Origin of the sequence: Agrobacterium sp. BT-220-3 (assembly GCF_025910175.1) — a bacterium.
GTDB classification, from domain to species: Bacteria; Pseudomonadota; Alphaproteobacteria; order Rhizobiales; family Rhizobiaceae; genus Agrobacterium; species Agrobacterium oryzihabitans.
The window spans coordinates 55,636-112,281 of sequence record NZ_JAPAIX010000008.1 but is presented as its reverse complement, the minus strand read 5'-3'; the positions used below and the strand labels follow the sequence as shown (position 1 = coordinate 112,281).

Below are 56,646 nucleotides of genomic sequence, written 5' to 3'. Positions count from 1 at the left end.
GATGATGTCGCGCACCTCGTTCATCGTCTTCTCAGCGATCGCGCGAGCCCGTTCGCCACCCTGGCTGAGGATGGCATCGATATGGGTCGGGTCGTCGAGAAGGCGACGCATCTCATTGTTCACAGGCGCCAGCACATTGACGGCAAGCTCAACGAGAGCCGGCTTGAAGGCCGAGAACTGCTGCCCGCCGAATTCGGAAAGAACATCCGCCTTCGTCTTGTCGGAGAGCGCGGCATAGATGCCAACGAGGTTTTCAGCCTCGGGCCGTCCCTTCAGGCCTTCGACTTCGCTCGGCAACGCATCCGGATCCGTCTTTGCCTTCTTGATCTTTCTGGAGATGGCATCGACATCGTCCATCAGGTTGATGCGCGACAGGTCGGATGGATCGGACTTCGACATCTTCTTGGTGCCGTCCTTCAACGACATCACGCGCGGAGCCGGACCGCCGATCAGCGGCTCCACCATTGGGAAATAGGCATGCACCGGCTCGTCACCCACCGTGATGTCGAGCCCGAGACCCGCCTTGCGGATATGGTCGCCGAAATCGATGTTGAATTTCTGGGCGATGTCGCGGGCGAGTTCCAGATGCTGTTTCTGGTCGTCGCCAACGGGCACGTGGGTAGCGCGATAAACGAGAATGTCGGCGGCCATCAGGCTCGGATAGGCCAGCAGACCGAGCGAGACCTGCTCGGCATTCTTGCCGGACTTGTCCTTGAACTGCGTCATGCGCTCCATCCAGCCGATGCGCGCCACGCAGTTGAAGACCCATGCCAGTTCCGCATGCTGCGGCACGGCCGACTGGTTGAAGACGATATGCTTTACGGGGTCGATGCCCGACGCGATGAAGGCGGCGGCGATGGAGCGGGTCTGCGCCTTCAGGTCTGAGTGAACGAGCTGGGCGGTGATGGCGTGCATATCGACCACGCAATAGATGCAGTCGTTATCTTCCTGCAGCGCCACGAACTTGCGGATCGCGCCGAGATAATTGCCGAGATGCAGATTGCCGGTCGGCTGGACGCCCGAGAAAACCAGCGGCTTGAATGCGTTCATTGTCGTCCTCGAAAAGGCTTGTGGAGGGCCCCGCCCCATGGTTGGATTTGCACGCGCGCTTATGCACCCGCAGCCCCTCGCAATCAAGCGATTTCAGGGCATCTTAGCCGCGCGGTTCCAGAAGATCCCAGCGATTTCCATAAGGGTCGGAAAAGACTGCGACAGAACCGTAAACCTCATGGCGCGGTTCTTCCAGAAAGCGCACGCCGCGCGCAAGCATGGTCTCATAGTCGCTTTGGAAATTGTCGGTGTGGAGGAAAAATCCGACCCTTCCACCCGTCTGGTTGCCGACGGCAAACCGCTGTGGTTCACCATCCGCCTGGGCAAGCAGCAGGGCGCCGCCTTCAGTCCCTTGCGGCTTCACCACCACCCACCGCTTGCCATCGCCAAGCGGTTGATCGGAAAGGCACTCGAACCCGAGAGCCTCGCAATAAAATGCCTTTGCCCGGTCGTAATCATCCACAACAAGGGTGACGAGAGCGATGCGCCGGTTTTCAGCAAAGGACATCAGCCAGCCTCCGTTTCGACGCTCTTCTTGCCGCGCTTGCGGATGGCTCTCTTCACCATGCCGATATCAGCACCGCCGGACACGAAGGCGAGCACGAAATAGACCAGCATGGCTGCGAAGACGAGAGCCATGATCGTTCCTGCCCGCACAAAAATCGACGAGGCGGAAGACAGCTCGAAGCTCAGATAGGTCAGCGCATAGTGCACGAAGCCGGCCATGAGTGCAGAGGCCAGAAGCAATCGCGGAATGCGGGTCAGCAGCGGAATATCCACCTGCCAGTGCCCGCGCCACAGGAGCATGCCGAACAGCAGGGCGGCATTCACCCAGCCGGCGGTTATTTCAGCGATGGCGATGCCCGGACCGCCAAGGCGCGGGAAAAGCGTCAGCGCGAGCGAGACGTTCACCACCACGGAAATTGCCGCAAAGATCATCGGCGTGCGGGTGTCTTCGCGGGCGAAGAAACCGGGAATAAATGCTTTTATCAACACGAAAGCCGGCAAGCCAAGACCGTATATGCCGAGGATCTGCGCAACGGTGATGGTGGCCGAAGGCGAGAAATTGCCGCGCTCGTAGAGAAAACGCACGATGGGCTCGGCCATGACGAGAAGAGCGGCCGCTGCGGGCAATGTCAGGAACAGCACGAATTCGACCGAACGGTTCTGCAGGCTTCCCGCCTCGACCATATGTCCGCCGCGCAAAGCCCGCGCCAGTTCCGGCAGAAGCACGGTAGCGACGGCGATGCCGACGACACCGAGCGGTAGCTGGTAAATCCGGTCCGCATAGGCGAGCGAGGAGATCACACCTTCGCCGGCAGAGGCGATATTGGTGTTGATCAGGAGATTGATCTGGGTGATGCCGCCGGTTATCGCCGCCGGCAGGGCGAGGACCAGAAGCCGCTGGACGTTCTTCGTCAGCCTGGGCCTGCGCAAACCGATCCGCATGCCGGCATTGCGCACCGCGATCCAGACGATGGCAAGCTGCACCAGACCCGCCACCATCACCCCCCAGGACAGGGCAAAGCCCACCTGCAGAGGGTCGTAGTTCTTCCACCATGCCAAGGCGAGCACGCCGATAAGGATGATGTTGAGGAAAACCGGCGCGATAGCCGCTGCGAAATAACGGTGCAGCGAATTCAGCATGCCGCCCATCATCGCCGCCAGCGACATGCAGGCGAGATAGGGGAACATGATGGTGGCGAGACGGACGGTGTTGTCGAACTTCACCGGGTCTTCCAGAAAGCCCGGCGCAATCACGGTGCGCACGATGAACGGCATCGACAGTTCCATCAGGATCGTCAGGGCCAGAAGCACGGTAAAGAGAACGCCGAAAACCTCTTCGGAAAAGCGTCTTGCGCCTTCCATGCCATTCGCCTCGATTTCCTTGGCGAAAAGCGGCACGAAGGCCGAGTTGAACGCACCTTCGGCAAAGAGACGCCGGAAGGTGTTCGGGAAACGGAAGGCGGCGTTGAAGGCATCGGCCACCGGGCCCGTGCCAACGGCGGCCGCCATCAGGGTCTCGCGGACAAAACCGAAGATGCGGCTGCCGAGCGTGGCCGTGCCGACGGTGGCGAACTTGCCGATCAGGCTCATGATCTCAAGCCTTTGCCGTGCGCGCAGCCGGCAGCGCCGCCACGTCTGGGTGGGCGATGATGCCGTTCGGCATGCGGTCGCGCAATTCGTCTTCCTGCTCGCTCATCACGGCCTTGAGGCGCATGGCAATGCTGGCCTGCCGGTTGTCGTTCGTCACCTTCTGGCCGAAGAGATCCGTCACATAGAAGGTGTCGATGACCTTTTCGCCGAAGGTGGTGATGCGCGCGGAATGAATATCCAGCGACAGATCGGCGATCACTGCCGTCATATCCGCAAGAAGTCCGGGCCGGTCGAGGCACTCGACCTCGATGACGGTGAACTTGTTCGAAAGCCCGTTGGAAATGATGACGGAGGGCGGAATGGTGAAGGCGCTTTTCTTCCTGCGGCTCTTGGTGCGGGTAGCGATCATTTCCGGCAGGCGCTGTTTGCCGGACAGAACCTCCTCGATGAGTTTGCCGACATTGTTGCCGCGTCGTGTCTCATCCTCGTCGATCGGGAACTCGCGGTTGATCAGGATCGTATCCAATGCACGCCCGTCGGATGTGGTGAAGATCTGCGCGTCGGCGATGTTGGCGCCGGCCGCCGCACAAGCGCCGGTGATGATCGACAGCAGGCGCGGATGGTCGGGCGCCAGCACGGTGATTTCGGTGATGGCGTGGAAGGAATGCGTGCGCACCATGGTCGACAGCGCCTTTTCCTGCTTGTCGGCCTCGCGCATGAAGCGGGTGTGGCGCACCTGATCTTCCAGCGCGACCGTCAGCAGATAGGGCTCATAATGCAGCTTTGTGTATTTGCGCCGCGCCTTCTGGCCCCAGTCGTCGAGCGCATCGTAAAGCGCCTGGCGGGCAATCTGCGCCCGTTCCTTGCGGGATACTTCAGAGAAGCCGCCTGACAGCAGCAGTTCCGTCTCGTAATAAAGCGAGCGCAGCAGCTGCCCTTTCCAGCCGTTCCAGACGCCCGGACCGACCGCGCGGATATCGCAGACCGTGAGGATCAGCAGCATCTTCAGCCGCTCCATGGACTGCACCTTGTCGGCGAAATCGGTGATGGTCTTGCGGTCATGCAGATCGCGCGTCTGAGCGACCATGGACATCAGAAGGTGCTGCTCGATCAGCCAGACGACGGTTTCCGTCTGCTTGCCGGTCAGCCGAAAACGCTGGCAGAGCTTGCGAGCCACGCGCGCGCCGGCAATCGAGTGGTCTTCCTGCCGACCTTTGGCGACATCGTGCAGCAGGACGGCGACATAAAGCGCCTCGCGCTCCTCAACGCTCGGCATCAGCTGGTTGGCGAGCGGATGGGCATCGACGGCCGTGCCCTTGTCCACTTCCGAGAGCACGCCGACGGAGCGGATCAGATGTTCATCCACGGTATAGTGATGATACATGTTGAACTGCATCATCGCGACGATCTTGCCGAATTCGGGGATGAACTTGCCGAGCACACCGGCCTCGTTCATGCGTCTCAGCGTCAAGGCCGGATCGCGCCGCGACGTGAGGATCGACAGGAAAAGCCGGTTCGCCTCATCGTTTTCGCGTAGCTCGTCATTGATGAGCGACAGAGAGCGGGTGACCACACGCAACGCATCGGGATGCAGTTCGAGATTGTTGATATCCGCGATATGGAAAAGTCGGATCAGGTTGACCGGATCGTTCTTGAAGACGTCAGGCTTGGCAAGCGCAATGCGCCCCCGATCTTCCACGAATTCCACCGAACCTGGAATCTTGCGGACGCGATGGGCGAAGCGGCTGAGAACCCCCGACAGGCCCGGCACGTCCTTCGCCTGCCGATCTTCCAGTGCGGCGCACACGATGCGCGTCAGGTCGCCCACATCCTTCGCCACGAGGAAATAGTGCTTCATGAAACGCTCGACGGCGGAAAGGCCCGGGCGCGGCTGATAATTCAGGGCATCGGCAATCTCACGCTGGATGTCGAAGGAAAGACGTTCCTCCGCCTTGCCGGTGATGAAATGCATCTGGCAGCGTACGGCCCAGAGAAAATCATCGGCCTTTTCGAACAGCCTGAGTTCGCGCCGCGACAGGACGCCAAGCTTGACGAGATCGGCGGTATCGCGCACGTGGTAATAATATTTGGCGATCCAGAACAGCGTGTGCAGGTCGCGCAGACCGCCCTTGCCTTCCTTGACGTTCGGCTCCACCAGATAGCGCGTATCGCCCGCCTTGCGGTGGCGCTGGTCACGCTCGGCGAGCTTGGCGGCGATGAATTCCGGGCCGGTGCCGGTGACGACTTCCGACTCGAAACGCTTCTCGAGATCGTCGGTCAGAGATTCCTTGCCGCAGATCGCCCTCACTTCCAGAATGGCGGTGCGGATCGTCATATCGGATTTGGACAGGCGGATAGACTCATCCACCGTGCGGGTGGCATGGCCGACCTTGAAGCCGAGATCCCAGAGGAGATAAAGCACGAACTCCACGGCCTTGTGCATATCCGGCGTGTTCTTGGCCGGCAGCAGGAACAGGAGGTCGATATCCGATCCCGGCGCCAGCGTGCCACGACCATAACCGCCGACCGCCGCGACGGCGATCTGCGGCGCGTCTTTCGGATAGACATATTGGCAGGTCAGATCATAAAGCGTCTCGATCAGCCGGTCCTGAAGCCAGGAGATGCGTCTGGCGCAATCGATGCCGCCACCCTCGGATTTCAGCAGCTCGCGTGCTTTTTCCCGGCCTTCCGTGCTGGCCTTGCGAAAGATCGGCAGCAGATCGGATCTGACATCGGCGATGCGCTTGCCGTCTTCCTTGAAGATGATGTCGCATTCGCGCTTCAGCGCCGATACATCGAGAATTGCGGAAAAATCCAGGTCCTTGATGGCCATCTATGCCGGTATCCATGTCCTGTGGGAAATCCCACCGCTTGCGATGGGAGTGTCCTATAGCGAGTTTCAAAGGCGATGGACAGGCAGTCTATCCTCTTAAGCCTTGCCAAGTTCTTTCTTTAACGCATAGAGCGCGTCCAATGCCTCACGCGGCGTCATTTCGTCCGGGTTGAACCCCTTTAGAGCTTCTTCCACCTTCGATGGTCCAGCCTTGCGGGTTTCCTCACGGCGAACCGCGATCTGGAACAGCGGCAGATCGTCGATCAGCTGGCTGGCCGGGTTCTTGCGATCGGCGTCTTCTAGCTTCGTCAGCACTTCGCGGGCGCGCTCGACCACCGATGCCGGCAAGCCCGCAAGCCGCGCCACCTGGATGCCGTAAGAGCGGTCCGCAGCACCCGGTCCGACCTCGTGCAGGAAGATGACGTCGCCTTCCCACTCCTTCACCCGCATCGTGGCATTGGAAAGGCGGCCGAGTTTTTCCGACAGCACCGTCAATTCGTGGAAATGGGTGGCGAAGAGACCCCGGCAGCGATTGACCTCGTGCAGATGCTCGACCGCCGCCCAGGCGATGGAAAGACCGTCAAACGTCGCTGTGCCACGGCCGATCTCATCCAGAATGACCAGCGAGCGATCCGTCGCCTGATTGAGAATGGCGGCGGTTTCCACCATTTCCACCATGAAGGTCGAGCGACCGCGCGCCAGATCGTCCGATGCGCCAACACGGGAAAACAGCCGGTCGACGACGCCGATATGCGCGGCTTCTGCCGGGACGAAGGAGCCGATCTGCGCAAGGATGGCGATCAGCGCATTCTGGCGCAGGAAGGTCGACTTACCGCCCATGTTCGGGCCGGTGAGCAGCCAGATCGCACCGTTCTTGCCGCCCTCGGTAGCCGACAGATCGCAATTATTGGCGATGAACGGTCCCGCCGACTGGCGTCGCAGGGCCTGTTCCACCACCGGATGACGCCCGCCGCGGATCGCAAAGGTCACGGAGGCATCGACGATCGGTCGGCAATAGGCCTGCTCCGTGGCCAGATAGGCAAGGCTGGAGGCGACATCGATGGTGGCAAGTACCGCCGCGCCGGCCTTGATCGCTTCCGCCTGCTGCACCACGGCCTCGACCATGCGCGCGAAGGCCTCCAGCTCCATCGTCAAAGCCTGTGCGGCGGCATTGGCGATGCGGCTTTCGAGATCGGCAAGCTCGGTGGTGGTGAAGCGCATGGCGCCCGCCATGGTCTGGCGATGGATGAAACGCGCCTTGGCCTCATCCGTCGCCATCATCACATCGGCGTTGCCCGCCGTCACCTCGATGAAATAACCCAGCACGTTGTTGTGCTTGATCTTCAGCGACTTGATGCCGGTCTCATCGGCGTATTTCAATTGCAGACCGGCGATCACACGACGCGACTGGTCGCGTAGCGCCCGCACCTCGTCGAGTTCAGGGTTGGCGCCTTCGCGCAGAAAACCGCCCTCGCGCTTCAGAAGCGGCAGATCGTCAGCCAGCATCGAGCCGAGCATCGCCTCAAGAGCGCCCGGCAGGGCTTTCAAATCCTTGAGAGCCATCGCCAGCTCATCCGGCAGCAGCCCATCATCAAGAATGGCTGCAATTTTTTCGGCCGAAACCAGTCCCTGCCTGATAGCGCCGAGATCACGCGGGCCACCGCGTTCCAGCGCCAGACGTGAAAGTGCGCGTGGCATGTCCGCGACATGTTTCAGGGCGTCGCGCAGGCCATCGCAGAGGGAGACGTCATCGATGAGATAGGCGATGGCGTCGAGGCGGGCGTTTATCTTTTCCGGGTCGGTCAAGGGCGACATCAGCCGCTCGGCCAGAAGCCGCGCACCGCCGCCCGTTACCGTGCGGTTCAAGGCATGCAGCAGCGATCCGTCCCTGTCGCCGGAGAGCGTCTTCACCAGTTCAAGATTGGCGCGGGTAGCGGGATCGATGAAAAGAGTCGAAGCCGCACTTTCACGCTCCGGTGCGCCGAGAGGCGGGCGCTCGGCGATCTGGGTCTTTTCGACATAGGCCACGGCTGCCGCGGCTGCGGCCATTTCCACGCGTGAAAACGTGCCGAAACCATCCAGCGTCGAGACGTTGAAATAACGCGCGATGCGCCCTTCCGCCGTGGCGCTGTCGAAGAGGATGGCCGGTTGCGGCACGGCCACACGGCCCAGCACGTCGAAGACTGGCGTCAGCTCTTCGTCGTGAAACAGGCTGTCGGCAACGATCAGCTCGCGCGGGTCGATACGCCAGATATCGGCGAGAAGCCGTGTCAGCGTCGTCTCCGCCAGACGGAAGACGCCGGTGGAAATATCGATCCAGGCCAGCGCGAACTGCGCCTCGGCGCTGCCGCGAATGCGGGCAAGCGCCATCAGATAGTTGGATTCCGTCGGTGAGAGCAGTTTTTCTTCGGTCAGGGTGCCGGGCGTGACAAGCCGCACCACATCACGCCTGACCACGGATTTCGAACCGCGCTTCTTTGCCTCGGCGGGGTCTTCCACCTGCTCGCAGACAGCGACGCGATAACCGCGCAGGATGAGCTTCTGCAAATAATCATCGGCCGCATGAACCGGAACACCGCACATCGGGATATCGTGCCCCATATGCTGGCCGCGTTTCGTCAGCGTAATGCCCAGTGAACGGGAGGCTTCGACCGCATCTTCAAAGAACAATTCGTAAAAATCGCCCATGCGGTAGAACAGCAGCGAACCGGGATTGTTCGCCTTGATCTCGATATATTGCTCCATCATTGGAGTGGCCGAAGCGCGGCTCTCCTCCGTAATCAGGGAAGCGGTGGTCAAAACGTCCGTCAATGGCTTGCCGATGTCATGTCGTGTTGCGGAAAAGGAGCGCCGACACTAGCGGTAATGTCAGCCCCGACACAACACGCGCGGGACCGCTGCCCACAGGAACATCCCGCCCCGCCCGCGTCAAAACCCGGTCAGCCGTTGATGCGCTCGGGCTCGCCGCCATAATAGCTGATGTAACGGCCGGCGATGGACGATACCGGCAGGACCACGAGGACGTCGGTGGTGTTGAAGGCATGATCGACGACCGCGCCGGAGCCGAACATGGCGCCAAGGCGCATATAGCCCTTGATCAGTGGCGGCATGGCATTCAGCGCCTTGCGGGCGTTCAGCGCCTCGGCCGGCACGAGGTCCATCTCATGGTAAAGCTCGGGAAGCGCAGACGCCGCCCACTCGCCCTTCGCGACGCAATTATGGTGCAAGAAGGACAGCGCAAGCGCGTGGGCTTCCGGCTGCACGCCGGGGAAGGAGGCGCAACCGATCATGGCGTCCATGCGGTGTTTCACGGCATAGGCCCAGTTGCCCTGCCACAGAAGCTCGACCGTGCGCTTGGTGCGATATTCCGGCAGCACGCAGGAGCGGCCAAGCTCCATGAAACGCTTGCCCGGATGGCGTGCGACCAGTCCGGCGATATCAAATTCGCTTGCGGAATAAAAACCGTTATTGGCGAGTGCCGTTTCCTGACGCAGCAGACGGTAGGTGCCGACGATCTGGTCTTCGCTGTCGCCTTCAATCGCCTTGTCGAGCACGAGCAGATGGTCGCAGACACTGTCCCAGGCATCGATATCGCGCTTGCGGCGCATCGCTTCTGCCGGAAGGCGCGCCTTCATTTCCTCGACAAAGACCCGGTAACGCACGGATTGTGCGGCATCGATCTCACGCTCATTTCTTGCGAGCCGTGTTTCAAGTGTGCCGATACGACCGAAAAGACCCTCATTATCCTGCACAGTCTCAGGACGGGGGTGAATGACAACATTGTTTTCACAAATGTCGTGATTGAGTATTTCGGCAACCATGGGGAATCGCTCCGCCACCAAAGAATTTTCCTGTCATAAATCACTAATTGACGACAGAATAGTGACAAAATGCAGCCAGATCGAGTCTGTTAAATTATGATGGCAACAGGCGTTTCGCCTCCAGCAGGCGGCGGATTTCCTCGACCAGCCGCCTTGGGTCGGCAGGCTTGGTCAAAACCTTCGCCGCACCGGCCTTCAGCAGGATTTCGGCGGTCGCGGCGCTTGCATCGCCGCTCAGCACGATAACGGGAATATTTCCCTCACCCTTCAGCGTCAGGAGAAGGTCAGGCAACACCTCAAGCCCCTCGCCACCCGGCATATTGAGATCGGAGATGATGAGGTGCGGCAGGTGGGGCACCCCCGGTGCCACCGACTGAAGCAACGCCTGAAAATCGTCAATGGTGCGGACGATAAAGCCGCTTTTTTCCAGCACGGCGCGGATGATGCGCGCATTGACGGCGTCGTCCTCGGCTACGAGGATATCAATGCCGCTTGCCCCTTCGCTCACCCGCGACGAAAATCCCACATCGGGGTGGTTGTCGTTGATGGCATCGCGCCGCTCTATTCCACGCAGGCGACCGCACAGGACGTCGATCAGTGACTTTTCCCGCAGCGGCCGGATCAGCCACGCATCAAAGGACACATGCATCGTCGAAGGCCGCTCTTCGGGACTGACCATAAGCGTGCGACGAACATTCTGTTGTGGCCACTCCTTCAAATCGTCCCTGAAGAGAGCGGAAATGCGCTGATCGACGATGATATCGGTGAGGCCGGCGGTTGCGCCGTCCATCTTGTCCTTCAGCCTTTGCAGATCCTCCGGCTGATGGATGAGAGTACATTTGCCGCCGAAAGCCTCTATCGCCTCCATCGTCACCGCTGCCGCCACGCCCTTCGGGGCGATGAGCAGGACATTTGTGTGCTGAAGGCAATGACGCCGGCCCTGGTCCGGCATTCCGGCAGGCGCGCTGCCGGGGCGGAAGGCGAGCGAGAAGGTGCTGCCCTTGCCCTTGCGGCTCGACACGGTGAGGCTGCCGCCGAATTCCCGCACGATGCGGGCGGAAATGGCAAGACCGAGCCCGGTGCCTGCACTTCTCTGCGACATGGGGCCAGCCTGCTCGAACTCACCGAAAATACGGGCCTGCTCCGCCGCACTCATGCCCGGGCCGGTATCTTCGACGGTGATCAGCAATTCACCCTCGACCATGCGCGCCCGGATGACGACTCCGCCTTCCCGGGTGAATTTGACGGCGTTTCCAAGCAGGTTGAACAGGACCTGACGCAGCCTTGCCGGATCGAAATCCAGATAATCTGGCACATCGGGCGTGACGAAGGAGGTGATTTCGATGCCCTTTTCATGGGCGCGATGCGCCAGCATCTCGACAATGCTCTCGATCAGCCGCCGCAGGTTTTCCGCACGCGGATTGAGCTTGAAACGGCCCGCCTCCATGGTCGAATAGTCCAGCAGGTCCTCGACCAGCTGCACAAGCGACTGGCCGGACTGTTTCATGCCATCGAGATAATTCCGCTGCTCTTCATTGAGCTTCGTCTGCGACAGAAGATGGTTCATGCCAAGCATGCCTGACAGCGGCAGGCGGATTTCGTGGCTTACGGTGGCCAGCAGCCGCGCTTTTTCGGCATCGGCCTTTTCGGCGCGCAACCGGGCGTCCTCCCTTTCGCCAAGCGCCAGACGCTCTTCGGTCACGTCCCTGGCGATGCTGCTGATGAGAAGACGGCTGCTTGCGAGATCGCGGGTCACGGCATCATGCCAGGAGAAAATCCGCTGCCCGAAAGGGGTCGCGATTTCCACGTCATAAACGTGAGCCTTGCCGCCCGGCCGGAAAGCAATGCCTATTTCCTCGCAGCTCAGCCCTTCGGGAGCAGAACACCCCGTCATTTCGCGAAAGACGGTGTTCGCCTCGACGATACGCCGGTCCATATTGCGGATCACGACTATATCGCCCATGGCTTCCTGCATCCCGGCAATCAGCGAACGGTTCTGCGTTTGCCGCAGACGGACATCCGAGAAATCGGCTGGCAGTTCGTCGGAAAAAGGTGAAGATTTGCTGAACAGCGCGTAGAACAGAAGACCGACGAGCACGGCGGCGAAGAAGGATGCCAGCGCGACAGTGACCGCATAGGGCACCGCAAGCGCAATCAGGGCCGCAGAGAACGCACCCACCGACAATGAAACGGCGACATGGAGGGCGATCGACCTGGCGTCGACCTCATGGCGCTCAATGGCTTTGTGAGATGTGGTGTCGGCACGATCCGCCGGCTGCGCTGCCGGGGCAGCCAGGCCGAGGCCATCTGAAACTCTTTCCCGAAGTCTTGCCGGTTCGCTCATAGACAACCGCTACCACGGCAGCGGTTTTGATATGTTTTGTTGAAACCCTAAAATTTTACTTTTTAGCTGCCCGAGCGTGCAGAAACTCATCGAGAATGACGCAGCCCGCGCCGATGGTTATGAAAGTATCGGCAAGATTGAAGACCGCGAAGGACCATGTGTCGGTGTGAAACAGGATATAGTCGATGACGTGACCGTAGAAAAAGCGGTCGAGAAGATTGCCGGCCGCGCCCGCGATGATGAAGGCGAAGCCGAGATGGGCGAAGGTTCGGTCCGCTGCCGTCTTGCGCCAGAGCCACAGGACGAAGACCACAATGACGAGCCGCATGCTGACGATGAACCAGCCATGCATGTCCGACAGCATCGAAAATGCGACGCCGAGATTATAGGTGCGGTAAAGCGCCAGGAACGGAACGACCGGCACCATCTCCTGCAGCGGCAGATAGGCTTCGACCAGTTGCTTGACGATCTGATCCAGCACAAGGGCAGCAACGATCAGCGCGAAAGCCGGACCAAATTTCGAAAACAACGCCGCTTTGGCCATTACTTCACCGGTGTCAGTTCGAGGAGATGTCGCCGCGCCTCGAAAAGCATGACGGCGGTTGCGATGGCGAGATTGAGGCTGTCGGCGCGTCCCTGCTGGGGAATACGGGCGAGCTGATCGGCCTTGCCTGCCAGTTCCGGCGGCAGGCCAGACTGTTCGTTGCCCATCAAAAGCACGACCGGCTTTCCGGCATAGTCGATCTTTCGATAATCGACCGAGCCGGCGAGATGGGTGGCGACGACGCTGACATTGGCCGATTTTTTCCAGGAGAGGAATTCCTCGACCGAAGCGCGGGCAACAGGCGTGGCGAAAACCGAACCCATGGTGGCGCGAACCGTTTCCAGCGAAAAGGGATCGGTGCAATCGCCAACCAGAATGACGCCCGAAGCGCCTGCCGCATCAGCCGTGCGGATGATGGTGCCGAGATTACCGGGATCGCGGACCCGGTCGAGCGCGATATAGGTCTCTCCCTTTTCCGGGCGAATATCCTTCAGCGGTTTCCATTTCTGCTCGAAAATGCCGACGACCATCTGCGGATTGTCGCGGCGGGTGATCGAGGCGATAACCTTTTCGCTGACTTCGAGCACCAGACCGCCAGATGCGACCGTCTTCACCGCCGCCTGCTCCACCAGCGGCTTGCCTCTGGCGGCCTTGGCATAAACCAGCGTCTTGATCGTCCAGCCCAGTTCAAGCGCGTCGATGACCAGCTTCAAGCCTTCCGCCATGAAGGTGCCGGTTTCTTCCCTACCCTTTTTCTGGGTGAGCGCCTTGATATCCTTGATGATGGGATTGGCAAGGCTGGTCACTTCCTTGACCTGGCCAACCCGGCGCGTGGTGTTTTCGCGCATGTCCTTCGTCATTTCGGCTCCCAGCGGCTGAACAGCGATGTGGAAAGCACCCGTCCCGGCGTCTTGCCGTCAAGCCCGGCCTCGCGAATGACGAGTTCGCCGGATGCGACGACGCCACCGGCGCCACGCATGGTTTCGCGCATCAACTCATGCATCGAATAGAAGCTTGCACGGATGGAATAGGCCGTCAGCACCAGGCCGAGCGCCCTGGGCGACAGGATTTCGCGGCAGATATCCAGCATCAGCGGCAGATGATCGAACAATTGCCAGACCTCACCATGAGTGCCGCGGCCGAATTTCGGCGGGTCGGTGAGGATGATGTCGTAGGTGCTGCCGCGGCGCTCCTCACGCTGGATGAATTTCATCGCGTCTTCGCAAATCCAGCGGATCGGCGCCTGTTCGAGCCCGGCAAGCGCCTGGTTCTCCTTCGCCCAGCCGATCGCCTTCTTGGAGGCATCGACATGGGTAACTTCAGCCCCCGCAGCCGCCGCAACCAGGGAGGCGACGCCGGTGTAACCGAAGAGGTTCAGCACCTTGAGCGGCCGGTCGGCGGTCTCGACGGCATTTTTCAGCCATTCCCAATGGAGGATCTGTTCCGGGAATACACCGACGTGACGGAAGGCCGTGAAACGACCAAGAAAATCGACCCCGAGCAGGGAGAGTGGCCAGGTCTCACCGAGCGCTTCCTTTGGAAAACGCCAACGGCCCATGCCGTCCTCATCGGTATCGCCGGTGAAAATGGCGTCGGCATTCTGCCATACGCGGTCGGGAACCGACGGTTGCCACAGGGCCTGCGCCTCGGGACGAACGACGCGGTAATCGCCATATTGTTCGAGCTTCAGGCCGTTGCCGCTGTCGATCAGGTGAAAATCGCCGGCACCACTCGATTCCAGAATGACCGGAACCTGTTCTGCGGGACGTTCGCCGGTGCGAGTCTTGAGAGCCCGCGCGGGCGCCTGCTCAACCGCTGTCGCCGGAATGGCCTTTTCCTTCGGCGCAGGTTTCGGCACGCTGCGCACCGCATCCGGCTCGCGCTTTTTCGATGCCGTATCCGCCCGCCGTGCCGGCTTTGCGGCATGAACCTGTTTTTTTTCGCTCCCGGCACGCACGCGATTGCCCGGCCGGCTGTCTTTTTTCTTCAATGGAAATCTTTCCGCTTCTGCCCGCGTCTTATCGCGCAGCAAATAGCATTCCACACGCCGCTCGCCTAGAGCCGGAACGAATGTCGGCTACATCACTTTGCCGGGAGTTGGCCCGCATTTGGAACATGTCCGGTCGCGGCGGCTTTCTGCCGGTTCGCCTCGTCATGCCAGCGAACGGCCTCTTTCGCCTCGATACGGGCGCGCTTGCGATGCTTGCCCTGCGCAAACCACGTGGCCGAAGATCCCAGAAGCACGCCGAAAATGACCGCCAGAAACAGGAATACGAAAAACGGCGCGGTGAAGGACAGAACACCGTCTTCGGGCCTGAACGGATTGAGCGCCAACGTCACGGCCTGACGATTGGCCACGCACAGGATGACGAGGATAATCGCCAGCGGAAGCAGGATGATGAGGTTGATGATTTTTTTCGACATCCGAGAATACTCCATCGCTGCGGGGTTCCGCCGGCTCCGTTTCCGTCGCCAAACGGCAAGAACGATCAATCGTCCTCTTCGTCACCCATTCCAGGGTTCAGGCGCTCGCGCAGTTCCTTGCCCGTCTTGAAGAAAGGCACCCATTTTTCCTCGACGAAAACCGACTCACCCGTGCGCGGGTTCCGGCCGGATCGCGAAGGACGGTTTTTCACCGAAAATGCGCCGAAACCACGAAGCTCGACACGATTTCCTGCCGCCAGGGCATCGGTGATTTCATCCAGCACCGCATTGACGATGTTTTCCACGTCACGGTGATAAAGGTGCGGGTTACGCGCAGCAACGATCTGCACCAGTTCAGACTTGATCACGGTTGCCCCCTGAAAGAATTGGATTTTTAACGCGGATCAACCTGCCAAACGGAAACAAGACCGTCAAGAAACAACTTGTCCGCACCGAGCTGGCCGGAGCCCGCAAAGGGAATTAAATCGTCATATCCCAGAAACTTCGCTATTTGCGCAACACTGAAAAGCGAAAAAGGCGAACGGGACGATGGCGCGCGCCATTCGACGATCGGCAGATCCTTGGCGACGCCGCGTGTTTCGAAATAGCCGCGAATTTCCTTCTCGCCACCCAGCGTGTCGACCAGCTTGTTGGCGAGCGCCTGCCTGCCGGTGAAAATCGATCCGTCCGCGAGTTTCAGCACATCCTCGCGCGGCAGCTTGCGACGATCGGCCACAAGGTCGACGAACCAGCCATAGCTGTCCATCACCATGGCGCGGATCATCGTCTTTGCCTCTTCGGGCGCCTCATGGAAGGGCGAAGGTTCGGCCTTCAATGGAGAAGACTTGATTTCCTGCAGCGAGACGCCCAGCTTTTCCATCAACTGGCCAACCTGCGGATATTGAAAGATCACGCCGATCGAGCCGGTGATCGAGGTTTCCCCGGCGACGATGGTATCGCCGGCCGACGCGATCATATATCCGGCGGAAGCCGCCAGCGTGCGGACATCCGACACGACCGGCTTCTTTTCCGCAACGCCGCGAATGGCCTTGAAGATGCGCTCACCGCCATAGGTGGTGCCGCCGGGCGAGGAAATAGAAACGATCAGGCCTTTGACATTATCGCTCTTGGCAATCTTGTCGAGCCGCTCCAGAAGTTCGGTATTGTCCTGGATCAGGCCGGAAATCTCGACACGGGCAATGTGGGGCTTGGCGCTTTGCTGCGGCTCGGTCCATAAAAACCGGTAAAGGCCGAAAATGCCGGCGACGAGCAGGAGAACAGCGGCAATCCGCCAGAAAGTCAGCTTGCGGCGCAAACGCCTGCGATCCGCTATCGCCATATTATCCATCGAGAACCTCTGCCATCCGGCCTTTGAAGCGACATAAGCATCACGGCCATATGGTTCTTCTAACGCGAAGCCGCAAGGAAACAATAAGGAAACCAGAATTACGATAAAATTCGCATTTCCCTTGCACCTTTCCAGACAAAAACCATATTGGCAGGACAAAGCACTCATGCCAAAGACATTAAGATAAACATATAAGCTTCAGTTGCGCGCCAAAATGGTGCCCAGGAAGTTTTCCGGATCCACTCTTATGCTTGAAAGACTCCGCGAACCAGCGCCAGCATTTCCGCTGCCCAATGACCAGAACGGCGCTTACGAGCGCGCGCTCAGGCATTCTGCGCGCGTGAAACGGCTGAAAATCATCCTGCCGCTCGGCGCAGCGGTCATTTCGCTTGCCTTCATCGCTGTTTCGCTGATCCGAACCTGGGCGCCTGACGAGGTTTCGCTGGAAAGTGCAAGGATCGAGGACGGCAAGATCGTAATGGAAAAACCCGCCGTTGCGGGCCGCAACGAGAAGGGGATCGACTATTCCATGAACGCCGACCGTGCGTTGCAGGACATCGCCAACCCCAACCTGATGACGCTTGAGAAGGTTCTGGCCGCCGTGCCGGTGAACGATGGTATCGCCCAGGTGATCGCCCAGGAAGGCATCTTCGACCGGGCCACCAATAAGCTGAAGATGACCGCACCTTTTGACATCAATCTCAGCAATGGCATACAAGCGAAGTTCCAGTCTGCGGACGTCGATCTGAAAGCCGGAAAAATGAGCAGCCAGGAGCCCGTTTCAATCAAAACAAACGACGGCTCGATTGTTGCGCAATCGATTGATATCGCCGATAATGGCAAGACGATTACATTTTCGGGGCAGGTACGGGCACGTATCGCTGCATCCAATATCAAAAATGAAGGCAAGTGAGAGCCCGGTCCAGATGATGCAAATTTCCCGTCCCGTTTCCATTGGCAGATCCGCCGGCCTTACAGCTGCTGGTCTTTTTTTCTCGTGTCTTGCAACTGTGGCTTTTGCCCAGAACACCACCAGCAATATGCAGGGCGTGAAGCTTTCCGGCGATCAGCCGATCGCGATTGAAAGCGATCAGCTCGAAATCCGGGATCAGGAGCGCAAGGCCTATTTCACCGGCAATGTGAAAGTGGTGCAGGGCACGACTACCCTTCAGGCCGGCAAGATGACCGTGAACTACAAGGGGCAAGGTTCGTCGCTCACCAGCGGTGATGCCAACATCGAAAAAATCTTCGTGGACAATAACGTCTATCTGACGTCCGAAACCCAGAAGGCCACGGCCGATCACGGCGAGTTCGACATGGCGGCGCAGACCTTCATCCTCACGGGCAAGCAGGTCGTGCTGTCCGAGGGCACGAATGTGTTCACCGGCTGCAAGCTGACTGTGTTGATGAATACGGGACAGGCCAAGCTCGAAAGCTGCGGCGGTCCCGTCCGGATCATGCTCGATCCAAAATCGCAGAAAAAACAGTAGTCTCACCTCGTGAAGATACCCTCGATCTCAAAAATATTTGGCGGTGGACGCGACCGGTCCGCGGACGCGCCCTCGCCGGCCGACAAGGCTCGCTATGAAGGCACGCTCATCGCGCATGGTCTGACCAAGACCTACAATACGCGCCGGGTCGTCAATGGCGTGTCATTGGTCGTGCGCCGCGGCGAGGCCGTTGGGCTGCTCGGTCCGAACGGCGCGGGCAAAACCACCTGTTTTTACATGATCACAGGCCTCGTGCCGGTGGATTCCGGAAAGATCGCCATCAATGGCAACGATGTGACGGGCATGCCGATGTACAGGCGCGCGCGCCTCGGCGTCGGTTATCTGCCGCAGGAAGCCTCTATCTTCCGTGGACTTACGGTCGAGGAAAACATCCGCGCCGTACTGGAAGTACACGAGCCTGACAGCGCCAAGCGCAACCGCAAGCTTGATGAATTGCTGGAAGAGTTCCACATTGCGCAGCTGCGCAAGTCGCCCGCTGTCGCGCTGTCGGGTGGTGAACGCCGCCGTCTGGAAATCGCCCGCGCTCTGGCGACTGATCCGACCTTCATGCTTCTGGACGAACCCTTTGCGGGCGTCGATCCGATTTCCGTCAGCGACATCCAGAATCTCGTCCGGCATTTGACCGCACGCGGGATCGGCGTTCTCATTACGGACCACAATGTTCGCGAAACGCTCGGCCTCATCGACCGCGCCTACATCATCCATGCCGGTGAGGTTCTGACCCATGGCCGCGCAGACGATATCGTCAACAATCCGGACGTGCGTCGGCTCTATCTCGGCAATAATTTTAGCCTGTAAGCTTCGGGCGCGAAAGATTCTTCATCGCGCCCCGCCCTGACGCTTGACCAAACATAATAAAAAAGCAATTTTTGGGCCAAGTTCTCTTGCCCTCGCAAAATTTATGAAAACTGTGGCAATGGAGAAGCTGTAAGGGGAGTTTCGCGTCCGCCATGGCATTATCTGCCAGCCTTTTGCTGCGTCAAAACCAGTCTCTCGTGATGACACCGCAACTGATGCAGTCCATCCAGCTGCTTCAGATGACGCATTTCGAACTGACGCAGTTTATCGCGCAGGAGGTTGAACGCAATCCGCTGCTCGAAATTGCGGCAAACGATGGCGATTTGGGCGGCGACAGCCCTGCGGATGCAGAGAATTTCGGCGATGCCGACAGCGAGGCCTCAGACAAATCCGCAACGGTAACCGCCGATAGCGACGACTGGTATGGCGAGCGCGCCGCCAATCTTGGCGAACAGCTCGATACCAGCTTCGAAAACGTCTTTCCCGACGATGGCGAACCCCGAAAGGCCGATGCCCCCGAGCTCGCAAGCCAATGGAAATCCATGCCCGGGCAGGAGTCCGGCGAAAGTTACGATCTCGACGATTTCGTTGCCGCGAGACAAAGCATCGGTGACCATCTCAATCAACAATTGCCGCTTGCCATATCCTCCCCGGAGGACAGGATGATAGCCGATGCGCTGATCGGCCAGCTCGACGAAACAGGATATATCGCGACGGATGCCGTCGATGATGTCGCCGAACGGCTGGGAGCTACTCCTTCGGCAGTGGAGCAGGTTTTGAAGACCCTTCAGGGTTTCGACCCTCCGGGCGTGTTTTCCCGTTCGCTGAGCGAGTGTCTGGCGATCCAGCTTGCCCAGAAGGACCGCCTCGATCCGGCTATGCGGGCGCTTGTCGACAATCTGGAGCTCCTGGCCAAACGGGACTTCGCGGCCCTGAAAAAACTCTGTGGCGTCGATGAAGAGGACCTTCTCGACATGTTGGCGGAAATCCGCACGCTCAATCCGCGCCCCGGTGCCGGCTACGATTCGATGGTCTCGGAGACAATCGTCCCTGATATCATTGTTCGCCCCTCCTCGGCAGGCGGCTGGCTTGTCGAGATCAATCCCGAGACCCTGCCGCGCGTGCTCATCAACCAGACCTATTTCGCCGAGGTCTCGCGGCACAAGGCCCGTCAGGGCGAGGATCAGGATTTTCTGGCTGAGTGCATGCAGACGGCCCACTGGCTGACCCGCAGCCTCGACCAGCGCGCCCGCACAATCATGAAGGTGGCCACCGAAATCGTTCGCCAGCAGGACGCCTTTCTTGTTAACGGCGTGGATCACCTGAGGCCGCTGAACCTCAAGACCGTGGCCGACGCCATCAAGATGCATGAATCCACCGTCAGCCGCGTGACGTCGAAAAAATACATGCTGACGCCGCGCGGGCTGTTCGAGCTGAAATATTTCTTCAGCGTGTCGATCAGCTCCGTGGAAGGCGGCGACAGCCATTCAGCGGAGGCAGTACGCCACCGCATCAAGGGCATGATCGCGCAGGAGGCCGCCGACGCGGTGCTTTCCGACGACGATATCGTCGACAATCTGAAAAAGAGCGGCATCGATCTCGCCCGCCGCACCGTCGCCAAATATCGCGAGGCGATGAACATCCCCTCCTCCGTGCAGAGGCGTCGGGAAAAGAAGGCGCAGGCAAGAGCCTCCGCCTACTGAGCAGCGAAAACGATCACGTTTTCAGGGCTTGGCTGCCGCCCCCCGGCTGCACCATTGACTCTTGTCACGCCAGGGGCTAGAAGCCCGCCGCACACGTAAGCAAGGTCATTTGTAACGGATTCATCTCCACCGTCCATGGGCGTAAAATTCGAATGGGGGCTTTTTAAGGTCTTCGAAACGCTTGGATGCGCGCTCGGCTTGACGTAAGCTGGTACTCGCAAATCACTACAAAAAGGAAAATTTCCATGAGTGTGCGTGTATCTGGTAAACATATGGAGATCGGTGAATCTTTCCGTCAGCGGATTGAGGACAATATAGGTCTGGCAGTTACCAAATACTTCGATGGGGGGTATTCAGGCCAAGTGACCGTTGAGAAGTCGGGATCGCGTTTTGCCGCCGATTGCAAGCTGCATCTCGATACGGGCGTTGTATTGCATGCGGCGGGTCAGGCAAATGATCCGCAAGCGAGTTTCGATGCAGCCGCAGAGCGGATCGAAAAGCGCCTGCGTCGCTACAAGCGCAAGCTGAAAGACCATCATAGCGGCGCAAATGGCGTGATGCCGGAGATCGCCTATACGGTGATGGATGCTATTCCCGATGAGGATCACGAGGTCCCTGAAGATTACGCACCCACCATCGTGGCAGAGAGTTCGAAACAGATAAAGACAATGTCCGTTGCCAGCGCCGTGATGGCGCTCGACATGACGGACGAACCGGTTCTGCTGTTCCGCAGCCCGGGCAAGGAATATCTCAACATCGTCTACCGACGTCATGACGGCAATATCGGCTGGATCGACGCGGAAACGATCAAGAGCTGAACAGTCTGACAGGACTGTGGGAGGCAGGGCGCGAAAGCGTATCTGCCTCCCACATCGTCTCGATGGCATGAAGGAAAAAGAGAATGGCGTTGGCAGATTTGCTGCAACAAGATGCGATTATTCCCGCCCTCAAGGTGAATTCCAAAAAGCAATTGCTTCAGGAGCTGGCCGCAAAGGCAGCCAGAATTACCGGAGTCTCGGAACGGGAAGTTTTCGACGTCATCCTCCAGCGTGAAAAGCTCGGCTCCACCGGTGTGGGCCACGGCATCGCCATTCCGCATGGCAAGCTCAACAGCATTCACCAGATCACCGGTGTTTTCGCACGTCTTGAAACGCCGGTTGATTTCGAAGCACTGGACGACCAGCCGGTCGATCTGGTTTTCCTGCTGCTCGCGCCCGAGGGCGCCGGCGCGGATCACCTCAAGGCCCTGTCCAGAATTGCGCGCGCCCTGCGCGACCCCGAACTGGTGGCCAAGCTGCGCGCCACCGATTCCGACACGGCAATCTACGCCTTCCTCAATCAGGAGCAGGCGACGGCGGCCTGATAGCCACTTTTCTGCTGGCCTCAGTTTTCATGACATAAAAAACGCGCCCTGAAGGCGCGTTTTTTATTGGGGTAAGAAGAGAATGCCTCAGGCATCCTTTTCATTGAGAGAAGAGGTGCCCGGCTCGGCCGATGCGGATATCTCAACTTTCGGGCCGCCCTTGGCAACGCCAACCATGGCGGGGCGCAGGACCCGGTCGCCGATGGTGAAGCCGGCCTGAACCACCTGAACCACCGTGTTATTCGGAACCGCCGGGTTGGGGATTTCGAACATGGCCTGGTGGAAATTCGGGTCGAACTTCTGGCCTTCAGCATCGATCTTCTTGACGCCGTGGCGTTCCAGCGTCGACAGCATCGAGCGTTCGGTCATTTCCACACCTTCGATCAGACCGTTGAGACCAGCTTCGCCATTGGTCTTGAGTTCGTCGGGAATGGCCTCGAGAGCGCGGCGAAGATTATCGGAAACGGCGAGCATGTCGCGCGCAAAACCGGCGAGCGAATAGGACTTGGCGTCCTTGACGTCACGCTCGGTGCGGCGACGAAGATTGTCCATTTCCGCTGCGAGACGCAGGAACTTGTCGCGCAAATCGGCATTTTCGGCCTTGAGCAGTTCGACCGGATCGGGTTCGGCGGCTTCGGCAGGTTCTTCCCCGGCAAGCGCGGGTTCGACAAACTCTTCGGCGACATCAGCGTCAGGTCCGGGCTTTTTTGTATCGTCGGTCATGACGTTCTCCAGATTTGAATGTTGTTGGTTGCGCCCGATATCGAGCTTTGACGGGCAAAAATCAAGGCTTGCGGCGAAAAGCTTGCCGCATTCTCTGACCTTGCGGCTTTGTCCTATCTCTGCTTGCGGGAAAGGCGGGCCATGATCTGCGCTGTATAGTCCACCATAGGTACGATACGGGCGTAATTGAGCCTGGTGGGACCGATGACGCCGACCGCACCCACGACACGGTTTTCCTCATCGCGGTAGGGCGCGACGATCAGCGATGAACCGGACAATGAAAAGAGCTTGTTTTCCGAACCGATGAAAATCCTGACCCCAGAGCCGCTTTCCGCAAGATTTAGGATCTCGATGAGATTTTCCTTGCGCTCCAGATCGTCGAAGAGCAAGCGCACGCGATCGATATCTTCCTCGCCGGCGAGACCCTCGAGCAGGTTGGAGCGTCCGCGAACGATGAGGCGGCCGAGCTTGCCATCCTCATTGTCACCCGCCCAGACGGCCAGGCCGCGCTCGATCAGATCCTGCGCCAGCGTGCCCAATTCCGATTGCAATTCCGCCTGCTGCCTCTGGAACTGGGCTCGCAGCTCCTGCAGCGTCTGGCCGGACAGATGGGCATTGATGAAATTCGCCGCCTCAATCAATTGTGATGACGAAATGCCGGCGGGCAATTCGATGATGCGGTTTTCGACCTGATTGTGATCGCCGACCAGCACGGCGAGCGCCTTGGTGGGCTCCAGCCGGATGAATTCCACGTGTTTGAGGATGACGTCGTTCTTGGCCGTCAGCACAAGGCCAGCGCCGCGCGACATGCCTGATAGCATGCGGCTCGCCTCCGTCAGCAGCCCTTCCAGCGATTGTTCATGGCCGGCGACCGGGCCGATCTGCCGGTCGATGTTTGCCCGCTCCTCAGCAGGCAGATCGCCCACCTGCATGAAGGCGTCGACGAAGAAGCGCAGCCCCGTCTGGGTGGGCAGGCGCCCGGCGCTGATATGCGGCGAATAGATGAGGCCGAGTTCCTCAAGGTCGCTCATGACGTTGCGGACGGAGGCGGGTGAAAGCGACATCGGCAGCAGCCGCGACAGGCTGCGCGATCCCAAAGGTTCGCCGGTGTCGAGATAGCCTTCGACGATGCGCCGGAAAATCTCCCGCGACCGTTCATCCAGCAGCGATGCCTGATCTTTTGAAAGCGGTGCTGAAAAGCCCATCTCGTCCGTTCTTTGTCATCCAAATCCTGTTTGCATCAATATAATGCGTCGCACCGCTGGGACAAAATGGAAATTGGCTTTGCAAATGCCCGGGCCTCGCCTTAGAAGGCAGGAACCAACATGGAGAGTGGATCATATGCGGCCTTCAGGCAGAAAAACCGATCAGATGCGCAAGGTTTCCTTCGAGCGTAATTTCTCGAAACATGCGGAAGGCTCCTGTCTGGTCAAGTTCGGTGACACGCATGTGCTCGTCACCGCAAGCCTTGAGGAAAAGACGCCGCCGTGGCTGCGCAACAGCGGCAAGGGCTGGGTCACCGCCGAATATGGCATGCTGCCGCGTTCCACCCATGAACGCATGAAGCGCGAAGCCGCCGCCGGCAAGCAGGGTGGGCGCACGCAGGAAATCCAGCGCCTCATCGGCCGCTCGCTCCGCGCCGTCGTTGATCTGCAGGCGCTCGGGGAGCGCCAGATCAGCATCGACTGCGACGTCATTCAGGCCGATGGCGGCACACGCACCGCGTCCATCACCGGCGCATGGATTGCTCTCCACGACTGCCTGAAGTGGATGGAAACCCGCAACATGATCAAGGTCGAAAAGGTCCTCAAGGATCACATCGCGGCGATCTCCTGCGGCATCTTCGCAAAACAACCGGTCATCGATCTCGATTATCTGGAAGACTCTTCCGCCGAGACCGACGCGAATTTCGTCATCACCGGCTCTGGCGGCATCGTCGAGGTTCAGGGAACGGCGGAAGGCGCACCCTTCTCCGAAGAGGAATTCCTGACGCTGCTCGGCCTTGCAAAGGCAGGCTGCAGCGAGCTGGTCGCCCTTCAGAAACAGGCGATTGCCTGAGCCGACGGGAAAACATCATGCGCAAGCTCGATACCAGAACGATCGTTGTCGCCAGCCACAACAAGGGCAAGATCGCCGAAATTGCCGATCTCATCGGACCTTTCGGCTTTTCCGCCAAATCGGCTGCCGAGCTGAATTTCGAAGAGCCGGACGAGACGGGCACCACCTTTGAGGAAAATGCCGCCATCAAGGCGCTTGCCTCCGCAAAGGCATCGGGTCTGCCCGCCTTGTCCGACGATTCCGGTCTGGTCATCGATGCGCTGGATGGTGCGCCGGGTGTCTATACCGCCAATTGGGCGGAAACGGCCGATGGCACCCGCGACTTCGCCATGGCGATGCAGAAAGTCGAAGATGCGCTTGCCGAGCGTGGCGCATCGAAGCCAGAAGATCGCACGGGGCGCTTCGTGAGCGTGCTTTGCCTCGCCTGGCCGGATGGGCATGTCGAATATTTCCGTGGCGAGGTGGAGGGCACTGTGGTGTGGCCACCGCGCGGTACGAGCGGTTTCGGTTATGACCCCGTCTTCAAGCCTGAAGGATATGACACTACATTCGGCGAGATGACGGCGGATGAAAAACACGGCTGGAAGCCGGGTGACGCGGTAGCGCTGTCACACCGCGCCCGCGCCTTTAAAAAATTCGTAGAAACCTGCCTGGAGGCATGAACCCGATGGTCGGGGAGCATCATTTTTCTGCCCCCGGCGCGTCGCTTCTGCCGGACACGGGCGATCCCGGTTTCGGGATCTATCTGCACTGGCCCTTCTGTGCGGCCAAGTGTCCCTATTGCGATTTCAACAGCCATGTCCGCCACCGTCCGGTGGATCAGGAACGGTTTACGGCTGCCTTTCTGCGTGAAATGGAACATATGCGGGCGCTCAGCGGCCCGCGCGTGGTCACCAGCATCTTCATGGGAGGCGGCACGCCATCGCTGATGGACCCGCAGACCGTCGGCGCAGTTCTTGATGGCGTCTCGCGCTTCTGGCATGTGCCGGATGGTATCGAGATCACCATGGAGGCCAACCCTTCAAGCGTCGAGGCGGAACGTTTTCGCGGTTACCGGGCGGCGGGCGTCAATCGCGTCTCGCTCGGTGTGCAGGCGCTGAACGATCGGGATCTGAAATTCCTCGGCCGTCTGCATGATGTTGCCGATGCGCTGAAGGCCATCCGGCTGGCACGGGAAATCTTCCCGCGCATGTCCTTTGATCTCATCTATGCCCGTCCGAACCAGACGGTGGCCGAATGGGACGCCGAATTGAAGGAGGCGGTCTCCTATGCCGTCGATCATCTGTCGCTCTACCAGCTGACCATTGAGGAAGGCACACCCTTTTACGGGCTGCACAAGGCTGGCAAGCTCATCGTGCCGGATGGCGAACAGTCGGCCGTGCTTTATGAAGCGACCCAGGAAATCACCGAGCGTTACGGCATGCCGGCCTATGAGGTTTCCAACCATGCACGGCCCGGCGCGGAAAGCCGCCATAACCTCACCTATTGGCGCTATGGCGATTATGCCGGCATCGGCCCCGGCGCCCATGGCCGCCTGACCAAGGGTGCCTCCAAGCTCGCGACCGCCACCGAGCGCCACCCAGAAACCTGGCTCGAGACCGTCGAGCGGGAAGGCCACGGCATGGTCGACCAGGAAATGCTCGGCGTGGATGAGCAGGCCGACGAATTGCTGCTGATGGGCCTTCGCCTGCGCGAGGGTATCGATCTCGCCCGCTGGAGCGATCTTTCCGGCCGCGACCTCGATCCGGAGAAGGAAGAATTCCTTCTGCAGCACGGTTTCGTCGAAAGGCTCGGTAATTCGCGCCTGCGCTGCACCCCTTCCGGCATGCTTATTCTGGATGCAGTGGTGGCCGATCTCGCCTGCTGATTGGCGGCATTGAGCGACCCGAAAAGCCAATAAAAAAGCGGCCCAGTGGGCCGCTTGAGGGTATAACGAAACCGTATGACTTTCCGAAACATGGTTGGATCCTCGGGATGAGCCCGAGGATGACGTCGCCTATTGCGGGATGATGGCCAACGGATTGAAGCGGCCCGAAGGCCGCTTTTATTATGCGTTGTTCTCGTTGATCAGGCGCTTCAGCAACTCAACCTCATGGCCGAGCTTGGTGTCGCCGGAAATCAATTCCTCGATCTTGCGCACCGCATGCAGAACCGTGGTGTGATCGCGACCGCCGAAACGGCGACCGATCTCCGGGAAGGAACGCGGCGTCAGCATCTTGGCCAGATACATGGCGATCTGACGCGGCTTGACGATGACGCGGGTACGACGGTTGGACACCAGCTCCTGCCGCGACACATTATAGTGCTTGGCGACGATGCGCTGAATATCCTCAATGCGCACGCGTTTGGCCTCACCGCTTCCGACAAGGTGCGACAGCAGCTCATCGACGCGGTCAACCGAGAGGTTCGGCTCGAATGAGCGACGGAACATCAGCTGGTTGAAGGCGCCTTCAAGCTCACGCCCGCTTGCCGTCACGCTTTTGGCAACGTGGGTCAGGATTTCGTCCGAAATCTCGAAAGACGGATCATCCTGACGCGCCGAACCCATGCGACGGTTGAGCATTTCGTAGCGCATGTCGTAATCGGGACCTTCGATCTCGATGGCCATACCGCCCTGAAGACGCGAACGGACACGCGGATCGAGCGATTCCAGCTCCCACGGTGCACGGTCAGCAGCCACCACGACCTGCTTGGCGCTGTCGAGCAGCATGTTCAGCAGGTGGCAGAATTCGTGCTGGATCATCTTGCCCTGCAGGAACTGCATGTCGTCGATGACGAGCAGGTCGATATTGCGCAGCGTGTCCTTCAGCGTCAGCGCATCATTATCGCGGATCGCGGTTGCGAAACGCCACATGAAATATTCGGCCGTCAGATAGACCACGCGCGGGTTGCGCGGGCTGTCGATGGCGGCATTCGCAATCGCCTGCAGAAGGTGCGTCTTGCCAAGGCCGACGCCCGCATGGATGAACAGCGGATTGAAGCGCACGGCACCGGCACCCGCTTCCGCGATCGTCTTTGCCGCCGCAAGGGCTACACGGTTGGACGAGCCTTCGACAAAGGTGTCGAAGGTGAAGCGTGTATCAAGTGGCGAACCGAACAGCGGACCGGAGCTTCCCTGACGCAGGGTTGTCTGGGCCGCCGCAGGCTGTGCGGACGGGGTTGTCGCGGGCTGCGACGGAATGAAGGACTTGTTGCGAACCGTACCCACGTCCTGCACGGGCTGCGCCCTCTCCTCGACCTGCGCGGGACGGACCGGGCGGCTGGCGGAGCGGACAAGAATTTCCACCTTCAGCACATCCGGGTCCTCGCTCTGCACGAGGTTGGTGATCAGATCCATATAACGGTTGTTGATCCAGGACTTCAGAAAGGTCGTCGGAACGGTAAAACGGACGACGCTTTTCGAAACGGAATGGAGTTTGAGCCTTGCAAACCAGCTTGCATAGACCTCGGGACCAACCTGTGCCTTAAGCCGCGCGCTAAAACGTTCAAACAGCGCATCGTGCTTCATTGCCGATTTGTCCCCTGCCGCATCTGAGCAAGCTGCATCACGACCCTTCGGTGCGCGGTCCCCATCAGCCACCGCACCCATCGCCAAATTCAATTGCATATTGCCGCCTTTCAAATTGCCAATCATAGCCTGACGACCAAAAATCGATCGCCAGAGATCCCCCTCGTATTATTCTTGCCTCCAGCGCTCCCCTCGAAAGAACGTCAAAGGCTTCTACTCGTTTGCGAGCCGGTTATCCCATTTCCCTCCCCCTCATGGAGAGGCCTGCGACACGCTAAAGACGCTCCTTTCGCCACAACCTAAAGGCGCACTCTTGAGGACAAAAAGCTCCCGCCCGTTCCGAGACCGAAACGGCACAAAAAGCTCCATGACCTGAGAAAACGGACCTCGAAAGACCCGCCAGCAAGAAGGTGAATACCGTCGATGTGATCATCACGATAATCTGTGGACTGAGATCCGCACCCCTTGTTGAAATGCATTTAGGCAGGATCGTGGGGAGAGATCAATGGCGTTTTTTCTGCAAAAACTCAGATCGGCCATTGACTCGCATAGGCCGTTTTGCATCACCGGCAAGGTCCGAAGCAGAATCGCTTATGAATCAATGAGATTCAATTTTGGCATTTTTTGAGAGGCGATTTTGGCAAAAAAATAAAAATCTTCTTGACTCAAAACTCGTCGGGACTTCCGTAGAGAAAGCTTCCCATTTCCGGAGATACCTCCAGCAAGCCATTGTTTTTGCTAAATATTTCCTGTCGTCCATCTGACACGCGTTTGTCACGTTACGGCAGGAATGATTAACAGGCGGTTAGAATCACAAAAAGCCCGGTCAGAAGACCAGGCTTTTAGAATAATTATTTGTGATTAGCCGGATTAGGCGGAAAGGGCCTTAACGCGCTGTGCGAGACGCGACACCTTGCGAGATGCGGTGTTGCCATGCAGAACGCCACGGGTGGCGGCGCGCTGGATCTCGGGCTGAGCTGCCTTCAGAGCTTCGGTGGCTACTGCCAGATCGCCCGAAGCAATCGCTTCCTCGACCTTGCGGATGAAGCCGCGAACGCGCGAACGGCGAGCCTTGTTGACTGCGGTACGGCGAGCGATCTTGCGGGTCGCCTTTTTCGCCGAAGTTGTATTGGCCATGTATGCCTCTCTTCGAATTCAAACCAAATTCCGCAACCAGAGGATCGGGTCGTTCGACGACCTCACGTAACCCAAGAATGCGGGAGTAATTTCGGACAAGCCGGATGGCTTTCCTTAACCGTGGGCGGGCATATACCGCTAAAGCTTACGCCCGTCAACGCGCAAAACGCTTAAAAGCGCCGATATTCCGAATCCTTAGCGATTCCGGAAAGCGGGTTTGCGCTTTTCGACGAAGGCCGCCATGCCCTCCTTCTGATCCGCCGTTGCAAAGAGCGACTGGAAGGATCGTCGTTCATATCTCAGACCCTCCGCCAGAGGCACCTCGAAGGAGCGATTGACGCTTTCCTTGGCCATGAGGACGGAGGCACGCGACAGCGAGGCGATGCGGGTCGCAGCCTCCACCGCCTCATCCATGAGATTTGCGGCCGGCACGATCCGCGATACGAGACCGGCGCGCTCCGCCTCCGCCGCATCCATCATGCGGCCGGTCAGAACCAGATCCATGGCCTTCGCCTTGCCCACGGCCCTCGTCAGCCGCTGCGAGCCGCCCATGCCGGGAATGACGCCGAGCGTGATTTCCGGCTGGCCGAATTTCGCCGTGTCCGAAGCAATGATGAAATCGCACATCATTGCCAGCTCGCAGCCGCCGCCGAGCGCAAAGCCGGAGACTGCTGCGATGACCGGCTTGCGGGTCGATGCGACCTCTTCCCAGCCGCCAAGGAAGTCGCCGACATAGGCATCGACAAAATCCAGCCCCTGCATTTCCTTGATGTCGGCGCCGGCGGCAAATGCCTTTTCCGAGCCGGTGATAATGATGGCGCCAATGGAATCATCGGCGGAAAACGAGGAAAGAATGTGCCGCAGTTCTTTCAGAAGCACCGAATTGAGAGCGTTGAGCGCCTTGGGGCGGTTGAGCGTGATGATGCCCACCTCATCGCGTTTCTCCACCAGTATCGTTTCATAGTCCACGGCAGTCTCCCTCTCTCCGTTATTCCGGCTCCGTCATTTCTGGCAGGCGGCGCAATAAAAGGTGGAACGACCGGCCTGTACCACTCTTTCAACCGTACCCCCGCAGCCGGGTGTCCGGCAAGGCTGGCCTTCCTGATCGTAGACCGAAAAGGAATGCTGGAAATAACCGAGCGTTCCGTCCGTCTGCATATGGTCGCGCAGGGAAGAGCCGCCGGCGGCAATCGCATCCGCAATAACATCGCGGATTTTCTCAGTGAGATCGATAAGCTGCGGTTTCGGCTTGCCGGTTTTCGTCACCAGCGTTCCTGCCGCCCGCAAAGGCGAGAGGTGGGCGCGCCACAGCGCCTCGCAGACATAGATATTGCCGAGGCCGGCAATGATCTTCTGATCCAGGAGCGTGCTTTTCAAAGGCTGGCTCTTGCCCTCAAACCGGCTCGCCAGATAATAGGCGCTCAGCGCATTGCCCGTCGGCTCCGGGCCAAGCTCCGCAAAGGCCGGGTAAAGGTCGAGCTTGTTGCGCTCCACCAGATGCATGAAGCCGAAGCGGCGCGGATCATTATAGATGACGCAGACACGCTCTTCTCCCTTGTCGAGATGAAAGACGACATGATCATGCTTGCCGTCTTTCGAACGGGCATAATGAAACGCGCCGGGCGCGTCCCTGTCACCGACCCCATCCACCTCCGGCTCAATACGAAATGAGCCGGACATACCCAGATGAGCGACGATGGTCAGCCCGTCCTCCAGTTCGATTAAAAGATATTTCGCCCGGCGCCCGAGCGATACGATTGTCTTGCCTTCGATCAGCGCCGCGAAATCCTCCGGAAATGGAAAGCGCAAATCGGGACGGCCGAGATGGAGCCTGCGGATGCTTGCTCCTTCCATGGCGGGTGCAAGGCCGCGTCTGACGGTTTCGACTTCTGGCAATTCTGGCATCTGGCTTATCCGGCAGTTTATCGTTAGGACCATGTGGTCTATACAATGCACGCGAAATGTCGCGCCCAGGCGATGCGGCAACAGATAGCGTCGCCATGGCGTTTCCGCTATGGTCCGCCACGCAATTAATATGGAGACAGACTATGACCGACGCCCGTACCACTGCCCAAGGCGGCATGGAAACGTCCTATGGCTTCCACAAGGTGGACGAAGGCAAAAAGCAGGGGCTGGTCAACGACGTCTTCCATAAGGTCGCCAAGCGCTACGACATCATGAACGACGTGATGTCGGCCGGTCTGCACCGGCTGTGGAAGGACGCCATGGTCTCCTCGCTTTCGCCACGCAAGGATGCCTCCTACAAGGTTCTGGACGTGGCGGGCGGCACCGGCGATATCGCCTTCCGCATCGTCGAAGCCTCCAATCGTCTGGCGCATGCCACCGTTCTCGACATTAACGGCTCGATGCTGGCCGTTGGCGAGGAGCGTGCGGCGAAACGAAAGCTTTCCGACAATCTGACCTTCGTTGAGGCCAATGCCGAGGAGCTGCCCTTCGAGGCAAACACATTCGATGCCTATACGGTCGCATTCGGCATTCGTAACGTGCCGCGCATCGATGTGGCGCTGAAAGAGGCTCACCGTGTGCTCAAGCGTGGCGGGCGGCTGCTGGTGCTGGAGTTTTCCGAAGTGGAAATGCCGCTGCTCGACCGCGTTTATGATGCGTGGTCGTTCAACGCCATTCCGCAATTCGGCAAGATGATCACCGGCGATGCCGAGCCCTATCAATATCTGGTCGAGTCGATCCGCAAATTCCCCAATCAGGAGGATTTCGCGACGATGATCCGCACCGCCGGTTTTTCCCGCGTGACCTATACGAATTACACCGGCGGTATCGCCGCCCTGCATTCCGGCTGGAAGCTTTAAGACCATGGCCGGCAAGAGCAGGAGACAGGCATAAGCATGAGCACTTTGGGCGCATATTTCCGCCTCGCAAGGGTTGGCTGGGTTCTCGTGCGCGAAGGCGTCGTGCTGGCCTTGCCCTCCGATGACCTGCCTGCTTCCGCACAGGTGCTGAAAGCGCTGCTGAAACCCTTCGCCCGCAGTAAGGCCAAGCGGGCGCAGCGCAGCGACCGGCTGGCCACGGCTGTCGAGCGGCTTGGCCCGTCCTATGTGAAGATGGGACAGTTTCTGGCGACACGGCCGGATGTCGTCGGCGCCGACTTTGCCGACGACCTCGCAAGCCTTCAGGACCGCATGGCATTTTTCCCCGCAGCCGCGGCGAAGGCCAATATCGAAGGTTCGCTCGGACGCCCGGTTTCAGAGCTCTACAAGGAATTCGGCGATCCGATCGCCGCCGCTTCCATCGCCCAGGTTCACCCGGCCATGGTGGATACGCCGAAAGGGCCGCGCAAGGTCGCCGTCAAGGTCATACGCCCCGGTGTGCGCCAGCGTTTCCAGAACGATCTCGAGGCGATGTATCTGATCGCCGACCTGCAACAGCGTTTCGTGCGCTCCGCCCGTCGCCTGCGCCCGGTTGAAGTCACGCGCACGCTGGAACAGACCACCAAGATTGAGATGGATCTGCGGCTTGAGGCCGCCGCGCTTTCGGAACTTGCGGAAAACACCAAGGACGATCCCGGGTTCCGCGTTCCCGAGGTCGACTGGGAACGCACCGGCCGCGATGTCGTCACCATGGAATGGATCGACGGCGTCAAGATGTCTGACATCGAGGGGCTGAAGGCCGCCGGTCACGACCTGAACCAGCTTGCCGATACGCTGATCCAGTCTTTCCTGCGCCACACGCTGCGCGACGGTTTTTTCCACGCCGACATGCATCCCGGTAATCTTTTCGTCGATGCGCAGGGCGAGATCGTCGCCGTAGACATGGGCATTGCCGGACGCCTCGGCAAAAAGGAACGCCGCTTCCTCGCCGAAATCCTCTACGGCTTCATCACCCGCGATTACATGCGCGTGGCGGAAGTGCATTTCGAGGCCGGTTATGTGCCGGGTCATCACGATAAAGCCAGCTTCGCCCAAGCGATCCGCGCCATTGGCGAGCCGATCCACGGCCAGCCGGCCGAGACGATCTCCATGGGCAAGCTTTTGACGCTGCTGTTCGAAGTAACCGAACTCTTCGACATGGAAACGCGCCCGGAACTGGTGATGCTGCAAAAGACCATGGTGGTGGTGGAAGGCGTGTCCCGCATGCTCAATCCGCGTTTCAACATGTGGAAGGCGGCCGATCCGGTCGTCAGCGGCTGGATCAGGGACAATCTCGGCCCGAAACGCATCGTCACCGATCTGAAGGACGGCGTGAAGGCGGCTCTCAAGCTTGCCGAGGCGGCACCCGAGATCGCGGCCAAGACGGAGAAGCTGCATTCCGATCTGATGTATATGAGCGAGAATGGCCTGCGTTTCGACGCCCAGACGGCGGAAGCAATCGGCAAGGCGGAAGCGCGCCATACAAAATGGGGCCGCGCAGCACTCTGGGTGATAGCCCTGACGCTTCTCTATATTGCCATCCGAATCAGTTAAGACATATGGGAGTTTGGAAATGCCGGTTTGCGGTGGGCACATCACCGGCCGGGAACCGCCTGGCAAGCCGATGAGACGACCGCATGCCATGTTCATGCAATCTAATGAGGAATAGTGGCCTGATCCTTTAAACGAAACAGGTGACTGATGCGATTGCTCACATTTCTGATCGGTTCGCTATTCTTCAGTCTTCAGCCGGCCCTGGTGCCGGAGGCAGTGGCGGAACACAGGGTTTACGATCCCTGCACGGACGGCAGCATAAGCGATGGGAAGCCACGCAGCTGCAGCGAGTTGAAACGGGAACTGCGGCGCAGCGACAGGTACGGGCGCAGGGAGTGGGAATATTATCGGCCGATGCGGCCAGAGCGCATCGATCCATGCACGGACGGGCGCTTCAGCGACGGGCAACCGCGATCCTGCGAGGAGCTGCGCCGCTGGTTGGATGTTAGATGATTGCCGGACGGGAATTGAGATTCATGGCAAAAACTCAGGCAATGAAACAGGCCCTTACCTACGCTTCGTGGCCGATGGTGTTTTTCTCCGGCCTCGCCGGCTCCTATTTCGCCTTCACCAGCAACCATCCGATAACGGGGTTCCTCGTCGTCTACGCCTGTGCGGTCACGGCCCTGTTTCTTCTTGAACGCTACATCCCTTATGAGGTCGAATGGCTTGAGGGTGACGGTGAGACCGCAACCAGCATTGGCCACACACTTTTGACCAAGGGTCTTGTCCAGCTTGCCGCCGTTGCGGGGGCGATCTTTCCAATGGTTACCGCCAATGTGCTGCAACCGCTTGCAGCCATGCGGTTCGACATGTGGCCGTCCGATCTGCCGATGGTGGTTCAGGTCGCACTTGCGGTCACCATCGCCGAATTCGGTCTCTACTGGGCCCACCGCATCGCGCATGAAACCGTGTTTTTCTGGCGTTTCCATGCCCTGCATCACAGCGTTGTCCGGCTGTGGGTGGTCAATACGGGCCGCTTTCATGTGGCGGACTCGCTTTTCAAGATCGCTCTCAGCCAGATACCGCTCTATTTCATGGGCGCGCCTTTGCAGGTCTTCTGGTGGCTTGGGGCCGTTACGGCCTTCATCGGCATTCTGACCCATTGCAATGTCGATATGAAAACCGGCCTGCTCGACTACGTGTTCAGCACGCCGCGGCTGCACCGGTGGCACCATTCAAAGCAGCTTCCGGAAGGCAACACCAATTACGGCGAGAATCTCGTCATTTTCGATGTGATCTTCGGCTCCTACCACAACCCCGATCGGCCCTCTTCCACCGATATCGGCATCAAGGGTGAGATCGCGAAGGGGTTTGTGCCGCAGCTTTTGCAACCCTTCACCAAGGAAGGCGTCCGCCAGATCATCGGCAAGGACAAGAAGGTCAACTGAAACGAAAAACTATATCGTGGGCGCAGTGTCGATCACTATGCCCAGCTCGCCCCGCAGCTTCTTCGTCAGGCCGGCTGCGACAAGTTCGTAGGAGCGGCGTACATAATGCTCCAGCTCTTCCCGCTCCAGCGGCGAATGGTCGGCAATCGACACCCATTTGCGTTTCGCGAAATAGGGCGCCTGACCGATGCCTTCCAGTGAGGTGAGGATTTCGAAGCTTTCCTCCGAACATTTCACCACAAGCCGCCAGTCTACACGCTCTCCCAGCACCGCGAAGACCTTGTCTCCGACCTTGGCGACATGGGAATCCCATTGATCGACAAAACGCACACCCGGCCACCCGCCAAGCACCCGGTCGAAGGTCTTTTGATCAAACAGGCTCATGCCAGTTTCTCCGCGATGAGGGCCGCCAGGCGTTTTGCGACGTCTGCCTTGTCCAGATTCGGCCAAGCCTCGACACCGTCAGCCGAAATGATCTTCACGCTGTTGCGGTCCCCTCCCATGATGCCGGTTTCGGCGGATACATCGTTGGCGACGATATAATCCGCCCCCTTACGTTCCAGCTTGGCTCGACCGTTCTTCTCGACATCCTGCGTTTCGGCGGCGAAACCCACCACAAGCTTTGGGCGCTTTTCATGGTGGCCAACGGTTTTGAGAATATCGGGGTTTTCCGTCAGTTGCAGCGCCGGTGGGGCATCACCCGGCTGTTTCTTGATCTTCTGTTCCGACGCGCCTGCCACCCGCCAGTCGGCGACGGCGGCGACCATGACGGCAATATCTGCCGGCAGCCTCGAAATCACCGCATCGCGCATTTCTTCAGCACGCTCGACATGGATCGTCGTGACCCCGGCCGGATCGGCAATGGTGACGGGCCCCGAAACCAACGTGACCTCCGCCCCAAGCTCCGCTAGAGCCGCCGCGATGGCGTGGCCCTGCTTGCCGGAGGAGCGGTTGGCGATATAACGAACCGGATCGATCGGTTCATGGGTGGGGCCGGAGGTGACGATGGCCGTTCTGCCCTTCAGAAGCTTCGGACCGCCATCCAGCAGCGCCGCCACGGCTTCGACAATCTGCAAAGGCTCCGCCATGCGGCCAAGACCCGCCTCGCCCTTTTCCGCCATCTCGCCCACCATGGGGCCGATGAAAAACACACCGTCTTTTTTCAGCGTTTCGACATTGCGCGCTGTCGGCCTGGCGGACCACATTTTCGGGTTCATTGCAGGTGCGATCAGCACCTTGCGATCAGTCGCCAGAAGGATCGTGGAGGCAAGATCGTCAGCCAGTCCATGCGCCATCTTTGCCATCAGATCGGCGGTGGCGGGCGCGACCAGCACGAGGTCGCAGTCGCGCGCAAGCCGGATATGACCGACATCCTGCTCGTCCTGCCTTGAAAAAAGCTCGGTAAAAACATGGGTGGCGGACAGTGCGCCAACGGCAAGCGGAGTGACGAATTCCTGTGCGCCCTTCGTCATCACAGGCGTCACCTTCGCGCCGCGCTCTTTCAGGCGGCGGATGAGATCGAGGCTCTTATAGGCCGCGATACCGCCGGAGATGATGAGAAGAATATGTTTGCCTGAAAGCGTCATGATGCCGGACCAGTTTCCCGTTTTAGGGGAAACTAGAGCATTTCCGGTGAAGAATCACCTTCAATGCTCTATCTCTTTGTTTTTCCGCATTTCCGGACGGAAAACCGCTGCGCACTTTTCCTGAAAATGCTTCAGGCCCTTGGCATTCAAAGTGCAATCCGGCTGATATCACGCCGCCTTGGCGACGTGATATTCCTTGATCGCAACCATCTTGATCGCCGGAAAACGCTCGGACTCATAGCGGAGCGAGAAAGCATCCTGCGCCAGAAACACCGGATCGCCATCCAGATCGCGGGCGATATCGCCGCGCTTGACATTGAGAAACTTGTCCATTTCCGCCGGCTGATCGGAGGAAATCCAGCGGCAGACGGAAAAGCGCGACATTTCGAAGGAGACCGGCAGGCCATATTCGCCCATCAGACGCTCCTTCAACACGTCGAGCTGCAGTGCGCCGACAACGCCGACAATGGCGGGCGAGCCGTCTTCCGGCGAGAAGAGCTGCACGACGCCCTCTTCCGCCATCTGCTGCAGGGCTTCCTTCAGCTTCTTGGCCTTCATCGCGTCTTCCAAGCGCACGCGGCGCAGGATTTCCGGCGAGAAGTTCGGCACGCCCTGGAATACGAGGTTTTCACCCTCGGTCAGCGTATCACCGATGCGCAGCGTGCCGTGGTTGGGGATGCCGACCACATCGCCCGCAAAGGCGGTATCGGCCAGCTGGCGCTGTGACGCGAAGAAGAATTGCGGTGCGGTCAGCCCCATGAGCTTGCCGGTGCGGGACAACCTCGCCTTCATGCCGCGCTCCAGCTTGCCGGAGCAGATGCGGGCAAAGGCGATGCGGTCGCGGTGGTTGGGGTCCATATTGGCCTGAATCTTGAAGACGAAGGCCGTCATCTTGTCTTCCGCCGCATGGACGGTGCGGGTATCCGCCACCTGATCGCGCGGCGGAGGGGCGAAATCACCGAGCGCGTTGATGAGGTCGCGCACGCCGAAATTGCGCAGCGCCGAGCCGAAGAAAACCGGCGTCATGTGGCCTTCGAGAAATGCCTGACGGTCGAAGGGGCGGCAAGCTTCCAGCGCCAGTTCGGTTTCCTCAACAAATACCTTGCGTTCGTTTTCCGGCAGACGATCGGCAACAGCCTGAGGGCCGTTGACCGCCAGGCCATCCACCTGCGTGTCATTGCCACGAAAGGTGTTTTCAGCAAGATTGTAAGCACCACAGAAGCTTTTCGCCCGGCCGACCGGCCAGGTGATCGGCGCAGTATCGAGTGCCAGCTTTTCCTCGACCTCATCCAGAATCTCGAAGGGATCACGGCTTTCGCGGTCCATCTTGTTGATGAAGGTGATGATCGGAATATCGCGCATGCGGCAGACTTCGAAAAGCTTCAGCGTCCGTGGCTCGATACCCTTGGCGGCATCGATGACCATGATCGCCGCATCCACCGCCGTCAGGGTGCGGTAGGTATCGTCGGCGAAATCCTCGTGGCCGGGCGTATCGAGAATGTTGAAAACACGGTCGTTATATTCGAAGGTCATGACCGAGGTGACGACCGAAATGCCGCGCTCACGCTCAATCTTCATCCAGTCCGAACGGGTCTGGATGCGATCCTTCTTCGCCTTCACCTCACCGGCAAGCTGGATCGCTCCGCCGAACAGCAGCAGTTTTTCCGTAAGCGTGGTCTTACCCGCGTCCGGGTGCGCAATAATAGCAAAGGTGCGGCGGCGGGAGACCGCCTCGGCAAGTGTTTCGGCCATCTGACAAATCCTGTGGAATTGCGGGGTATCTAGCGTTTCAGGCCCGCTTTTGCAATTGACCTTGCCGCGATCTCGGCAAACTAATGCCCCATGACCGTTCAAAACGACAATAGACCCCTCCTCCGGCTCGTCCGTCTCGCCAATGGCGCAGACCTCGAATTGCCCTCCTATGAAACCCGTGGCGCGGCCGGCATGGACCTGCGCGCCGCCGTGCCAGCAGGTGAACCGCTGACCTTGCGACCGGGTGAGCGCGCGCTGGTGCCGACGGGTTTCATCTTCGAGGTTCCGCAGGGCTATGAGGCGCAAATCCGTCCGCGGTCCGGCCTCGCCATCAAGAACGGTATTACCTGCCTCAACTCTCCCGGCACGGTGGACAGCGACTATCGCGGCGAGGTGAAGGTCATTCTCGCCAATCTGGGGCAGGACGATTTCGTGATCGAACGCGGCATGCGCATCGCGCAGATGGTGATCGCTCCCGTAACGCAGGTTGTCGTCATTGAAGTGACTGAAACCTCCGAGACTGCACGCGGTGCCGGCGGTTTTGGTTCGACAGGTCTATGAGACCACAGGCGCGGTAAGAATCGGCTCATCGCCACCCTCATTCCTGTGCTTGTCACAGGAATCTAGCCAGCCCAAGTCCTTGGGCTGAAAAGAGTCTTACGCGCCGCGCAGACACGCGTCGGCTGGATTCCTGTGACAAGCACAGGAATGAGGGCTGATGGAGCTCAGGCAAATGAAATCTTGTCTCGTCCACCCTGCTTCAACCGATGCTCCCGCATGATGCGATTGTTTTCACCCGGCAATTTCGCTATTGATCTAGCGGATTTCCGGGAAAGACGATCATGACGCTGACGACCCTGCTTGCCTATGCCACCGCCCTCTTCATCGCCGCCGCCATTCCTGGTCCCGGCATGACGGCAATCGTGGCGCGGGCGCTGGGATCGGGCTTCCGGGAAACCTTCTTCATGGGCCTCGGGCTGGTGCTGGGCGACATGATCTACCTGACCGGCGTGATATTGGGCCTCGCCTTTGTGGCGCAGACCTTTCAGGAAGCCTTCATGATCCTGAAATTTGCTGGCGCTGCCTATCTTCTCTACATCGCCTGGAAGCTCTGGACCGCCGGCCTTTTGCCGCAGGACCTGAAGGCGAAAAAAAGCACCAGCATACCCATGTCGTTCCTGTCCGGCCTTTTGATCACGCTCGGCAATCCGAAAACTATGCTGTTCTACGTGGCGCTGGTGCCGACGTTGATCGACATTCGCATGATCGGCCCTTCGGAATATGCGACACTTCTGGCGCTGACTTTCGTCGTCCTGATGGCGGTTCTGCTGCCTTACATCCTGCTTGCAGCCAAGGCACGTAACCTGCTTAAACGGCCAAGCGCCCTGACGATCCTCAACCGCACGGCAGCGGGCATTCTGGCCGGAACGGCAACCATGATCGCGATCCGCAGCACGTGAAATAAAATCATGCATTTGACTGCTTTATCGTGAAATTTTTCCGGTAAACCGGCCACATAAGGATGAACGTTCGCTAGCTTGACGCGGCGATTGCTCCTATTCTGCCGCTCAAATCTTGCGGTCACCGTCGCGTGGCCTTCATACAGGAGAGCATCATGCCCGAAGCCAGAAAGCCCGGACGCGGACGCGTCTATTCCTCCATCACGGAAACAATCGGTGACACGCCGATCGTGCGGCTGGACAAGCTGGCGAAAGAAAAGGGTGTGAAGGCCAACCTTCTCGCCAAGCTGGAGTTTTTCAACCCCATCGCCTCCGTGAAGGATCGCATCGGCGTCGCCATGATCGACGCGCTGGAAGCGCAGGGCAAGATCACCCCCGGCAAGACGACGCTGGTGGAACCGACCTCCGGCAATACCGGCATCGCGCTTGCCTTTGCCGCCGCGGCCAAGGGCTATCACCTGATCCTGACCATGCCGGAAACCATGTCGGTTGAACGCCGGAAAATGCTCGCCCTGCTGGGCGCCGAACTGGTGCTGACCGAAGGCCCGAAGGGCATGAAGGGCGCCATCGCCAAGGCGCAGGAACTGGCCGAAACCCTGCCCGACGCCGTCATTCCCCAGCAGTTTGAAAACCCCGCCAACCCGGACATTCACCGCAGGACGACGGCCGAGGAAATCTGGAACGATACCGACGGCACGGTCGATATTCTCGTCTCCGGCATCGGCACGGGCGGCACGATCACCGGCACGGGCCAAGTGTTGAAATCCCGCAAGCCGGAAGTAAAGGTCATTGCGGTCGAACCCGCCGACAGCCCGGTGCTTTCCGGCGGCAACCCCGGCCCCCACAAGATCCAGGGCATCGGCGCAGGCTTTGCCCCCGCAATCCTCGATACCGGCATTTATGACGAGATCGTCACCGTCACCAATGACGAGGCCTTCGAAATTGCCCGTCTGGTGGCGAAGCTGGAAGGCGTGCCTGTCGGCATCTCCTCAGGTGCGGCACTGGCGGCGGCAATCAAGGTTGGCGCGCGTGAGGAAAATGCCGGCAAGAACATCGTCGTCATCATTCCTTCCTTTGCGGAACGTTATCTTTCGACAGCGCTTTTCGAAGGCCTTGGACTCTAAGTCGTCCTCTTAAGGCACGGCGGCGACACCGCTGAAGCGTTAGATATTACGACGATGCCGCCGCCCACAAGCCGGCGGCATTTTCGTTCAGCCGGCAAAGGGCGGGGGCAATTTCTTATGCCGCCGCCGTCAGCCTTTCGCCGGCTATACGATAAGAAATGGCTTCCGCCACGTGGATACGCCCGACCGTCTGTCTGCCCTCCAGATCTGCCAGCGTCCGGGCGACCTTGAGGATGCGGTGATAACCTCGGGCAGAGAACTTCAATCGCTCGGCCGCATCACGCAGCAATTGCAGCCCGGAGGCGTCCGGTTCGGCATATTTTTCGATCAGCGTTGTGCTACAGCGGGCATTGGTGCGGATGGCGGAAAAGCCGGCCGCCGCGTAACGCTCCTGCTGGGCGAGGCGAGCCTCAGCGACACGGGCAGCGACCACCGCACTTGGCTCTGCAGCCATGGGACGGATGAGATCGACGGCAGAGACGGCGGGAACGTCGATGCGGATATCGATACGGTCCATCAGCGGGCCGGAAATGCGGCCCTGATAATCGGTCATGCAGCGCGGACCTCTGGCGCAGGTGAAACCCGGTTCTCCCGCCATTCCACATCTGCAAGGGTTCATCGCCGCGACGAGCTGGATTTCCGCCGGATAGGTAACGCGGTGATTGGCACGGGCAATGATGCATTCACCCGTCTCCAGCGGCTGGCGCAGCGCATCCAGCACCTGCGGCGCAAACTCCGGAAATTCATCGAGAAAAAGAACGCCGTGATGGGCAAGAGAGGCCTCGCCCGGTTTGGCACGCAAGCCTCCACCGATCAGCGCTGCCATGGTGGCGGAATGGTGCGGTGTGCGAAAGGGTCTACGATCCGACAGCTTGCCACCGGATAATTGGCCGGCGATGGAATGAACCATGGATACTTCCAGCAACTCCGCCGCCTCCAGCGGCGGCAGGATTGACGGCAGGCGCGCGGCGAGCATGGATTTGCCCGAGCCTGGCGGACCGACCATGAGCAGATTATGGCCGCCGGCCGCCGCTACCTCCAGCGCGCGTCTCGCACTCTCCTGCCCCTTGATATCGGCAAGATCAGGCAGATTGACGGGATTGGCCCGGATGGCCGGCGTCGGGCGGGAAAGAAGCTGGGTGCCGCGAAAATGATTGGCGAGCGCGATGAGACTGCGCGGGGCAAGAATATCGATACCGGCTCCGGCCCAGGCTGCCTCCGGCCCGCTTTCGGCCGGGCAGATCAATCCCTTGCCAAGCGCATTGGCGCCGATGGCGGCCGGCAAGGCGCCCGAAACCGTGCCGATGGTGCCATCGAGGTTGAGTTCACCGAGAACCACATATTTTGCCAGTGCTTCCGCCGGAATGGCCCCTAAAGCGGCCATGAGACCCAAAGCGATTGGAAGATCGAAATGCGACCCCTCCTTCGGCAAGTCGGCAGGGGCCAGGTTGACCGTAACTTTTTTTGCCGGCAGCGCCAGACCCGAGGCATGCAGGGCGGCCTGCACTCGCTCCCGGCTTTCGGCCACCGCCTTGTCCGGCAGGCCAACGATCTGGATGCCGACCCTTCCGGGTGCGACCATGACCTGCACCTCGACCGGCACACCTTCTATGCCATGAAATGCAACCGTATTGACCCGCGCCACCATGGCCTGCCCCCGCAAACCGGCCGCACCATCGGAGCTTCATGCCCCATGGCGGCCACCCGCAAGCAACGTGCCACAGCGCAAAGAATAAAACAAGAACATCTAGCGAACAATTTCTCGCAGTCGATGTATTTTAGTTGTATCGAGTTGTATGCATGGAACAAACCGGAGACAGCTGGGAAATCGCCTCAGATATCCTGCGCTTCGCGTTTTTTCTCGATGGCGTCCCAAAGCAGACTCGCAACATCGGCGCCGCCGAATTTCTGCACTTCGCGAATACCTGTCGGTGATGTGACGTTGATTTCCGTCATATAATCACCAATCACATCAATGCCGACGAACAGGAAGCCGCGCTCGCGCAGGGCGGGACCGATGCGGCGGCAGATTTCCTTCTCGCGCGCCGTCAGCTCCGTCGGTTCCGGCCGGCCTCCGGCATGCATGTTGGAGCGGGCATCGTTTTCCGCCGGCACGCGGTTGATCGCGCCCACCGGCTCGCCATCCACCAGGAGGATACGCTTGTCGCCCTTGCGGACATCCGGAAGATATTGCTGAGCGATATATGGCTCGCGGAACATCTGGCCGAACATTTCCAGCAGCGAGGAGAAATTGCGATCGTCCCGCGTCGAATGGAAAACGCCGGCGCCACCGTTGCCATATAGCGGCTTGAGGATGATATCGCCCATCTCATTGCGGAACCGGGCGATTTCGGCCACATCCTTGGTGATCAGCGTCTTCGGCATCAAATCGGCGAATTCGGTGACGAAAATCTTTTCCGGCGAGTTGCGGACCCAGGCGGGATCATTGACCACCAGCGTTCTGGGATGAATGCGCTCCAGCAAGTGGGTGGAGGTTATATAGGCCATGTCGAATGGCGGATCCTGGCGCAGATGGATGACATCCATGGTCGAGAGGTCGACCCGCTCGGGCTCCGACAGCGAGAAATGGTCACCCTTGATATCGCGCAGTTCCATCTGTTCGACGGTGGCGTAAATCTTGCCATCGCGCATGGAGAGACGATCGGGCGTATAATGGAACAGCCGATAACCGCGGGCCTGCGCCTCAAGGCTCATGGCGAAGGTGGAGTCACCGGCGATGTTGATGCCGGAGACATGATCCATCTGGATCGCGACGTTTTTGATCTTCGCCATGCGCATGTTCCTCTTGCAGCATGCGGACGCTTTGCCAGCCCGCCGTGCCCATTGCCTCGTCTTTTCCCGTTTCCCTGCAGGACCGGAGGAGACCCGGAAATGCTTCAGAAAACCCTGAAGATGTAGGGCAGCGACCATTCAAACGCAACTGCTGCGAGGGGTGCTTTTTGTGAGTTTTATTGAACCTTCATAATTCAGCCGACGGAGCCGGACGGGCCTATCGGCTGGAAGGTTTTATCGTTTCAGGCCGCAAGCTTGTAGGAGCGACCGGCAAACAGCTTGTTCTTGACCCGATACGCCAAAGCCAACGCCGTGGGGAACGGGCGGCGCATGAAGGCGACCTTGCGGACATATTCATCCACCCGCCAGGTGGCCCACGTTCCCGCACGGAAATATGCGACATCGCCGACCCGCAGGATGCTGATCGAGCCGTCTTCCGCCGTCACATGCACTTCGCCTTCGAGAATATAAACGGTCTCGTCCCAACCGAAGAACCAGCGGAATTCACCCGCCGTGCAATCCCACATGGCGGTGCTGGAGGCGCGGTCACCGCTTCTGGAATGGTCCGCCGCACGCGCCTGGGGATTACCGGAAATGATCCAGTCAGGATTGATGGGGGCCGGCTGAAGCCGCAGATCCGTGCACGATGCGCTGACGACACTCTCGTCTTTTGCCCGGCGCAAGGAGGCCGGCAATATCGGCACCGAGCGGATCGCCATGGTTGCCGCGGTCGCGAACATCATTTTGAAGGACATGCTAGAAAACCCCCGTGAGATATTGGAGGTCTTCTATCACCGGGATCGTAACAAACCGGTTTGGACAATCGGCGCAATTTTAATCATCGCGCCGATTTCGTTCGCAATACTCAGGCGGTCGCCAGTTCGGACGCCTGCATCACGGACTGCTCCACCTTGCCGGAAATCCGCTTGCCGGTCTCGCTGGAGAAGAAATGCAGTTTGTCCGGGGAGATGGCGACCGACAGGGTAGCCGGAACCTCAACCTCGGGCGAAAACGCCACAGTGAGGTTCTGATCGCCGATCATCCCGTGGATGAGACGCTGGGAGCCGAGCTCCTCGATATAATCGACGCGCAGCACGAAGCCCTGCTCGCCTTCTGCGGCCAGACGGAAATCTTCCGCCCGCATGCCGACCGTGACCGGACCGGAGGTCGGCGCGAAACCGCCAAGCGAGACCAGCGACGGCCCGATGGCGAGGCCATCCCCGTGCAGCTCGCCGTTCAGCAGGTTCATGGCGGGAGAGCCGATGAAGCTTGCGACGAAGGTGGAGGCAGGGGTGTGATAAACCTCGAGCGGCGCGCCGATCTGTTCGATGCGGCCACCATTCAACACCACCAGGCGATCGGCCAGGGTCATGGCCTCCAGCTGGTCGTGGGTGACATAGATCGAGGTCGTGCCAAGACGCTTCTGCAGGCGCTTGATCTCGCCGCGCATGGAAACGCGCAGCTTGGCGTCAAGGTTGGACAGGGGCTCGTCGAACAGGAAGGCCGCCGGTTTGCGCACGATGGCGCGGCCCATGGCCACACGCTGCCGCTGACCACCGGACAGAGCACGCGGCTTGCGCTCCAGATAGGGTTCGAGCTGCAGCATGCGGGCAGCCTCCGCCACGCGCGCATCGATCTCCGCCTTTGGCGTCTTGCGGTTCTTCAACCCGTATTCCAGGTTCTGCCGCACCGACATATGCGGATAAAGCGCATAGTTCTGGAACACCATGGCGATATCCCGGTCAGCCGGATCGACCTGGTTGACCAGGCGGTCACCGATCTTCACCGTGCCTTCGGAGATGTCCTCAAGGCCGGCAACCATGCGCAGCAGCGTGGACTTGCCGCAGCCGGAGGGGCCGACGAGCACGATGAATTCACCGTCCCTGATGTCGATATCGACGTGATGCACGGCGCGCACGCCGCCATGATAATCCTTGCAGACCTGACTGATTTCTATCGCGGCCATTTCGGTCTCCTTATTTGTCGCTCTCGGTGAGGCCCTTGATGAACCAGCGCTGGAAGATCACGACGATCAACACAGGCGGCAGCATGGCCAGAACGGCAAGCGCGAAAGCTTCGTTATAATCGGGAATTTGTGAACCGACCCAGACCTGCAGGATCGACTTGATGCCACGCATCAGGGTGAAGAAACTCTCATCCGTCGTCATCAGCATGGGCCAGAGATACTGGTTCCAGCCGTAAACGAACATGATGATGAAGATCGCCGCCATCATGGTACGGGAAAGCGGGATGATCACATCGATGAAGAATTTCACCGGACCCGCGCCGTCTATGCGGGCCGCCTCCAGCAATTCCTCCGGGATGGATTTGAAGAATTGCCTGAAATAGAAGGTGCCTGTCGCAGACGCCAGAAGCGGTACGATGAGCCCGGTATAGGAGTTCAGGAGCCCAAGTTTGCTCATCACCTCGTAGGACGGCATGATGCGCACTTCGAGCGGCAGAAGCAGCGTGGTGAAAATGATCCAGAAGGCGAGCGTCGCAAACCGGAAGCGGAAGTAGACGATCGCATAGGCCGCCGTCATCGACAGGACGATCTTGCCGACGGCAAAACCGATACCGAGGATCAGCGAATTGAGCACCATGTTGAGGCCGGTGATCTGCCCGGTGAAACCGCCCTTCTGCGTCAGAACCTTCTCATAGGTTTCAACGAAATTATCGCCGGGAAGGATTGCCAGACCGCTGCGGTGAATTTCCGCAGCAGTGTGGGTGGACGTCATGAATGCCACGACGACCGGCAAGATCAGGAACAGCGCGCCGATGATCAGCACCAGATGATCGAGGGGTTTTGTCTTGTACATCGTCTTTTCCCTCAATTGTAATGGATGCGCTTCTCGATGAAGCGGAACTGGATGATGGTGAGGACGAAGACAACCAGCATCAGGATGACGGACTGGGCCGACGAACCGCCGATATCGTTGCCGCGGAAACCGTCGAGAAACACCTTGTAGACCAGGGTGATCGGGTTGTTGGCCGCCTTGTCCTTTACCATCACGTCGATGACACCGAACGTATCGAACAGGGAATAGGTGATGTTGATGATGAGCAGGAAGAAGGCTGTGGGCGCCAGAAGCGGCATGATGACCGTCCAGAACCGGCGAAAGCCCGAGCGGCAATCGATGGCGGCGGCTTCACGCACGGCGACGGAGACGCCCTGCAATCCGGACAGGAAAAAGATGAAATTGTAAGGAATCTGCTTCCAGACAGCGACGACCACCATGGCGAAAGCCGTATCGAAATAATTGAGTCCGACTTTCATGTCCCAACCGAGCATCGCGGCCATCTTGACGAAAGGCCCGATATGCTGGTCGAAGAACATCATGCCGATGAGGCCCGCGACCGGCGGCGCAATGGCATAGACGGAAATAAGCACCGTCTTGTAGGTCGAACTGCCGCGAATGACGGCATCGGCCTTGACGGCGAGCAGCAGGCCAAGCGCCAGCGAGAAGAAGGTCACCAGCACGGTGAAGATGACCGTGAACTTGGCGATGCTGAGATATTCCGGATTGAATATCGCGTCCGAATAATTGGCGAACCCGACAAAAGAGGCGCCGAAGCCGAAAGGGTCTTCAATATAGAACGATGAATGCACGGCCTGAACGGAAGGCCAGTAAAAGAAGATGAAAATCACCGCCAGTTGCGGCGCCAGAAACAGATAGGGCACGAAGGACGAGGAGAACTGCACGCGCTTCATGCCGGCTTCGGCGGCGCTGACGGGTTTTCCAGCCTTTGCGGACCGGCCGGACAAAAACCGGGCCAGACGCGGTTGAGACGATGTATAGGCCAAGCTTGCGCCTCCTTATCCAGAAGCGAGCCTCCCTTCCGTTGGAAAGGAGGCTCGACAACGATCATTGGTTTCGAAAAGATCGATCAGCCGGCCGTCTTGGCGAAACGGGCCAGAAGGTCATTGCCTTCCTTCTCGATGATGTCGAAGGCGTCCTTCGGCGTGACTTCGCCGGAGAAGATGCGGTTGTACTCACGCTCCATGATGGCGCGAATCTGCGGGTAGAAACCGAGGCGGTAACCCTTGGACCATTCGCCGCCCGGCAGCGACAGCTGCTGGATGCCAACTTCGGCAATCGGCTTTTCCTTGTAGAAGCCTTCAGCCTTGGCCTTTTCGTAAGCGGCCTTGGTGATGGCGACGTAACCGGTTGCCTTGTGATAGAAGACCTGGATTTCCGGCGAGGTCAGGAACTGGAAGAAGTCAGCCACGCACTTGTTTTCGGCTTCAGACTTGCCCGACATTGCGAAGAGAGCTGCACCGCCGATGAACGAGTTGGTGCCGGCACCCTTGATGGAGCCCCAGTAGGGAAGGAAGGTTGCCGAGAACGGCATGGTCGCCGTCTTCTGCAGGCCGCCGAACGAACCCGAAGAACCGATCCAGAAAGCAACCTTGCCTTCTTCGAAGGGCTTCTGGTTGTCGTTCCAGCCGGCGCCGTAATAAGCGAACAGGCCCTTGTCCTTCCAGTCCTTCAGCTTGTCGAACATCATGACGAGGTTCGGGTCGGTGACCTTGAGCTTGGTGTCGGCAACGCTGTCGTAACCGTTATTGTTGGTTGCGAACTGGATGTTGTTGCGGGAGAAGAAGTTCTCCGTGAACTGCCAGGTGAGCTGCGACTGGACGAGCGGGATGTAACCGGCTTCCTTCAGCTTCGGCGCAACCTGCTCGAATTCTTCCCAGGTCTTCGGAGCCTCGACGCCGGCCTTTTTCAGGGCTTCGTCGTTAACGTACATGATCGGCGCGGAAGAGTTGAACGGCATGCCGACGAACTTGCCGTCAGCGGCAGCGTAGAAATAACGCACACCGTTGATGAAGGCGTCACGGTCGAACTTGTAACCGGCCTTGTTGATGAGGTCTTCAGCGGGAATGACAGCGCCCTTGGCGTTGATGATGGTGGCGGCGCCAGCATCGAAAACCTGGAGGATGTTCGGCTGTTCGCCCGAACGGAAGGCGGCGATGCCGCTTGCCAGCGCTTCTTCGTAGGAGCCCTTGGAAACGGGCGTCAGCGCGCATTCCTTCTGGGCTTCGTTGAACTTCTGGGAAACTTCGTTGATGACTTCGCCGTTGCGGCCACCCATGCCGTGCCACCAGGTGATGTTGGTAGCAGCCATGGAAGATGTAGCCGAAATGCTGACGGCCACCGCGGCCATGGAAATCTTCTTCAACATAATTTTGTCCTCTCCGCCAGTTAATGGGGTGAGGATGCGAATAGAGACGTTCCGTGACGCCTCTTTAACAGTTCCATGTCAGATTTGTTACAGACCCACGATTAGGGTCCGTCGCCTCAAAAACGGATGCCTCAGGCGTCTTTTCTCTTTATCGGACGGGCGGGATTTCCCACCACGGTCGCGCCTGGCGGAACATCCCGCGTCACGACCGAACCGGCACCGACAATCGCGCCATCGCCAATGGTGATGCCGGCCAGCAGGATCGCCCCGCCGCCGATCCACACATCACGGCCGATCGTGACTGGTTTTGCGATTTCAATGCCCTGCGAACGGGGAACCGGGTCCAGATGGTGCTCGGCGCAATAGATCTGCACGGCGGGACCCAGCATCGAGCCGTCGCCTATCGACACCTTTGCGGAATCCAGGATCGTGCAGCCGGTATTGAGATAGACGTTTTGACCAAGGTTGATGTTGAAGCCGTAAGCACAATGAAACGGCGCTTCAATAAATGCCCCTTCCCCGCTGGCAGCAAAGAGCGCACCCAGCAGTGGCGCCATGGCTCCGCGCTCGTCTGGCGGCATGGTATTATGCTGGTGAACCGCACGCCGGGCACGGGAACGCAGCACATCCAGCTCGGCATCCATGCAGCTGTACCATTCGCCTGCGGCCATTTTTTCCCGCTCGGTCGGCATAGTGTTTCTCCCCTTCAAAATGCGTCGATGAAATGCTTAGGCAGGCGTCGCGGCAGAACGGCGACGATATCGAAACGCAGCGAAAATCGCCCTGCATCCCTGCGCCGGGACAGCCAGAGATCGGCCGCCGCCCGGATGCGCTGCTGCGAACGCCAGCCGACGGCATCAACAGCCCCTTCGCCTGATGATCGTGCCTTGACCTCGACGATGGCGATGACATCCCTCTTGCGGGCGATGAGATCGATTTCCCCCAGCCGGGTACGGTATCGAATGGCGAGGATGCGATAGCCTCTCAACAGCAGATAGAGCGCGGCCCAATATTCCGCAGCATGGCCGCGTCGCTCGGCCTTTCGTCTCTTGTTGTTTCGCCCGTCAGCGGCCATCCGCGTCCTTCATATCCAGCAGCCGCTGATAAAGCTCCTTGCGCGGCAGGCCCGTCAGCTTCGACGCCTCTGCAGCGGCCTTGGCAGCAGGCATCGTCGTGACGAGATCCTTCAACAGCTTCTCGACGTCCTCGATATCGGGAATTTCATCATAGGAGGGGGGCTCCACCAGAAGCACGATCTCACCCTTCACCACGCGGTCGCCATCGTAATAATCCGCAAGTTCGCCCAGCGTACCACGACGGAACTCCTCGAAAGTCTTGGTCAACTCGCGACAAACCACGGCGCGACGGTCGCGGCCGAGCACTTCCGACGCCACCTTCAAAGAGGTGCCGATGCGGCGCGGCGATTCAAAGAAGATCAGGGTGGCCGGGATTTTCGCAAGTTCGGCAAAACGGTCGCGCTTGCCGCGATCCTTCACCGGCAGGAAGCCCGCGAACAGAAAGGCGTCGCTCGGCATACCCGACCCGACAAGCGCGGCAAGCGGTGCCGACGCGCCCGGCACAGGAACGACGCGATGGCCGGCCTCAAGCGCAAGCTGACCCAGGCGATAACCGGGATCGGAGACGAGCGGCGTTCCGGCATCCGACACCAGCGCCACGGACTTTCCAGCCTCAAGCGCCGCGATGAGCTTGGGACCAGCCTCGTTTGCATTATGCTCGTGATAGGCGAGCGGGCGCGTGCGAATGCCGTAACGTTCGAGCAGGATGCGGGTGACGCGGGTATCCTCGCAGGCGAGAACATCGGCGGATGCCAGTGTTTCCAGGGCCCTGATGGTGATGTCACCCAGATTGCCGATGGGTGTGGCGACGAGATAAAGCGCCGGTTCCAGCGGCCGTGCCGGAATAGAGGCAGTGCCGATCCTGAAGCCCTTTATTGCCTGTCCTGCGTCGCTGTTCGATGTTTCTTCCGTCACACAGCTTCCAATCATTCCGGCCGATCATTCCCGGCCATCGCTCCATTTTCGCCCCTTTATGGGCAATAGAAAAGCGGCGAACAAGGTCCACGGGCGGCCATAGCCTGTGGATCATGCTGTATAGCAGCAAAATGACCGGCGGCAGATGCACTCGGCTCTTGCATTTTCTGCAATAACTCTGCCATTTTGCCCGTCCACATTATCCGGCTTTTGGGCCGGTCAAGACTCTTCTTATCGATCCGGCGGTGGCCGGTTCGCAACGGTTGAAAGCGGTAGCGTCCATGCGTATTACTCTTGAGCGGTCGAACCTTCTTAAATCGCTGAACCACGTTCACAGAGTTGTCGAGCGTCGCAACACGATCCCGATCCTGTCCAACGTCCTCTTGCGCGCTTCCGGCGCCAATCTGGACATGAAGGCAACCGACCTCGATCTCGAAATCACCGAAGCGACACCGGCCATGGTGGAGCAGGCAGGCGCCACCACCGTGCCGGCGCATCTGCTTTATGAAATCGTGCGCAAGCTGCCGGATGGTTCCGAAGTGCTTCTGGCGACCAACCCAGACGGCTCCACGATGACGGTTGCCTCCGGCCGTTCGAAATTCTCGCTGCAATGCCTGCCGGAAACCGACTTCCCGGATCTGACCGCCGGCACCTTCAGCCACACCTTCAAGCTGAAGGCGACTGATCTGAAGATGCTGATCGACCGGACGCAATTCGCGATCTCGACCGAAGAGACGCGTTATTACCTGAACGGCATCTTCTTCCACACCATCGAAAGCAATGGCGAGCTGAAACTGCGCGCCGTCGCAACCGACGGCCACCGCCTGGCGCGCGCCGATGTGGATGCGCCCTCCGGTTCTGAGGGCATGCCTGGCATCATCATTCCGCGCAAGACCGTCGGCGAATTGCAGAAGCTGATGGACAATCCTGAACTGGAAGTCACCGTTGAGGTCTCGGATGCGAAAATCCGCCTGACCATCGGCTCGGTCGTTTTGACCTCGAAGCTGATCGACGGCACCTTCCCCGACTACCAGCGCGTCATCCCCACCGGCAACGACAAGGAAATGCGCGTCGATTGCCAGACCTTCGCGCGGGCCGTCGACCGTGTGTCGACCATCTCTTCAGAGCGCGGCCGCGCCGTGAAGCTGGCGCTGACAGATGGCCAGCTGACACTGACGGTCAACAATCCGGACTCGGGAAGTGCGACGGAAGAAGTGGCTGTCGGTTACGACAATGATTCGATGGAAATCGGCTTCAATGCCAAATATCTCCTCGACATCACCTCGCAGCTTTCCGGCGACGACGCGATTTTCCTCCTGGCGGATGCCGGCTCGCCGACGCTGGTTCGCGACACGGCCGGTGACGATGCGCTTTACGTTCTGATGCCGATGCGCGTTTAAAGCGCCTCGATTTTCTTCAATCCAATCAAAAACGCCGGTGGATCGCTTCACCGGCGTTTTTGATTCTGCGCAGACGACTTTCGAGCCGAATGTGAATTTTTCCAATTACGACATTTTGCCTTGTTTTTGCGCCAAATGGGATCAACAGTACGTAACCGTTTTTTGACAATGACCAAAATGTATCCGAGGGGAATTATGGCACTTAACCTGAAGCAACGCCTTGAACAGAAATTCGAGGAAGAAATCCGTTTTTTCAAGGGCATGGTCAGCCAGCCAAAGAAAGTCGGAGCCATCGTCCCGACATCATCCATCACGGCGAAAAAAATGGCTAGTGTCATCAATCCCCATTCCGGTCTTCCGGTTCTTGAACTCGGGCCCGGCACCGGCGTCATCACCAAGGCCATTCTGGCCCGCGGCATCAAGCCGGAAAACCTGACGGCCATCGAATATTCGACGGATTTCTACAATCAGCTTCTCAGAAGCTATCCGGGCGTCAATTTCGTCAATGGCGACGCCTTCGATCTCGATGCAACGCTTGGCGAACACAAGGGCCAGATGTTCGACAGCGTCATTTCCGCCGTGCCGATGCTGAATTTCCCCATGGCCGCCCGCATCAAGCTCCTCGACGAATTGCTGAAACGCGTGCCGCACGGCCGCCCCGTCGTGCAGATTTCATACGGTCCGATTTCCCCGATCGTCGCGCAGCCGCATCTCTATCATATCCGCCATTTCGATTTCATCGTGCGCAATATTCCCCCAGCGCAATTGTGGACCTATACGCGGGCCTGACCACACGGCAGAATGGGCAAGGCCGTCATTTCCCGGTCGTGACGGATGGTTAGGGTTTTGAGTTACCCTTTCCATCGCCATCAAGGACCGATTTTAATGCATGCGCTCTACATCACCCATCCCCAGGTCAGGATCGATCCGGCAGTTCCCGTTCCCGAGTGGGGACTATCTGACATCGGTGCCGAGCGGGTGCGGGAGGCGAGCCGCCTGCCCTGGGCGCAGGCGTTGCGGCGCATCGTCTCCAGTGCCGAAACCAAGGCGATCGAAACCGCCCGCATCCTTTCCGAAACATCCGGTGCGGAGATAGAGATCATCGAGGCGATGCACGAAAACGACCGGTCCGCTACCGGCTTCCTGCCGCCACCGGAATTCGAAAAGGCGGCGGACTGGTTCTTCGCCCATCCTCAGGAGAGTTTTCACGGCTGGGAAAAGGCAATAGATGCGCAAGCGCGGATCGTCAGCGCCGTCAAGGCCGTTCTCGACCGGCACGATCCCCGGCAGCCGATCGCCTTTGTCGGTCACGGCGGCGTCGGAACACTTTTGAAATGCCATATCGAAGGCCGCGGCATCAGCCGTAGCAAGGACCAGCCGCCCGGCGGCGGTAATCTTTTCCGCTTTTCCATCGCCGACTTTTCTCTTGCAGCCGCGTCCCCCACATGCGACTGGACGGCAATGGAAACATGGCAGGGATAAGACAATGACCGCGCGCGAAAAACTCATCGTCGGGCTCGATGTTCCGACTATGCAGCAGGCCGAAGACATCGTGTCGAAAATCGGCGACGAGGTTCTGTTCTACAAGATCGGCTATCAGCTGGTTTTCGCCGGCGGTCTAGAATTCGCGCGGGACCTTGTCCAGAGCGGCAAGAAAGTCTTTCTCGACATGAAGCTGCTCGATATCGACAATACCGTCGCCTCCGGTGTCGAAAACATCGCCCGCATGGGCATGTCAATGCTGACCCTGCACGCTTATCCGAAAGCCATGCGCGCCGCAGTCAAGGCTGCCGAAGGCTCCGGCCTCTGCCTTTTGGGTGTCACCGTGCTGACCTCGATGGACGACGCCGATCTTGCCGAGGCCGGTTACGCCTCGGATGCCCGTTCGCTCGTACTGCGCCGTGCGGAACAGGCACGCGAGGCGGGCATGGGCGGCATCGTCTGTTCGGCCGAAGAATCGACCGCAGTGCGTGAAATTCTGGGCCCCGACCTTGCCGTCGTCACCCCGGGTATCCGACCGGCCGGTTCCGAGGCCGGCGATCAGAAGCGTGTGATGACGCCTTTCGACGCCATTAGGGCCGGTTCGAGCCATCTGGTCGTCGCCCGCCCGATCGTCAGGGCGGAAGACCCGAAGGCGGCGGCCCGCGCCATTCTTGACGACATGCTGCGCGCCAGCTTTCCGGCCAATCAGTAACGACAGGAGAAAACGAAATGGCAAAGGGATACTGGATCGCCCGCGTCGATGTGCGCGATAGTGAGCGCTACAAGGACTATGTCACGACGGCAAAGCCGGCTTTCGAGCGGTTCGGCGCCAATTTTCTCGCCCGTGGCGGCGCTTTGACCGAGCTGGAAGGCAGGGCGCGTGCGCGCAACGTCATCATCGAGTTTCCCTCGGTGCAGCACGCCATCGATTGCTACAACTCCCCCGAATACCAGGCCGCGGCCAAAATCCGTCAGGAAGTCGCGGATGCGGAGATGATGATCGTCGAGGGAATCTGACAGACGTCAACCGCATTTCCAAAACTAGCCTCGGGCCCCGCGACAACATCTCTTCCCGCGCGCGCGGCTTTGGGCTAAGAGACTGAAAAACGCTTTATCGACAGCTTCTGAGGAGCCTCCCATGACCTTGGCCAACCTTCCACCCCTCGTCACCGTTTTCGGCGGTTCGGGTTTTGTCGGCCGGCATGTCGTGAGAATGCTCGCCAGGCGCGGTTACCGCATCCGCGTGGCCGTGCGCCGTCCCGATCTTGCCGGCTTCCTGCAGCCGCTCGGCAATGTCGGTCAGATTTCCTTTGCCCAGGCAAACCTGCGTTATCGCGATTCCATCATCAAAGCCGTCGAAGACGCCGACCATGTGGTCAATTGCGTCGGCATTCTGACTGAAAGCGGCCGCAACACCTTTGACGCCGTGCAGGAATTCGGCGCGAAAGCTATTGCCGAAGCCGCCCGCGACGCCGGCGCCACGCTGACGCATATCTCCGCCATCGGTGCGGAAGCGGGTTCGCCGACCGGCTACGGCCGCACCAAGGGTCGCGCCGAAGCCGCCATCCATTCCGTCCTGCCCGGCGCGGTTATCCTGCGTCCGTCGATCATTTTTGGACCGGAAGACGATTTCTTCAACAAATTCGCCAAGATGGCGCGCGGCCTGCCCTTCCTGCCGCTGATCGGCGGCGGAAAAACGAAGTTCCAGCCGGTCTATGTCGAAGATGTCGCCGAGGCTGTCGCCCGCAGCGTGGATGGCAAGCTGAAGCCCGGCGCCATCTATGAACTCGGTGGTCAGGACGTGATGACGTTCCGCGACTGTCTCGAGGCAGTTCTTGCCGCAACCTACCGTCAGCGTCCTTTCGTCGACCTGCCCTTCGGCATCGCCTCGATGATCGCCAAGATCACCTCAATGATACCGCTCATCACACCGCCGCTGACGGTCGACCAGGTGACCATGCTGAAAAAGGACAATGTCGTTTCCGCTGATGCGGAAAAGAACGGCCTGACGCTGGAAGGTATCGGCATTACCCCCGTTCGCGTCGCTTCCGTCCTGCCGTCCTACATGGTGCAATATCGCACGCACGGCCAGTTCTCCAATGCGGGAAAAGCGGCCTGAAGCCTGCCGTTGGCCTTAACGATCCAAACGAAAGCGGGAACCATTCCCGCTTTTTGTTTTTGCGCAATTCAATCGCAACCAAACCGCTATTGGCGCATTTCCCCCTCAACTGCAGGGGAGGTGCACCATCGACTAAAGATGTTTTCAGAAGCCGGGTAAAAGTTAACGGCCATCTGGCCTCCACAAGCAAGCGTGGCACAAGCGCAACTGTGGAAAAGACTTCGCATTAACCCGGTATTCAGCAAGCCGCTTTATTGATAATGGCCACATTCCAAACATATCCAGAACCCTCACTTCACACACGGCGGCGTAATCCGCGCGAACGAACGTCTGAAAGGCAATAATAAAATGGGCAGATCTATCGCACTCTTTTTTGCGTGTGCGGCTTTGGTGGTTCTGGCGGGTTCTTTCATGGCGCCGGGCACGGTTGCAGCGGGCAAGAGCGGTTGCGCTCCCGCTTACGGCGTCGACCCTTGCGCAACGGCTTCGATCAGCACGAACTGATCGGCCTTTAGAAGTTTCAAAGAAAAAGCGCCTCCGGTTCTCCGGGGCGCTTTTTCGTTTTCAGCCGACCATTGAAATGAACGGCAATTTCTAAATCGGCTCAACCAAAGACCAGAAGCGCCACCAGGCCAAGCGAGCCGATGACGATGCGCCACCAGG

At 59.2% G+C, this 56,646-nt stretch carries 53 protein-coding genes and 2 pseudogenes (2 of these 55 cut by a window edge); 21 read left to right on the top strand and 34 right to left on the bottom strand.

Features of this window, described 5'->3' with window-relative positions; all coding sequences use genetic code 11:
* The 13 genes from trpS to sppA all read right to left on the bottom strand — a co-directional run.
* On the bottom strand, positions 1–1,050 hold the 5' portion of the coding sequence (gene trpS / locus OK142_RS18970) for a tryptophan--tRNA ligase (protein WP_082183600.1). It extends 15 nt beyond the left edge of the window; 1,050 of the gene's 1,065 nt are visible here — the first part of the coding sequence; the start codon lies at positions 1,048–1,050; the stop codon falls past the left edge of the window.
* Positions 1,051–1,153: 103 nt separating this feature from the next.
* Complete coding sequence (locus OK142_RS18965; protein WP_444759783.1) at positions 1,154–1,558, bottom strand: VOC family protein; 405 nt, start codon at positions 1,556–1,558, stop codon at positions 1,154–1,156.
* Complete coding sequence (gene murJ / locus OK142_RS18960; RefSeq protein ID WP_498684573.1) at positions 1,558–3,147, bottom strand: murein biosynthesis integral membrane protein MurJ; 1,590 nt, start codon at positions 3,145–3,147, stop codon at positions 1,558–1,560. The genes OK142_RS18965 and murJ overlap by 1 nt, the downstream gene beginning before the upstream one ends.
* A 4-nt stretch (positions 3,148–3,151) precedes the next feature.
* A complete protein-coding gene (locus OK142_RS18955; protein ID WP_498684572.1) occupies positions 3,152–5,980 on the bottom strand; it encodes a [protein-PII] uridylyltransferase in 2,829 nt (942 codons plus the stop codon).
* Positions 5,981–6,076: 96 nt separating this feature from the next.
* A complete protein-coding gene (mutS, locus tag OK142_RS18950) occupies positions 6,077–8,728 on the bottom strand; it encodes a DNA mismatch repair protein MutS (protein WP_498684632.1) in 2,652 nt (883 codons plus the stop codon).
* Positions 8,729–8,919: 191 nt separating this feature from the next.
* On the bottom strand, positions 8,920–9,801 hold the full coding sequence (olsB, locus tag OK142_RS18945) for a l-ornithine N(alpha)-acyltransferase (RefSeq protein WP_003493518.1): 882 nt from the start codon (positions 9,799–9,801) through the stop codon (positions 8,920–8,922).
* Positions 9,802–9,895: 94 nt separating this feature from the next.
* Positions 9,896–12,145: a hybrid sensor histidine kinase/response regulator gene (locus tag OK142_RS18940; RefSeq protein ID WP_498684570.1), complete on the bottom strand. Its 2,250-nt coding sequence runs from the start codon at positions 12,143–12,145 to the stop codon at positions 9,896–9,898.
* 55 nt (positions 12,146–12,200) lie between these two features.
* Positions 12,201–12,689: a signal peptidase II gene (gene lspA, locus OK142_RS18935; protein ID WP_003493513.1), complete on the bottom strand. Its 489-nt coding sequence runs from the start codon at positions 12,687–12,689 to the stop codon at positions 12,201–12,203.
* Positions 12,689–13,549, bottom strand: coding sequence for a TrmH family RNA methyltransferase (locus OK142_RS18930; protein ID WP_498684569.1), 861 nt, complete (start codon positions 13,547–13,549; stop codon positions 12,689–12,691). The genes lspA and OK142_RS18930 overlap by 1 nt, the downstream gene beginning before the upstream one ends.
* Positions 13,546–14,679 (bottom strand): class I SAM-dependent methyltransferase, encoded by a 1,134-nt coding sequence (locus OK142_RS18925; protein ID WP_498684566.1) that lies wholly within the window; start codon positions 14,677–14,679, stop codon positions 13,546–13,548. Before OK142_RS18925 ends, OK142_RS18930 begins: the two co-directional genes overlap by 4 nt.
* 92 nt (positions 14,680–14,771) lie before the next feature.
* The gene (locus OK142_RS18920; RefSeq protein ID WP_003493507.1) at positions 14,772–15,113 is read right to left on the bottom strand and encodes a LapA family protein; all 342 of its coding nucleotides are present in this window, start codon (positions 15,111–15,113) and stop codon (positions 14,772–14,774) included.
* Between the two features lie 65 nt (positions 15,114–15,178).
* Entirely contained in the window at positions 15,179–15,505 is a 327-nt protein-coding gene (locus OK142_RS18915) for an integration host factor subunit beta (RefSeq protein ID WP_219256707.1), read from the bottom strand.
* Between the two features lie 2 nt (positions 15,506–15,507).
* Complete coding sequence (gene sppA / locus OK142_RS18910; RefSeq protein WP_035241976.1) at positions 15,508–16,461, bottom strand: signal peptide peptidase SppA; 954 nt, start codon at positions 16,459–16,461, stop codon at positions 15,508–15,510.
* Positions 16,462–16,708: 247 nt separating this feature from the next.
* Here sppA and lptC point away from each other — a divergent pair, with 247 nt between their 5' ends.
* The 6 genes from lptC (at position 16,709) to ptsN (ending at position 21,836) form a co-directional block, all read left to right on the top strand.
* Positions 16,709–17,374 carry an LPS export ABC transporter periplasmic protein LptC gene (gene lptC, locus OK142_RS18905; RefSeq protein ID WP_035241521.1) on the top strand — a complete coding sequence of 222 codons (666 nt, stop codon included), beginning with the start codon at positions 16,709–16,711 and terminating at the stop codon, positions 17,372–17,374.
* A 13-nt stretch (positions 17,375–17,387) separates the two neighbouring features.
* Positions 17,388–17,951 (top strand): LptA/OstA family protein, encoded by a 564-nt coding sequence (locus tag OK142_RS18900; protein ID WP_035241518.1) that lies wholly within the window; start codon positions 17,388–17,390, stop codon positions 17,949–17,951.
* Positions 17,952–17,960: 9 nt separating this feature from the next.
* Positions 17,961–18,770, top strand: coding sequence for an LPS export ABC transporter ATP-binding protein (gene lptB / locus OK142_RS18895; RefSeq protein WP_003493493.1), 810 nt, complete (start codon positions 17,961–17,963; stop codon positions 18,768–18,770).
* Between the two features lie 152 nt (positions 18,771–18,922).
* A complete protein-coding gene (gene rpoN / locus OK142_RS18890) occupies positions 18,923–20,473 on the top strand; it encodes an RNA polymerase factor sigma-54 (RefSeq protein ID WP_498684564.1) in 1,551 nt (516 codons plus the stop codon).
* Between the two features lie 245 nt (positions 20,474–20,718).
* Positions 20,719–21,291: a ribosome hibernation-promoting factor, HPF/YfiA family gene (gene hpf, locus OK142_RS18885; RefSeq protein ID WP_035219244.1), complete on the top strand. Its 573-nt coding sequence runs from the start codon at positions 20,719–20,721 to the stop codon at positions 21,289–21,291.
* 83 nt (positions 21,292–21,374) lie between these two features.
* Positions 21,375–21,836 carry a PTS IIA-like nitrogen regulatory protein PtsN gene (gene ptsN / locus OK142_RS18880; RefSeq protein WP_003503792.1) on the top strand — a complete coding sequence of 154 codons (462 nt, stop codon included), beginning with the start codon at positions 21,375–21,377 and terminating at the stop codon, positions 21,834–21,836.
* Between the two features lie 87 nt (positions 21,837–21,923).
* Here the strand turns inward: ptsN and grpE are convergent, their stop codons facing one another.
* Positions 21,924–22,559, bottom strand: a complete 636-nt coding sequence (grpE, locus tag OK142_RS18875; protein ID WP_313612216.1) for a nucleotide exchange factor GrpE — start codon at positions 22,557–22,559, stop codon at positions 21,924–21,926.
* A gap of 113 nt (positions 22,560–22,672) precedes the next feature.
* Positions 22,673–23,764 carry a heat-inducible transcriptional repressor HrcA gene (gene hrcA, locus OK142_RS18870; protein ID WP_082183570.1) on the bottom strand — a complete coding sequence of 364 codons (1,092 nt, stop codon included), beginning with the start codon at positions 23,762–23,764 and terminating at the stop codon, positions 22,673–22,675.
* Positions 23,765–23,900: 136 nt separating this feature from the next.
* On the opposite strand from hrcA, the gene rph reads away from it, so the two are divergent.
* The 3 genes from rph to hemW are packed head-to-tail and all read left to right on the top strand — an operon-like array spanning position 23,901 to position 26,484.
* Positions 23,901–24,617 (top strand): ribonuclease PH, encoded by a 717-nt coding sequence (gene rph, locus OK142_RS18865; protein WP_046799315.1) that lies wholly within the window; start codon positions 23,901–23,903, stop codon positions 24,615–24,617.
* A 17-nt stretch (positions 24,618–24,634) separates the two neighbouring features.
* The gene (rdgB, locus tag OK142_RS18860) at positions 24,635–25,279 is read left to right on the top strand and encodes an RdgB/HAM1 family non-canonical purine NTP pyrophosphatase (RefSeq protein WP_498684560.1); all 645 of its coding nucleotides are present in this window, start codon (positions 24,635–24,637) and stop codon (positions 25,277–25,279) included.
* A gap of 5 nt (positions 25,280–25,284) precedes the next feature.
* Positions 25,285–26,484 carry a radical SAM family heme chaperone HemW gene (hemW, locus tag OK142_RS18855; RefSeq protein WP_082184573.1) on the top strand — a complete coding sequence of 400 codons (1,200 nt, stop codon included), beginning with the start codon at positions 25,285–25,287 and terminating at the stop codon, positions 26,482–26,484.
* A gap of 180 nt (positions 26,485–26,664) precedes the next feature.
* Here hemW and dnaA read toward each other — a convergent pair whose 3' ends face one another.
* The 4 genes from dnaA to mutM all read right to left on the bottom strand — a co-directional run bounded on the left by dnaA (position 26,665) and on the right by mutM (position 31,167).
* On the bottom strand, positions 26,665–28,125 hold the full coding sequence (dnaA, locus tag OK142_RS18850) for a chromosomal replication initiator protein DnaA (RefSeq protein ID WP_246230960.1): 1,461 nt from the start codon (positions 28,123–28,125) through the stop codon (positions 26,665–26,667).
* 870 nt (positions 28,126–28,995) lie between these two features.
* Positions 28,996–29,262, bottom strand: a complete 267-nt coding sequence (gene rpsT / locus OK142_RS18845) for a 30S ribosomal protein S20 (protein ID WP_003493474.1) — start codon at positions 29,260–29,262, stop codon at positions 28,996–28,998.
* A gap of 195 nt (positions 29,263–29,457) precedes the next feature.
* Positions 29,458–30,231, bottom strand: a complete 774-nt coding sequence (locus OK142_RS18840) for an enoyl-CoA hydratase (protein ID WP_003493473.1) — start codon at positions 30,229–30,231, stop codon at positions 29,458–29,460.
* 33 nt (positions 30,232–30,264) lie between these two features.
* Positions 30,265–31,167 carry a bifunctional DNA-formamidopyrimidine glycosylase/DNA-(apurinic or apyrimidinic site) lyase gene (mutM, locus tag OK142_RS18835; RefSeq protein ID WP_498684559.1) on the bottom strand — a complete coding sequence of 301 codons (903 nt, stop codon included), beginning with the start codon at positions 31,165–31,167 and terminating at the stop codon, positions 30,265–30,267.
* Positions 31,168–31,310: 143 nt separating this feature from the next.
* Between mutM and ubiE the strand changes: the two genes are divergently transcribed.
* The 3 genes from ubiE to olsE all read left to right on the top strand — a co-directional run bounded on the left by ubiE (position 31,311) and on the right by olsE (position 35,089).
* On the top strand, positions 31,311–32,087 hold the full coding sequence (gene ubiE / locus OK142_RS18830) for a bifunctional demethylmenaquinone methyltransferase/2-methoxy-6-polyprenyl-1,4-benzoquinol methylase UbiE (protein ID WP_082183566.1): 777 nt from the start codon (positions 31,311–31,313) through the stop codon (positions 32,085–32,087).
* A gap of 36 nt (positions 32,088–32,123) precedes the next feature.
* Entirely contained in the window at positions 32,124–33,698 is a 1,575-nt protein-coding gene (gene ubiB, locus OK142_RS18825; RefSeq protein ID WP_498684557.1) for a 2-polyprenylphenol 6-hydroxylase, read from the top strand.
* Positions 33,699–34,174: 476 nt separating this feature from the next.
* Positions 34,175–35,089 carry an ornithine lipid hydroxylase OlsE gene (olsE, locus tag OK142_RS18820; protein ID WP_082184572.1) on the top strand — a complete coding sequence of 305 codons (915 nt, stop codon included), beginning with the start codon at positions 34,175–34,177 and terminating at the stop codon, positions 35,087–35,089.
* 9 nt (positions 35,090–35,098) lie between these two features.
* Here the strand turns inward: olsE and OK142_RS18815 are convergent, their stop codons facing one another.
* From OK142_RS18815 to OK142_RS18805, 3 genes are all read right to left on the bottom strand, one after another.
* A complete protein-coding gene (locus OK142_RS18815; RefSeq protein ID WP_498684555.1) occupies positions 35,099–35,473 on the bottom strand; it encodes an MmcQ/YjbR family DNA-binding protein in 375 nt (124 codons plus the stop codon).
* Positions 35,470–36,675, bottom strand: coding sequence for a bifunctional phosphopantothenoylcysteine decarboxylase/phosphopantothenate--cysteine ligase CoaBC (gene coaBC, locus OK142_RS18810; protein WP_498684554.1), 1,206 nt, complete (start codon positions 36,673–36,675; stop codon positions 35,470–35,472). The genes OK142_RS18815 and coaBC overlap by 4 nt, the downstream gene beginning before the upstream one ends.
* Before the next feature lie 168 nt (positions 36,676–36,843).
* The gene (locus tag OK142_RS18805; RefSeq protein ID WP_498684553.1) at positions 36,844–38,427 is read right to left on the bottom strand and encodes a peptide chain release factor 3; all 1,584 of its coding nucleotides are present in this window, start codon (positions 38,425–38,427) and stop codon (positions 36,844–36,846) included.
* 90 nt (positions 38,428–38,517) lie between these two features.
* Between OK142_RS18805 and dut the strand changes: the two genes are divergently transcribed.
* From dut to cysK, 3 genes are all read left to right on the top strand, one after another.
* Positions 38,518–38,988, top strand: coding sequence for a dUTP diphosphatase (dut, locus tag OK142_RS18800; RefSeq protein ID WP_498684552.1), 471 nt, complete (start codon positions 38,518–38,520; stop codon positions 38,986–38,988).
* Between the two features lie 281 nt (positions 38,989–39,269).
* Entirely contained in the window at positions 39,270–39,887 is a 618-nt protein-coding gene (locus tag OK142_RS18795) for a LysE family translocator (protein WP_216330577.1), read from the top strand.
* 155 nt (positions 39,888–40,042) lie between these two features.
* Positions 40,043–41,011, top strand: a complete 969-nt coding sequence (gene cysK, locus OK142_RS18790) for a cysteine synthase A (RefSeq protein ID WP_137038550.1) — start codon at positions 40,043–40,045, stop codon at positions 41,009–41,011.
* Positions 41,012–41,126: 115 nt separating this feature from the next.
* Here cysK and OK142_RS18785 read toward each other — a convergent pair whose 3' ends face one another.
* The 11 genes and pseudogenes from OK142_RS18785 to rsmI all read right to left on the bottom strand — a co-directional run bounded on the left by OK142_RS18785 (position 41,127) and on the right by rsmI (position 50,997).
* Entirely contained in the window at positions 41,127–42,659 is a 1,533-nt protein-coding gene (locus OK142_RS18785; protein WP_498684551.1) for a YifB family Mg chelatase-like AAA ATPase, read from the bottom strand.
* A 185-nt stretch (positions 42,660–42,844) separates the two neighbouring features.
* Positions 42,845–43,804, bottom strand: a complete 960-nt coding sequence (gshB, locus tag OK142_RS18780; RefSeq protein ID WP_035241497.1) for a glutathione synthase — start codon at positions 43,802–43,804, stop codon at positions 42,845–42,847.
* Positions 43,805–44,046: 242 nt separating this feature from the next.
* Positions 44,047–44,559, bottom strand: a complete 513-nt coding sequence (locus OK142_RS18775) for a cupin domain-containing protein (protein ID WP_003493456.1) — start codon at positions 44,557–44,559, stop codon at positions 44,047–44,049.
* A 110-nt stretch (positions 44,560–44,669) separates the two neighbouring features.
* Positions 44,670–45,770: a sn-glycerol-3-phosphate import ATP-binding protein UgpC gene (locus OK142_RS18770; RefSeq protein ID WP_003493454.1), complete on the bottom strand. Its 1,101-nt coding sequence runs from the start codon at positions 45,768–45,770 to the stop codon at positions 44,670–44,672.
* Between the two features lie 10 nt (positions 45,771–45,780).
* Positions 45,781–46,623 carry a sn-glycerol-3-phosphate ABC transporter permease UgpE gene (ugpE, locus tag OK142_RS18765; protein WP_035241493.1) on the bottom strand — a complete coding sequence of 281 codons (843 nt, stop codon included), beginning with the start codon at positions 46,621–46,623 and terminating at the stop codon, positions 45,781–45,783.
* Positions 46,624–46,634: 11 nt separating this feature from the next.
* Positions 46,635–47,609 (bottom strand): ABC transporter permease subunit, encoded by a 975-nt coding sequence (locus OK142_RS18760; RefSeq protein ID WP_175414386.1) that lies wholly within the window; start codon positions 47,607–47,609, stop codon positions 46,635–46,637.
* A gap of 83 nt (positions 47,610–47,692) precedes the next feature.
* The gene (locus tag OK142_RS18755; RefSeq protein WP_216330575.1) at positions 47,693–48,991 is read right to left on the bottom strand and encodes an extracellular solute-binding protein; all 1,299 of its coding nucleotides are present in this window, start codon (positions 48,989–48,991) and stop codon (positions 47,693–47,695) included.
* A gap of 143 nt (positions 48,992–49,134) precedes the next feature.
* Positions 49,135–49,299: pseudogene (locus tag OK142_RS18750) on the bottom strand (DapH/DapD/GlmU-related protein); the annotation flags it as partial.
* A 222-nt stretch (positions 49,300–49,521) separates the two neighbouring features.
* Positions 49,522–49,662, bottom strand: a pseudogene (locus tag OK142_RS18745) (maltose acetyltransferase domain-containing protein); the annotation flags it as partial.
* A 35-nt stretch (positions 49,663–49,697) separates the two neighbouring features.
* Entirely contained in the window at positions 49,698–50,066 is a 369-nt protein-coding gene (locus tag OK142_RS18740) for a YraN family protein (RefSeq protein ID WP_003493443.1), read from the bottom strand.
* Complete coding sequence (gene rsmI / locus OK142_RS18735) at positions 50,056–50,997, bottom strand: 16S rRNA (cytidine(1402)-2'-O)-methyltransferase (protein WP_498684544.1); 942 nt, start codon at positions 50,995–50,997, stop codon at positions 50,056–50,058. Before rsmI ends, OK142_RS18740 begins: the two co-directional genes overlap by 11 nt.
* 266 nt (positions 50,998–51,263) lie before the next feature.
* Here rsmI and dnaN point away from each other — a divergent pair, with 266 nt between their 5' ends.
* From dnaN to OK142_RS18705, 6 genes are all read left to right on the top strand, one after another.
* The gene (gene dnaN, locus OK142_RS18730) at positions 51,264–52,382 is read left to right on the top strand and encodes a DNA polymerase III subunit beta (RefSeq protein ID WP_035241489.1); all 1,119 of its coding nucleotides are present in this window, start codon (positions 51,264–51,266) and stop codon (positions 52,380–52,382) included.
* A gap of 195 nt (positions 52,383–52,577) precedes the next feature.
* A complete protein-coding gene (gene pmtA / locus OK142_RS18725) occupies positions 52,578–53,171 on the top strand; it encodes a phospholipid N-methyltransferase PmtA (protein ID WP_003493433.1) in 594 nt (197 codons plus the stop codon).
* Positions 53,172–53,267: 96 nt separating this feature from the next.
* Positions 53,268–53,864, top strand: coding sequence for a histidine phosphatase family protein (locus OK142_RS18720; RefSeq protein WP_498684542.1), 597 nt, complete (start codon positions 53,268–53,270; stop codon positions 53,862–53,864).
* A gap of 4 nt (positions 53,865–53,868) precedes the next feature.
* Positions 53,869–54,576, top strand: coding sequence for an orotidine-5'-phosphate decarboxylase (pyrF, locus tag OK142_RS18715; protein WP_498684541.1), 708 nt, complete (start codon positions 53,869–53,871; stop codon positions 54,574–54,576).
* Positions 54,577–54,593: 17 nt separating this feature from the next.
* The gene (locus OK142_RS18710; protein WP_003493427.1) at positions 54,594–54,881 is read left to right on the top strand and encodes a DUF1330 domain-containing protein; all 288 of its coding nucleotides are present in this window, start codon (positions 54,594–54,596) and stop codon (positions 54,879–54,881) included.
* A gap of 121 nt (positions 54,882–55,002) precedes the next feature.
* Positions 55,003–55,983 (top strand): complex I NDUFA9 subunit family protein, encoded by a 981-nt coding sequence (locus OK142_RS18705; RefSeq protein ID WP_082183547.1) that lies wholly within the window; start codon positions 55,003–55,005, stop codon positions 55,981–55,983.
* Positions 55,984–56,587: 604 nt separating this feature from the next.
* On the opposite strand, the gene OK142_RS18700 is transcribed toward OK142_RS18705, so the two are convergent.
* Positions 56,588–56,646, bottom strand: the 3' end of a protein-coding gene (locus OK142_RS18700; RefSeq protein WP_003493422.1) for an undecaprenyl-diphosphate phosphatase. The gene runs 748 nt beyond the window's last position; only the last 59 of its 807 coding nucleotides appear in the window; the start codon falls outside the window, past its right edge; it ends in the stop codon at positions 56,588–56,590.

Excerpts from the sequence above, each read along its gene's own strand:
- rpsT (WP_003493474.1), bottom strand. The coding sequence starts at position 29,262 with ATGGCCAATACAACTTCGGCGAAAAAGGCGACCCGCAAGATCGCTCGC.
- hrcA (WP_082183570.1), bottom strand. The coding sequence starts at position 23,764 with ATGGGCTTTTCAGCACCGCTTTCAAAAGATCAGGCATCGCTGCTGGAT.
- OK142_RS18805 (WP_498684553.1), bottom strand. The coding sequence starts at position 38,427 with ATGGCCGAAACACTTGCCGAGGCGGTCTCCCGCCGCCGCACCTTTGCT.
- OK142_RS18940 (WP_498684570.1), bottom strand. The coding sequence starts at position 12,145 with ATGAGCGAACCGGCAAGACTTCGGGAAAGAGTTTCAGATGGCCTCGGC.
- OK142_RS18785 (WP_498684551.1), bottom strand. The coding sequence starts at position 42,659 with ATGGTGGCGCGGGTCAATACGGTTGCATTTCATGGCATAGAAGGTGTG.
- rph (WP_046799315.1), top strand. The coding sequence starts at position 23,901 with ATGCGGCCTTCAGGCAGAAAAACCGATCAGATGCGCAAGGTTTCCTTC.
- dut (WP_498684552.1), top strand. The coding sequence starts at position 38,518 with ATGACCGTTCAAAACGACAATAGACCCCTCCTCCGGCTCGTCCGTCTC.
- OK142_RS18795 (WP_216330577.1), top strand. The coding sequence starts at position 39,270 with ATGACGCTGACGACCCTGCTTGCCTATGCCACCGCCCTCTTCATCGCC.
- hpf (WP_035219244.1), top strand. The coding sequence starts at position 20,719 with ATGAGTGTGCGTGTATCTGGTAAACATATGGAGATCGGTGAATCTTTC.
- rdgB (WP_498684560.1), top strand. The coding sequence starts at position 24,635 with ATGCGCAAGCTCGATACCAGAACGATCGTTGTCGCCAGCCACAACAAG.
- rsmI (WP_498684544.1), bottom strand. The coding sequence starts at position 50,997 with ATGATTGGAAGCTGTGTGACGGAAGAAACATCGAACAGCGACGCAGGA.
- lspA (WP_003493513.1), bottom strand. The coding sequence starts at position 12,689 with ATGGCCAAAGCGGCGTTGTTTTCGAAATTTGGTCCGGCTTTCGCGCTG.
- mutS (WP_498684632.1), bottom strand. The coding sequence starts at position 8,728 with ATGATGGAGCAATATATCGAGATCAAGGCGAACAATCCCGGTTCGCTG.
- hemW (WP_082184573.1), top strand. The coding sequence starts at position 25,285 with ATGGTCGGGGAGCATCATTTTTCTGCCCCCGGCGCGTCGCTTCTGCCG.
- cysK (WP_137038550.1), top strand. The coding sequence starts at position 40,043 with ATGCCCGAAGCCAGAAAGCCCGGACGCGGACGCGTCTATTCCTCCATC.
- OK142_RS18740 (WP_003493443.1), bottom strand. The coding sequence starts at position 50,066 with ATGGCCGCTGACGGGCGAAACAACAAGAGACGAAAGGCCGAGCGACGC.
- OK142_RS18930 (WP_498684569.1), bottom strand. The coding sequence starts at position 13,549 with ATGACGAAGGACATGCGCGAAAACACCACGCGCCGGGTTGGCCAGGTC.
- OK142_RS18955 (WP_498684572.1), bottom strand. The coding sequence starts at position 5,980 with ATGGCCATCAAGGACCTGGATTTTTCCGCAATTCTCGATGTATCGGCG.
- grpE (WP_313612216.1), bottom strand. The coding sequence starts at position 22,559 with ATGACCGACGATACAAAAAAGCCCGGACCTGACGCTGATGTCGCCGAA.
- OK142_RS18775 (WP_003493456.1), bottom strand. The coding sequence starts at position 44,559 with ATGTCCTTCAAAATGATGTTCGCGACCGCGGCAACCATGGCGATCCGC.
- ubiB (WP_498684557.1), top strand. The coding sequence starts at position 32,124 with ATGAGCACTTTGGGCGCATATTTCCGCCTCGCAAGGGTTGGCTGGGTT.
- sppA (WP_035241976.1), bottom strand. The coding sequence starts at position 16,461 with ATGGATAATATGGCGATAGCGGATCGCAGGCGTTTGCGCCGCAAGCTG.
- OK142_RS18965 (WP_444759783.1), bottom strand. The coding sequence starts at position 1,558 with ATGTCCTTTGCTGAAAACCGGCGCATCGCTCTCGTCACCCTTGTTGTG.
- pmtA (WP_003493433.1), top strand. The coding sequence starts at position 52,578 with ATGGCACTTAACCTGAAGCAACGCCTTGAACAGAAATTCGAGGAAGAA.
- OK142_RS18815 (WP_498684555.1), bottom strand. The coding sequence starts at position 35,473 with ATGAGCCTGTTTGATCAAAAGACCTTCGACCGGGTGCTTGGCGGGTGG.
- murJ (WP_498684573.1), bottom strand. The coding sequence starts at position 3,147 with ATGAGCCTGATCGGCAAGTTCGCCACCGTCGGCACGGCCACGCTCGGC.
- olsB (WP_003493518.1), bottom strand. The coding sequence starts at position 9,801 with ATGGTTGCCGAAATACTCAATCACGACATTTGTGAAAACAATGTTGTC.
- olsE (WP_082184572.1), top strand. The coding sequence starts at position 34,175 with ATGGCAAAAACTCAGGCAATGAAACAGGCCCTTACCTACGCTTCGTGG.
- OK142_RS18770 (WP_003493454.1), bottom strand. The coding sequence starts at position 45,770 with ATGGCCGCGATAGAAATCAGTCAGGTCTGCAAGGATTATCATGGCGGC.
- ubiE (WP_082183566.1), top strand. The coding sequence starts at position 31,311 with ATGACCGACGCCCGTACCACTGCCCAAGGCGGCATGGAAACGTCCTAT.
- OK142_RS18920 (WP_003493507.1), bottom strand. The coding sequence starts at position 15,113 with ATGTCGAAAAAAATCATCAACCTCATCATCCTGCTTCCGCTGGCGATT.
- coaBC (WP_498684554.1), bottom strand. The coding sequence starts at position 36,675 with ATGACGCTTTCAGGCAAACATATTCTTCTCATCATCTCCGGCGGTATC.
- OK142_RS18705 (WP_082183547.1), top strand. The coding sequence starts at position 55,003 with ATGACCTTGGCCAACCTTCCACCCCTCGTCACCGTTTTCGGCGGTTCG.
- OK142_RS18720 (WP_498684542.1), top strand. The coding sequence starts at position 53,268 with ATGCATGCGCTCTACATCACCCATCCCCAGGTCAGGATCGATCCGGCA.
- lptC (WP_035241521.1), top strand. The coding sequence starts at position 16,709 with ATGCTTGAAAGACTCCGCGAACCAGCGCCAGCATTTCCGCTGCCCAAT.
- OK142_RS18710 (WP_003493427.1), top strand. The coding sequence starts at position 54,594 with ATGGCAAAGGGATACTGGATCGCCCGCGTCGATGTGCGCGATAGTGAG.
- pyrF (WP_498684541.1), top strand. The coding sequence starts at position 53,869 with ATGACCGCGCGCGAAAAACTCATCGTCGGGCTCGATGTTCCGACTATG.
- dnaA (WP_246230960.1), bottom strand. The coding sequence starts at position 28,125 with ATGAAGCACGATGCGCTGTTTGAACGTTTTAGCGCGCGGCTTAAGGCA.
- OK142_RS18900 (WP_035241518.1), top strand. The coding sequence starts at position 17,388 with ATGATGCAAATTTCCCGTCCCGTTTCCATTGGCAGATCCGCCGGCCTT.
- dnaN (WP_035241489.1), top strand. The coding sequence starts at position 51,264 with ATGCGTATTACTCTTGAGCGGTCGAACCTTCTTAAATCGCTGAACCAC.
- gshB (WP_035241497.1), bottom strand. The coding sequence starts at position 43,804 with ATGGCGAAGATCAAAAACGTCGCGATCCAGATGGATCATGTCTCCGGC.
- mutM (WP_498684559.1), bottom strand. The coding sequence starts at position 31,167 with ATGCCAGAATTGCCAGAAGTCGAAACCGTCAGACGCGGCCTTGCACCC.
- rpoN (WP_498684564.1), top strand. The coding sequence starts at position 18,923 with ATGGCATTATCTGCCAGCCTTTTGCTGCGTCAAAACCAGTCTCTCGTG.
- ptsN (WP_003503792.1), top strand. The coding sequence starts at position 21,375 with ATGGCGTTGGCAGATTTGCTGCAACAAGATGCGATTATTCCCGCCCTC.
- ugpE (WP_035241493.1), bottom strand. The coding sequence starts at position 46,623 with ATGTACAAGACAAAACCCCTCGATCATCTGGTGCTGATCATCGGCGCG.
- OK142_RS18755 (WP_216330575.1), bottom strand. The coding sequence starts at position 48,991 with ATGTTGAAGAAGATTTCCATGGCCGCGGTGGCCGTCAGCATTTCGGCT.